The sequence below is a fragment of the Pseudomonas sp. R5(2019) genome (assembly GCF_009905435.1).
Classification (GTDB): Bacteria; Pseudomonadota; Gammaproteobacteria; order Pseudomonadales; family Pseudomonadaceae; genus Aquipseudomonas.
The window spans coordinates 115343-173013 of record NZ_JAAAMT010000003.1 but is presented as its reverse complement, the minus strand read 5'-3'; the positions used below and the strand labels follow the sequence as shown (position 1 = coordinate 173013).

Below are 57671 nucleotides of genomic sequence, written 5' to 3'. Positions count from 1 at the left end.
GACTCCTGGTGTGCGGTGTCGGCGGTCTTCTGGGGCTGCCGCGCTTATTGGGTTGCAGTTGGCAGAGCCGGACGCTTGGCCACGGTTCGGGGCGAGCGTCTTTGCAATCGAGTCGATAACGATCATGTAACAGCGAAAATCAAACGCCTACAGGGTGGGTCGTATCCAGTACAGCTAGAGTCGCATCCAGTGTCGGTGAGGTCGTTTACAGAGTCGGCGGCCCCCGGGAACGCAATTTCGAGAGGGTGACGAGGCCTGAAAACGGCCAGGAAACGTCGTGATCGGATTGCGGCGTTGCTGGACAAGAGTGCGTCGGTTGCAGACGTCGGGCGCTGACACAAAAGGCTGATGATTCGCGCATCCGGCGGGTTGCAGCTTCAGCGTAGCAGCTCAGCCATCGGGCACCGGGGGTGCCCGAAGTCTGCATTTCGAGGAGGTTGGCGGTATGGCCATCAGCGTGTTTGACCTGTTCAAGATCGGTATCGGCCCGTCCAGTTCGCACACGGTTGGGCCCATGCGGGCAGCGGCCTTGTTCGTTCAGGGGCTGCGTGAACGCGATGAGCTTTGGCAAGTGAAACGCATCGAGGTGCGCCTGTATGGCTCGCTCTCGGCGACCGGTGTCGGGCATGGCAGCGACAACGCGGTGATCATGGGGCTGATGGGCGAATGGCCGGATGCCATCGATCCGTCGTTGATCAGCCTGCACATCCACACCCTGCGTGAAACCGACACCCTGCAGCTGGACGGTCGCCTGCCGATTCCGTTCATCTGGCAGCGCGACATGCTGCTGCTCGACGAGAACCTGCCCTACCACCCCAACGCCATGACCCTGATCGCAGAAGGCGAGGGCGGCGAGGTTCATCGCGATACCTATTACTCGGTTGGCGGTGGCTTCGTCGTTGATGCCGCCCAGGCCGCCAGTGGCGTTCTGGATGCCGACAACACGGTGCTGCCTTATGATTTCAACAGCGCCGCGGAGTTGCTCGAGCTGTGCGGGCGGCATTCCTTGCGCGTGTCGGAACTGATGATGGCCAACGAAAAGGTCTGGCGCAGCGAGGAAGAGATTCGCACCGGCTTGCTCAAACTCTGGCGTGCGATGCAGGACTGTGTCGAGCATGGCCTCAAGCACGAAGGCATCCTGCCCGGTGGCCTGAACGTGCGTCGGCGTGCGGCCAAGCTGCACCGCAGTTTGCAGGAGCTGAACAAGCCCAACGTGATTGGTTCCACCCTGAGCGCCATGGAGTGGGTCAACCTGTTTGCCCTGGCGGTCAACGAGGAAAACGCCGCCGGCGGGCGCATGGTCACGGCGCCCACCAATGGCGCGGCGGGGATCATCCCGGCGGTGCTGCACTACTATATGAAGTTCAGCGATGAGGTCAGCGAGGCCAACGTCGTTGACTACCTCCTGGCGGCCGCCGCGGTCGGCATTTTGTGCAAGAAAAACGCCTCCATCTCGGGCGCCGAAGTCGGTTGCCAGGGCGAAGTGGGTTCGGCCTGCGCCATGGCGGCGGCCGGGCTTGCCGAAGTGCTCGGGGCCACCCCGGAGCAGCTGGAAAACGCCGCCGAAATCGGCCTTGAACACAACCTGGGGCTGACCTGCGATCCGGTCGGCGGGCTGGTGCAGGTGCCGTGCATCGAGCGCAATGCGATTGCGGCGGTGAAGGCAATCAATGCTGCGCAAATGGCCCTGCGCGGTGACGGCCAACACTTCATTTCGCTGGACCGGGTGATCCGCACCATGCGTGACACCGGGGCCGACATGCACGACAAGTACAAGGAAACCTCACGCGGTGGCCTGGCCGTCAGCGCCATCGAATGCTGACAACTGCGCCGTGATCGCTCACGGCGCGCACTTTTGGCGCACAGATTTTCGCTTCTTTAAGTAGGACATCGCGCAATGCGCTGTCCGAATTGCGACCTGTGCGTGTCGGTGACACAAAAACCTGTCGCTTCTGAGCATCCTTCCCACAAGTGCTACCGAATTGCTCACCGCCGGTGATCAAGGGCGCTAGCTCAACTCTTTGCGCTTATTACCTTTGCCCGCACCAGTGGCTGTATAGAGGCTGCGCGACGTCGTTTTCAGGATTTATTGAATGCGCATTCAAATTAGGCATGGCTTTTGCGATGTAAATACAAACAGCCCGCCATGTCTGAACGGGCCATAACAAGAGCCTGTGCCTCAGGCCACCCACCGCTTTGTGTGAGGAGATACCGCGATGACGTCGTTCAACTCCGGGGCCGCCCAACCCCAGACCCGCGCACCCCAGTCCATCGGCTTCCTGCTGCTGGACAATTTCACGCTGATTTCCCTGGCATCCGCAGTCGAACCACTGCGCATGGCCAACCAGTTGTCGGGTCGTGAGCTGTATCGTTGGAGCACCTTGAGCGTGGATGGCGGGCAGGTCTGGGCCAGCGATGGCCTGCAGATCACCCCGGATGCTTCGATTCACAAGGCGCCGGTGATGGACACCGTGATCGTCTGCGGCGGCATTGGCATTCAGCGTACGGTTACCCGCGAACACGTCACCTGGCTGCAAAGCCAGGCGCGCCAGTCCAAGCGCCTGGGCGCGGTGTGCACCGGCAGCTGGGCACTGGCCTGTGCCGGCTTGCTCGACGGTTTCGATTGCAGTGTGCATTGGGAATGCCTGGCGGCCATGCAGGAAGCCTTCCCGCGCGTGGCCATGAGCACCCGTTTGTTCACCCTCGACCGTAACCGCTTCACCAGCTCCGGCGGCACCGCTCCGCTGGACATGATGCTGCACCTGATCAGCCGCGACCACGGTCGCGAACTGTCGGCGGCGATTTCGGAAATGTTTGTCTACGAGCGCATCCGCAACGAGCAGGACCACCAGCGCGTTCCGCTCAAGCACATGCTGGGCACCAACCAGCCGAAGTTGCAGGAAATCGTGGCGTTGATGGAAGCCAACCTGGAAGAGCCGATCGACCTGGACGAACTGGCAGTGTATGTCGCCGTGTCGCGTCGCCAGCTCGAGCGTCTGTTCCAGAAATACCTGCACTGCTCACCGTCGCGCTATTACCTGAAGCTGCGCTTGATCCGCGCGCGCCAGTTGCTCAAGCAAACGCCGATGTCGATCATCGAAGTGGCGTCGGTCTGTGGCTTTGTCTCCACACCGCACTTCTCCAAGTGCTACCGCGAATACTTCGGCATTCCACCGCGCGACGAGCGCGTGGGCTCCAACACGGCGCAACAAGTGGCGATGATGCCGATCCCGCAGGCGCTGGTGCTGTCACCGCTGTCCGGGCCGATGTCGGCGCTGAGTCAGGCGCGCAACGAATCGACGTTTGCCAGCGTTCGGCTCTGAGGCTGGCGGTACATCCTGCAGGAGCGGTTGAAGCCGCTCCTGCAGTTCAGTTTTCCTCTGATTACGCTGTGGTGCCAGCCTTGAACTGCGCCAGCGCCGGCAACAACTGTTTATCGATCGCCTGACGCACCGCCGGCAAAATCGTCGCGCTGCCGGTCAGCATTTGCTCCACCATCCCGCGCAAGGCCTTGACCCGGGCTTCGCTCAATCCTCGTACCGCATACTCGCACGCCTGCTCGGCGGTGGCGCCGGCGGGCATTTCGAAACCCAGTGCCCGCAGGTGGCCAAGCAGGTCGTCCTGGTCAATCAAATCCGCATGCATCATGGCTGTTGTCCTTGTTCATCGATGTGATCGTGTTTCGATTCTGTGAGCGCTCGGCAACGGCGGCAAGGAGTAAATGCCCAAATGACAGTTATGGCTATAAAGAGGTCGTTTTGAGCAAACTTGCCTGCTCAAGGAGTCTGCACACTGGCCTCCAACGAGCATTCGAACGGTTTGGTCACCTGGCGAATGGCGTGCGGTTTGCTCTCTCTGTACCCCGTTGCGTCACGGCTTTCGGGGTATTTTTTTGTCAAGAATTCGGGCTTGAGCAATGACTTCAAAGGGCTTTTAGTGCGGGGGCACATTCCCGTGCATCCATGGCAGGACGCCATGACTTTGATAGGACATCAACCCATGCCAGATACCGACCTTCATCCCTACACAGCACAGGATGTGGACGCTGCGTTCGAGCAGATCGCTGCCGGCCTTTTCGAGGGTATCCATGTCGAAGACGTACCGAAGATCCTTGTGGTCGCCGGCGTGCAGGGCTCCGGTAAATCTACCTTGCTGGAAAACACGTTGCTTCCCACTGGGCGCTACGCCAACTACGTGCGCCTCTACTTGCCTGACTACCGCACCTGCCATCCGGATTACGCCGCCATGCGCGCCAAGGGCGTGCTGTATGCCTACGCGCACAGCGAACGCTTCGTCAAGGAAGTCTGCGGCAAGATCTTTAATCGCGCCTTTACTCACAAGTACAACATCATCATGGAGTGCGCCTTCGATTCGCTTGATTTCGCAGGTTTTCCCCAGCATGCCGCCACCTCCGGTTATCAGTTTGAAGTGCACCTGATGGCCTGCACCAAGGTGTTCACTCACCTGTCCACCATCAACCGGGCACTGCGAAGCCTGCAACAGGGCGAGTTGGAGCGCTTTGTTTCTCGCGAGGATATTCAGCTCAGCGTCAATAACTCGCTGGCGATCATGCGGGCCTTTGAAGCGGCGGTGGACAGCGTGAGCGGTTCGCAGATCTTTCTCTATGAGCGCGGGCTTGGGGTATTGAAGGATGGGGTGCTGCGAGCCCACAGCCGCTATGGCAGCGGCGAGGCGACACAGGGTACGCCTTACAGCTATGCGGCCTACAAGCAGGTGCTCAGCGACAGCACCTATACCGCGCCGCAAAAGCACGAGCTGGTGGAAGCCTTTACGCAAACACTCGCCGAGGCCGAGCACTACCGCAGTCAGGTCCCGGCCAAGGTCTTCAAGGATCTGCGCAACTACATCATCGAGTATTCGCGCATGACCCACGACGAGTTGTGAGGCTGACCGCTAAAGCTCGGCGGCCAGTGCCTGCAATTGCTCCTGGCGCTCGGCCTGACTCAGGCGTGAACGGGGGTTGAGCGACGACCATTGCGGATGCGCCCGAGCCTTGCTCAAGGCCTCGGGCAGTTTGCCTTCGCGCCAGCTTTTGTCTTGCGGGGCAGCCACTTTGATGCTGTCCTGGGCGGCATGCCCGCGACGCTCCAGCGCGTCGAGCAGTTGCCGCTGACGCAGCGCCAGCAGGCGCAGCACATGGTCGTCCACCGTCAGTTCGCGCTGGCCCTTGAGCTTGCCCAGCAGCCGCCCGCCGTAACTGCGGGCGGTTTGCAACGCACCCCCGGCCAGCGCGCCGGCCAATGCCGCGGCGCCCAGTGTCAGGCCGCCCACCAGTAGATCCACCCCGGCGCCCGCCGCCGCTCCAGCGGCAATCCCGCCGCCAACCCGCACACCCAGTTGCTTGAGGGTTTCGGGGTTGAACAAATCATCGCCCCAACGCCCGTCCAGCAACGGCAGGTCGCTGGCGGACGCATCCTGAAGCCTGAAGGCATAGAGCTTGAGCAATGCCTCGACGCAGCGCTGTTCGCGCTGACGCACGGCCTGATGCAACTCGGCGATGGCCGCAGCTGTAGGCCCCGGTTCGCTGACCACGCTGCGTCGGCAGGCGGCGCAGTCCAACAGCAATTCAGCGATCAGGTGGGCGGCGGTTTGGCGGCGCGCCAGACGTTGGGCCTGCTGATCGTCCAGAAGGGTTTGCAGGCTTGCGCGCGAACCTTCCAGCAGCAGCGCAAGGCTTTCATACAGGCGTTGTTCGCCATCCTGCGGCGGTGCCACGCTGTCGAACCGCACCAGCGCATGCAAGCCCAGACGGGCCAGGGCTTCGCGCCAATCAGCTTCGCGATGGTCGCTGCTGGCGACGAAGTTGAGCACCGGCAACAGCGGCTTGCCGCAACCGGCCAGCACCTCAAGCTCGTCCCGGTACTTGGCCAGCACCGGCTCGCGGGCGTCGATCACATACAAACCGGCATCGCTGGCCAGCAGTTGGCGCAGGACCTTGGCTTCCTGCTCGAAGCGCTGGCGGGCTTCGCTGCCTTGCAGAAACCGTTCGAGGCGGGCCGGCCCGTCCAGCCGCTCGCCCGGGTGCTCAAGGTTTTCCAGGTAATCGAGCAGGGTGATGGCATCTTCAAGGCCGGGCGTGTCGTACAGCTCAAGCAGGGCAACGCCGTTGACCGAGAGGCGCGCGCCTTCCACATGGCGGGTGGTGCTGGGGCGGTGGGAAACTTCGCCAAAGCCGGTGTCACGAATCAGCGTGCGCAGCAGCGATGTCTTGCCGACATTGGTGTGGCCGACCACGGCGAGTTTAATCATGGCCAGTCTCCAGCCAGGTCATGGGCGACGTCTCACGTGTATCCAGTGCCAGCGTCTGCAACGCTTCATGCCAATCGCCGAGGCGTTCAGCGTCCAACACCTGCCCCGGCGGCGGTTGCATCAACCAGATCCGCGTCGCCCCGGCACAGCGAGCGAGTTCGGCGATCAGGGCGAGGCTGCCGCGGTCTGGCGAGCGACGCGGGTCACAGGCGATGGCCAGGCGAGCAGGCGGAAAGCGGGTCATTTGCTCCAGCAAATGGTGGCGTGACTCACGGCTGTCGAGTACCCCGGCGTCTTTTACCGAGGCAGGCAATGCCGGTGGCCAGGGGCGCTTGTCGTCCAGCTCCAGACCGACCAGCAAGGCGCTGTCGCTGTCGCCATTGGCGATGGCAGGCGGTATCTGGTGCAGTTGCTCGGGTGCGGCATCGTTGACGCCGAGCCGTTCGCTGCTGGGCATCAGAGCTTCGCGCAAATGGCTGTAGCCGGGCAGTTTGAGGTCGAGTGCAAGGCCGGTACGGCCGCTGCGCCAACGGCATAGACAAAAGGCCGCAAGCAGCAGCCTTGGGATGATCCCGTAGACCAGCAGCACCCCCACCAGCCAGCCGGCCCAGGTTTGCCGGGCGCTGTCGAGCCCCTGCAACGCGTCGCCGCTGGCGCGGATCATGTCCGGGCCCGGCAGGCTGAAGCCCAGCCAGGCGGGCAGGGCGCCGAGCGCCTGGGTCATGGCGACGAAGGTGTCGGCGCTCAGAATGGTGGTTTCCCAGACAAAGCCGTAGCGCCGGGTCGCCAGCAACATCACCACCACCACCAGGGCGCTGCACAGGGCCAGCAGCCAAAGCCCATGCACCAGTGAGCCGAGCAGCCAGCGATTGAGCTTGCGCCGTTGCAACAACAATACCAGTGCGGGCGCCAACTGAGCGGCCTGGGCATCGCGGGCGAGTTTTTCACTCAGCCATAACCAGACACGGCCCAGCGTCGTGCCATGCTCGCCGGCGATCATCAGGCTCAGCAGCCAACTCGCCAGCAATAGCAGGTTCAGGCCGAGCAAGCTGCCCAGGGCCCAGAACACATTGACCGGTTGCTGGCCCAGGGCGGCGAAGGCCAGCCCGGCGCCGCTGATCACAGCGACGATCATGAGCGCGACCAGCGCCAGGCGCGCGCCCTGTTTCCAGCGCTGCAGCGCGAGCTTCAGGCCGTCGCGCTCAGCGAGCCAGAGGGCGCGGTGTTGAAGGCGGGTGGCGAGGTCGCCGCCCAGGTGGCGGGCACGGCGGTTGGCTTCCTGATCTTCCAGGGCGCCGGCCTGCTCTTCGCGCAGGCGCACAGCTTCGGTCAGCCAGAGCATGTCCAGGTGGGTGGGTACAGTCACGCGTGAGTCCATTGAGCGAGTTCGCTTCGAAGCATAACTCAGGTGGCGGATGGCGGCGTTAGTGACACCCGCACCCCCTCTGGTATTCTCCTGCCCATGACTAAATCACTCCCCCTCTGCCTGATCGCGGCTCTCGCCGAGAACCGCGTCATCGGCATCGATAACAGCATGCCCTGGCACCTGCCGGGGGACTTCAAGTACTTCAAGGCCACCACCCTGGGCAAGCCGATCATCATGGGTCGCAAGACCTGGGATTCGCTCGGTCGCCCACTGCCAGGCCGGCTGAACCTGGTGGTCAGCCGCCAGCCGGGGCTGCAACTCGAGGGCGCCGAGGTGTTCGCCTCGCTGGACGCCGCCATCACCCGCGCCAACGCCTGGGCGCTTGAGCAAGGCGCCAGCGAAGTGATGTTGATTGGCGGGGCGCAGTTGTATGGGCAAGGGCTGGATCAGGCCGATCGCCTGTACCTGACCCGGGTGGCGTTGTCGCCGGAGGGTGATGCGTGGTTCCCGGAATACGACGCCAGCCAATGGCAGCTGACGTCGTCTGTTGAAAATCCGGCGGTTGACGATAAACCGGCCTATACCTTCGAGGTCTGGAACCGCCGCTAAGCGGTCAAGCCTGTGCCAGGTCGGCGTGCTCGTCGGCCTTGAGCAGGCGTTGATCGGTCTGCTTCATCCACTGGCTGGTCAGGGTGCCGGCGGTCATTGAACCGCTGACATTCAGCGCCGTGCGGCCCATGTCGATCAGCGGCTCGACTGAAATCAGCAAGGCCACCAGTGAAACCGGCAAGCCCATCGCCGGCAGCACGATCAGCGCGGCGAAGGTCGCGCCACCCCCGACCCCGGCAACACCTGCCGAACTCAAGGTGACGATGGCCACCAGCGTGGCGATCCACAGTGGGTCCAGCGGGTTGATGCCCACCGTCGGAGCGACCATCACCGCCAGCATCGCCGGGTACAGGCCGGCGCAGCCGTTCTGGCCAATGGTGGCGCCGAACGAGGCGGCAAAGCTGGCAATCGACTGCGGTACACCCAGGCGACGGGTTTGCGCCTCGATGCTCAACGGAATACTCGCGGCACTGGAGCGGCTGGTGAAGGCGAAGGTCAGCACCGGCCAGACTTTACGGAAAAACCGCAGCGGGCTGATGCCACTCATGGCCAGCAACAGGCCGTGGACGACAAACATCAGCCCCAGGCCGATGTAGGACACCACCACGAAACTGCCAAGCTTGAGGATATCCTGCAGGTTGGAGCTGGCCACCACTTTGGTCATCAGCGCCAGCACGCCGTAGGGCGTGAGCTTCATGACCAGGCGCACCAGACGCATCACCCAGGCTTGCAGGGTGTCGATAGCGGCGACCACGCGGGTGCCTTTTTCCACATCATCCTTGAGCAGCTGCAAGGCAGCCATCCCCAGGAAGGCGGCGAAAATCACCACGCTGATGATCGAGGTCGGCTTGGCCCGGGCCAGGTCGGCCACCGGGTTTTGCGGAATGAACGACAGCAGCAACTGCGGGATATTCAGGTCCGCGACCTTGCCGGCGTAATCGCTCTGGATGGACTGCATTCGCGCCATTTCCTGGGTCCCGGCCACCAGCCCTTCGGCGCTCAGGCCGAACAGGTTGGTCAGGCCGATGCCGATCAGGGCGGCAATCATCGTGGTAAACAGCAGGGTGCCGATGGTCATGAAGCTGATCTTGCCCAGCGACGACGCGTTGTGCAGTCGTGCCACGGCACTCAGGATCGAGGCGAAGATCAGCGGCATGACGATCATTTGCAGCAGTTGCACATAGCCGTTACCGACCAGGTCCATCCAGCCGATGGTGGCCTTGAGCACCGGATTGCCAGTGCCGTAGACGCCATGCAGGGCCAGCCCGAACAGCACGCCCAGGCCCAGGCCGAGCAGCACTTTCCTGGCCAGGCTCCACGAGGTGCGGCGGGTTTGCGCCAGGCCCAGCAGCAACGCCAGGAACACCAGCAGGTTAAGAAACAGCGGCAGATTCATTGAAGCTCCAAGCGAGAAATAGCGATGCGTGTCGCGTCTGTGCGCGATAGCGAACCGGAAATGCTAACAGCTTGAAAACTAATGAATTTATATCGAGATGGAATGGCGACCGTCGTTTTTAGAATAAGGCCTTGGCGTGGATGCATAGGTGATTCAGTAGGAGGCTGCACGGCTTAACGAGATCGGTGAAATACCTGATTGCAATTTTGTGGTCTAGACACTCAGGCGACATGAAGAGGAGCTGCTACGGCTTGATGGCTTATGGCTATCAACTGTTTGCAAGGAGCTCATCGATGCCTATTCGGGACCAGTCACTCATCTACCATTTGACCAGCGTTGCAAATATTCCCTCAATTTTGAGAAGAGGGCTGCTACCTCGGGAGCAACTGCAGGAATTCCGGGATGTTGCTGATCCCGAAATCATAGCGGGTCGGCGTGAACGACAGCTCGAGAATTTTGTTCCTTTCCATTGGTTTGCAGGCAATCCATTCGATGGGAGGGTTCACCGCGACCGACGAGATGAGCGATTCGTGCTGATTACAGTGTCAAGAACCTTGGCCGAGGCGAGAAACTGGCGGGTTATTCCACGGCATCCCCTTGCAGTGCGGGACATAGAGTTGCTTGATTATGCGGTTGGTGTGGCGGCGATAGACTGGGACAGGATGGAGCTTCGAGACTATCATGACCCGGTTTCCAAGAGCGTGTGCATGGCAGAGTGCCTTTCGCCGGAAGCTGTAGCACCGCAAGATTTTTTCAAAATTTTCACGCCTTCAGCTCACGTGCAACGCCAAATTGATGAGCTGGTCGCACCACTGCCTTTTCGTCTTTGGGTCGACACCAACGAGAACATGTTTCCTCGATGATCTATAGCAATTTGAACCCAGCCAAGGGGCTGATTTGGCGGATCGTACATCGAGACAATCTTCCCTGGTTGCTGGATAACGGCCTGCATTCTGTTGCCTCCGGGTCGCTTTCTGCCGCATACGTCCACATTGGCAATCCAGATTTGATCAGTAAGCGAAATCATCGCGCGGTACCCATCAGCCCCGGCGGTACGCTCGCAGATTATGTGCCGTTCTACTTCACGCCTTTTTCGGTGATGATGAAGAACATTCATTCAGGCTGGGGAGTACAACAGCGTCAGAATGAAGAGATCGTGATTCTTGTCTCCAGCCTGTACCATGTTCAGTCCCTGGATCTGCCTTTTGTGTTCACGAATGCACACGCCTATCCCCACTGGGCGAGCTACTACAGCGATTTGGAGCAGTTGGACCAAATCGATTGGGGCATTCTCCAGCGCCGTGATTTCAAGCGGGACCCCGACGATCCCCGCAAAATGGAGCGCTACCAAGCTGAAGCGTTGGTTTATGGCCATGTGCCGACGGCTGGTCTTTTGGGAATTGTTTGCTACACCGAAGCGTTGAAACGTCGTGTAGAAAAGGAGGTTCAGCAGCGTCAGCTGAACCTTCCCGTTCATGCTCGACCTGGGTGGTATTTCTGATGATTAGGTTTACACAAGGCAACCTGCTTGAGGCCAAGGCCGAAGCGCTGGTTAACACGGTCAATACCGTCGGTGTGATGGGCAAAGGTATCGCCTTGATGTTCAAGGAGCGATTTGCTGACAATTACCGCCAGTACGCTGCTGCGTGTAACGCCAAACAGGTTGAAACCGGCAAAATGTTCATCACCAGAGTGAGTGAGCTGGATGGGCCTCGGTGGATCGTTAACTTTCCTACAAAGCGGCACTGGCGATCTCCGTCCCAGATAGCATGGATTACCGATGGATTGATTGACTTGCGCGAGTTTCTGGTCGAGCAGCACGTGAAGTCGATAGCGATACCTCCTCTTGGAGCGGGCAATGGCGGCTTAGCCTGGTCTGTGGTTCGTGAGCAGATAGTGACCGTATTAAGCGATATTGATGCTGATGTCCTCGTCTTTGAGCCCACTGACCAGTATCAAAATGTCTCAAAGCGTAGCGGAGTCGAGAATCTCACCCCCGCGCGGGCTCTGATCGCAGAATTGGTTCGGCGCTATTGGGTTCTTGGAATGGAATGCAGTTTGTTGGAGATTCAGAAACTCGCATGGTTTCTGGAGCGTGCGATCGAGCGCTTCTCGCCCGATGACAACCCTCTGGAATTGAAGTTCGTAGCCCATAGGTACGGACCTTATGCCAACCGCCTTGATCATCTGCTCGATAATCTTGACGGCAGCTACTTGCATTGTGCCAAGCGGATCAGTGACGCCGGCCCGTTGGATGTCATTTGGTTCGATGAAGGGCGTAAAGCTTTTATCCAGGCCTATCTGAACAGTGAAGCGAAGACGTATCTGCCTGCACTGGAATTCACTTCTGAGCTGATCGATGGGTTTGAATCGCCATATGGCATGGAGCTTCTGGCTACAGTGGATTGGCTAGTGAACTGTGAGGGAGTGGAGCCAACGGTTGAAGCAGTTCGAACGGGACTTCGTTCATGGGCGGGTGGGAAGGGTTCAGCAGCGCGAAAAAATCAGCTGTTCGACGACGATTCCCTCGCGATTGCTTTGAGCCGGTTGCGACCATTTGATTTAGTTCAATCCACAGCGCTCACTTTGAATTGACTGCCTTCAGCATTTCTTGAGGCAACAAAAAACCGGCGTCTGAGCGCCGGTTTTTTGCTGCCGCAAATACTTACAGCCCGTCAAGCATCGCCTTGTTACGCACAGCACCCTTGTCGGCACTAGTCGCCAACAGTGCATAAGCCTTCAGCGCCGTGGTCACTTTGCGTGGACGATTCTCGACCGGTTTCCAGCCCTTCTTGTCCTGCTCGACGCGGCGCGCAGCCAGTTCTTCATCGCTGACCAACAGGTTGATCGAACGGTTCGGAATGTCGATCAGCACCTTGTCGCCGTCCTGCACCAGACCAATCGCGCCGCCAGCAGCCGCTTCTGGTGAAGCATGGCCGATGGACAGGCCCGAGGTACCGCCGGAGAAGCGGCCGTCGGTGAGCAGGGCGCAGGCCTTGCCCAGGCCTTTGGACTTCAGGTACGAGGTCGGGTACAGCATTTCCTGCATGCCCGGGCCGCCTTTCGGGCCTTCGTAACGGATGATCACGATGTCGCCGGCCTTCACTTCGTCAGCGAGGATGCCGCGTACGGCGCTGTCCTGGCTTTCGAAGATCTTCGCGTTGCCTTCGAACACATGGATCGACTCGTCGACGCCGGCGGTTTTCACCACGCAGCCGTCCAGCGCGATGTTGCCGTACAGCACGGCCAGGCCGCCTTCTTTCGAGTAGGCGTGCTCGAAGCTGCGGATGCAGCCGTTTTCACGGTCGTCATCCAGGGTTTCCCAACGGGTCGACTGGCTGAACGCGGTCTGGGTCGGAATACCGGCAGGGCCGGCCTTGAAGAAGTGGTGCACCGCTTCGTCGTCAGTCTGGGTGATGTCCCACTTGGCGATGGCTTCTTCCATGCTGCGGCTGTGCACGGTCGGCAGTTGGGTGTGCAGCAGGCCGCCACGGGCCAGCGAGCCGAGGATGCTGAAGATGCCGCCGGCGCGGTGCACATCTTCCATGTGGTATTTCTGGATGTTCGGCGCCACCTTGCACAGTTGCGGCACGCTACGGGACAGACGGTCGATGTCGCGCAGGTCGAAATCGATCTCGGCTTCCTGGGCTGCGGCCAGCAAGTGCAGGATGGTGTTGGTCGAACCGCCCATGGCGATGTCGAGCATCATGGCGTTCTCGAACGCCTTGAAGTTGGCGATATTGCGCGGCAATACCGACTCATCGTTTTCGATGTAGTAGCGCTGGCACAGCTCGACGATGGTGCGGCCGGCCTGAAGGAACAGCTGCTCACGGTCGCTGTGGGTCGCCAGGGTCGAACCGTTGCCCGGCAGGGCCAGGCCCAGGGCTTCGGTCAGGCAGTTCATCGAGTTGGCGGTGAACATGCCGGAGCACGAACCGCAGGTCGGGCAGGCGCTGCGCTCGTACTCGGCGACTTTCTCGTCGGAAGCGCTGGAGTCGGCGGCGATCACCATGGCATCGACCAGGTCCAGGCCGTGGCTGGCGAGTTTGGTCTTGCCGGCTTCCATCGGCCCGCCGGAAACGAAGATCACCGGGATGTTCAGGCGCAGGGCGGCCATCAGCATACCGGGGGTGATCTTGTCGCAGTTGGAGATGCAGACAATGGCGTCGGCGCAGTGCGCGTTGACCATGTACTCCACCGAGTCGGCGATGATTTCGCGGCTTGGCAGCGAATAGAGCATGCCGTCATGGCCCATGGCGATGCCGTCATCGACCGCGATGGTGTTGAATTCCTTCGCCACGCCACCGGCGCGTTCGATCTCGCGGGCAACCAGCTGGCCCAGGTCTTTGAGGTGCACATGGCCCGGTACGAACTGAGTGAACGAGTTGGCGATGGCAATGATCGGTTTCTTGAAATCGGCGTCTTTCATCCCGGTGGCGCGCCACAGGGCGCGTGCGCCGGCCATATTGCGGCCGTGGGTGGACGTTTTCGAGCGGTAATCAGGCATTAAGCACTCCTGGCGGCTAATCAGGTATCAAAAAGGGGAGTGAGCTTCTCTTGTCCTTTGTACCGAAGGCAGGTGGCCGCTGGTACGGATGAAGCCGGTGACGTCGCGGGATCGCCGCGCGCTCGGCCAGAGCTCATAAAACCCGCCGGGGATGACTGGCGATGAATAGGCCGATTCTACACCGCTGGCGGCGTGAAGGAATGGTGCAATGGATGGCAGGGGGATTTATTAAGGGAGAACGATGTTGATCAAAGCCTATCCTCCGAAGGGTGAAGCTTGTCGTCTTGTTCTTTTGGCAAAACCCTGATCAACAGTAGCCCGAGTATGCCCAGACCTGCAAAAGACAGTGCCAAGGTGACTGACAGATGGTTGATGAAATGCGCAATGATGCTGCTGATGACCCCGCCTATGGCAAACACGAACGTGTTGAGAAGCGACGCAGAAGCTCCTGCGGCAGCTGGATTCAATTCAAGGGCCAGTGAGGTCGCAGCGGGCCGGGTGATCGTTGTGCCGGCAGTGCAGATGATCATGGGAATAATCAATGTGTAAGGGGTGAGCGGATGGTGCGACAGGATCCAAAGAATTGATCCCGAACCGACTATTAATATCAGGCCTAAAGTCATTTGCTGCAGGGGAGTCATGTGGCGGTGAACTAAACCTGCAAATGCGCCGCCGCACATATAGGCGAATCCATAAAGCATAAATGTCAGTCCGAATTGGTTCGCGGACAGCCCTAACGTGTCCATGAATAAGATGGGGGAAACCACAATGAATGAAAAATGACAGGCGAATGTGATTCCTGAAATGGATGAGTAGACCGAAAAGCGCGGGTTCATCAGGATTTTTTGATAGGTGGAAATTATGCCGGCTTCAGTAGTGGAAACGCTGTCTGGCGAATTTTTTAGAAGAAGTGCCGAAAAGCAAATGGCTAAGGCGGAAAGTATTGCGAAGGTGAAAAAGCTGCCTGGCCAGTTCCAATGTGACTGGAGTATTGAGCCCAATAAGGGTGAAAGTGAAATAAACACACCGCTGGTGGTGGTTAACAAAATTCTCGCGCTATTTCTATGTTGTGGGGTGAAGGTGTCTTGAATGATAGCGTGGCTGATAACAAAACTTCCGCACCCTATGGCTTGCACTAGCCTGAAGGTCATATAGATCTGAAAGTCGTTTGAATAAATGCATCCAATTGAGCCTATCGATGCAACGAACAGGCCAGCCAGTAGAACGTTTTTCCGTCCGAATCTGTCAGATAAAGGGCCCAGTGCGAGTTGCGATAATGCCACCCCGACAGCAAAGAGGCTGACGGAATAAGCTATGTTCGAAGCAGGCGCCGAAAAATGTTCAGAGAGAGCTGGGAATGATGGGAGTATGACGTCGAGAGGGAAGACTCCAAGGGCGGTCATTAATACCATCAACGAAAGAAGTGGTGCTCGTCGATTTGATGGCTCTGCTTGATCAAGGCTCATCGACGATAATTCCTTCTTTGTCAAAGAAGTCACGATGCTGTGCTGCTTTAAATACCCCATTGTTTCTAAGCGTTTCGAGCATTGACTTCATGTTGTTTAAGTTGTTATTGGATTTGGGTATTTGAAATAGCACTTCTTTTGCTGTTTGATCTGGAAATCCAGATTTTTTTAAGTTTTTTAGTAGCCAGTTTTCGTCGAACAGGCAGAATATTTTTATGAGTTTTGGAAGTATCGAGGCGGCGTACGCTTGCCTGTCGGGTTGAAGTTTTTGCCAGACATAGGTGAAGCAGGCTGAAAAGTATTTTGCATGCCTTGCCTCGTCCTGAAGGTGATCGATAAACATGCTCAGGACTGGCCTGATGACTTGTTGTTGTGAAATATTTAATAGCTCCTTTGCTATCAGTGTTTCGGAAATAAATCCCACAATGAACATTAGCAGTGGAAGATTGTCTTCCGACGTCGAACTGATGGTGTCTGCCAGCTTCGTCAGACGTATCGATTTTGTTCTCTGGATGTTGAATAATTTTGAAATTTGCTCTGATAGTTGGTGAGAGAACAGCGCGTGATATGCTTCATCCGTGTATAGCTGAAGTCCTGCTTGCTTCCAGCTCTCTGGAAGGGTGATTTCTAATTCGTCGTGAATGAGTATCTCTAGCGCACGATTGACAACCTTATGTTCGAGCTCTGTTGTGTAATCCAGGAAATGCACAAGGTAGCTGGCTTGCAGCGCTTTCTGGGTTTGTATAGAAGAGCATTGGATGATCGGGGTTTGCAAAAAGGGTAGCATTGAAGTTGGGAACCAATCTTTTGTATCTGATGCAGTAAGGACCTCCTGTGTTAGGTAATATTGATTCTTTCGTGATCTCACCGATGAGCGAGTATCCCAGTTTTCTACTATAAAAGAACTTGGAAGGTTAATGCGCATGTCGATACTTCCCCCTATGGCCTTTTTATAAGTTGGTCCAGTGCGTCGGGTATGTGGCCTCCAGTGCTTGTTCCCGCGCCAATAAAAAATAAAACCTGCTCGCCGGGGTTTTTTATGTTCAATAGTGGTTCAATTTTATTCTCATCCAAAGCGCCGGTAAGCCATGTGGATAGCCCTGTTTCGGTTGCCAGTAATTGGAAGGTCTGTGAAATATGCCCTATTTCAACAAAAGCCATTCGGTAAGCTCGTGAGTGTTCATATTTCCACCAGAGTTTGTCGAGTCGAGAGGTTAGGAATATGCCGAATGCCAAGTCGTCGGAAAAATGCTGCCCAGATAACAATTCGCCCAGTGTTGATTTGCTTTCGGCCGAAGTTACCGTCAACGTATGGTTGAGAGGGTTGTAATAATAAAATCCGGCATTGAGGCCATCAACGTTTTTAACGTACAAGTACCCCTCGGTGGCGTTTAGCCCTCCTCCGGAGGGGCTGCTTCGACGATGACAGAGGTTTTCCGGCAATCCTGTATCCGCCTGTAGCATCCTCTCCTCTAAAAAACCTAGGGAGTAGTGCAGCAGGTTGCTTATCTCGGTAAGAGGAACACATTTCTTTTGAAAATTTCGCGATGTTTTTCTTTTCAGTAACACCTTCGAAAGTGGCTGAGGGCAGATAGGAGGGAGGGCTATGTTTTCTTGGTTTTGTGACTGAACCTCATAGTTCTCAATAGGTGGAGAGCTTGACAGTACCTCATTGCAATGTTCTAGATATGCTGTGGCCCATGATTCAGCTGTTTCTGGGACGTTAGAGTAAGGGATATTCTTCGTCCCAATATGAAATATTTTCGAGAGTTCATCCCAGCCCCATGCCTGTTCATCGCTCTGGCATAATATTCCACGATCTGCGAATTCTCTATCTATGGCGTTTTTCGCGCTGTAGGTTGCCGTACCTGATATGAGTTCGACTAGACGTTCAAGATAAGGGCCTGTGAGCTCAATCTGCTCATGCGTTTCGTAGCACCAGTATATGAGTGCCGGAGGTCGAGCCAGGAAAAAGCAATTTGAATTTACTTTCATGATCTTGCCCTTGAGTCGACAGAGGGAGGCCGGCACTCCACTCTGTCATGTTTCAGTTTTCTTACTTGGCTTTAGCCAGGCAGTTGAGGTTGGCAAGCTTTTTTGATTCCAGTTGGATAGTTTTCATGAGTTAATCCTTTTTTGATTGGTCACGAAGTTGTGACACTTGAAGCGTAGATTTGACTGCAAAATATATCAATAAATTTGCAAGTAAGACTGTTCGTTTATGTCTGTGGGATGTTTCTTACAGATAAGTGCGCAAGGTGACTCTCAGATGTATTCAGCTGAAGATTTTTTCGTTAGAAAGTGTAATGAAATTAATGGGTTGGGGGGGGCGTTGGGGAGAAATACATTAGATTTATGGGGTCGAAATAGCCGGGAAATCGGCGCTGAAGAAGATTCAGCGCGTCACGAAGGAGAGATTTGGGGCAGTTGGTTTGATAATGAAAATACGAGTCCAGACTTTTTTAATGAGCGCGAGCAGCCTGATGATCAGGAGCGTTAGCGTCTTCCCTGGGTGGTTTCAGGGCGAGGTCCGCTCGATCAGCACTCGCGTTTTTTAAACCGGTTTTGGGGTAGGCCAAGTCTTTCCAGCGAAAACCCATACCTGCAGCACAACGACTCCCATCAAAGTCGCCGAACCTTGAAAGTACAGAAAGTCCGTCAGCCTCGGCGATTCCGGGCTGAAGTGATAAATCACGGGCAGCAGCCCCAGCAGCATGATGAGGTTCACCATCACCTGCGGGACCAAGGTCTGTTTCATCGCTCTTAGATGCGCCAGCGTCAAACCTTGCAGGGCGCATGTCCCGATAAAGAACATCAGCACCGCATAGAGGCCGTCGTCCGAATCGAAGACGCTTGCGCCGGCGAGCCGAAAGATGGCTTCGTCAAACCACCAGAGCAACCCTGCGAGCACTCCCAACACGGTAGTCACGCCGATCAGCCCGCTCAGGTAGGCGGCGTTTTTTTGCTCGGGCTGTTTGCTCACGTACAGGCTGTGGACCTGGCTGAGTGATAGAAACGGGTTCATCAGTACCCCGATGACAATCATAAAGACGGCAAGCTGCGCGACCAGCCCCTCGCCAAGCACCGCGAGCCTTTCGTTCAAAAGATAGAAATAGACCTTCTGACCGGCCAGCCCGAGTGCGATGGGTACGCCGAGGGAGAGCATGTGGGCGGTGGTTTTTTTGCAGAACACCGGTTTGAAACTCAGGTTTCGAGAACGGGAAAGCAGCACCAGGCACAGCGTTGCCAGCCCTTCGCTGGTCAGGAAATAGCCCATCGCCAGAAGCGCAAACTGCTCAGGCCTGGCGAAGTGGGCCGTGGCGGCCAGGTAACCGCAGCCCGCCAGTGTGCAGATCGTGCGGATTTTCGAGCAGATGGCCGGGCGGCCGGAGCTTTCATGAAAAAGGTGGAGGAAGGTGTTGAGGATCAGAAACGGAATGCAGGCGATGTAAATCAGCGAGAGGGCGGTGAAGTTGCTGCCGGACAGTTTCTGCAGGCCGGGCAGGTGAGGGCTTGTGACCAATACGCCAACGCAAAGCAGCACCGCCAGTAAAGTCATGGCGGCACAAAGGGCCAGCCCACTGGAAAACAAGGCGTTCATCGATGCGCCACGTTCGGCAGCGAGATTGCCGGTTGCCCCCAGCGACATGCTGGTGATCGCCGTGATAACGGCAAAAATGGCAAGGGTGTAGGAAAACTCGGCTAGATCCCCGGGAGAGCGATGGGCGACCGTTGAAAATGTCAGAAAGATTCCGAGAAATGGAATGGCCCTGCTCAGCATAAAGGCCGGCATCGACCTCAGCATTGCATCCGGATAACTGCGATCACTCACTGTGAAAGTCCTGTACCTCAAACCATGCCCGCAGAGTAGGGGGGTTGGCTCCTAAATCGCCAGCATGAATTGAGGTTGACTCGTCTTTCTTTTTTGTGTGAGTTTTCGTACAGACTTTTCGACTCGCTCGCTAACTCGTAGATGCGACTTCAGTCGCGAAGGGCTGCAATGCAGCCCCAGCTCTGGTTACTGGTTAATTCAGGTCAGCCGCCAACGAGCGGCATCCAGCACTTCACTTCCATCCTGCAGCAGCAGATAAGCCACATCGGCCACTGCCGATACATCACGGCATTCCATCGCTGAAGTATTCAGGCAGGAGAGGCTGATCATCAGCTCTTTGGTGGTCTTGATACGCAGGTCGGTGTAGGCGAGCAGGTCTTGCAGGGAGGCGTCGGGGTTGATGAGCATTACCGGCGTGACGGAAGTTGGCTCGATCGGAGGGGTTTTGTCAGTCATGTTGGGCTCCAGAAGTGAATACGTCACTCGGAAGGCATAAACAGACCTCCCGAGTCATCAGGTGAATCTTCTGGATTCGGGCTTGCACGCCCGGCCGCTGATTTGGCAGCGGCGGGCGAACTATAGGGGAGTGACTTTGGCGGATGCAAGCAGGGCTTGCGAGTGTAGGAGCGGACCCGGCCGCGATGGGGCGCGCAGCGGCCCCAGCATTGGTCGCCCTGAATGAGGGGGCAAGCGTTGGAATGCGATGGCGATTTTGAAAGGGGCTGCTTCGCAGCCCATCGCGGCCGGGTCCGCTCCTACACGACCGCGGTGTTGTCAGCTGTTAGGCAACAGGCGGCAGGTAATGCTCTTGATGTAGCGCGTTTCCGGGATCGCCGGGTGGACCGGGTGGTCCGGGCCCTGGCCGCCGCGCTCGAGCAGCTGGATGTTGCGGTCCAGGTGGCGGGCGCTGGTGAGCAGGATGTTTTGCAGGTCGTCTTCGGGCAGGTGCATCGAGCACGAAGCGCTCACCAGGATGCCGTCCTTGGTCAGCAGGCGCATGGCTTGCTCGTTCAGGCGGCGGTAGGCGCCTTCGCCGTTTTTCAGGTCTTTCTTGCGCTTGATGAAGGCGGGCGGGTCGGCGACGATCACGTCGAAACGCTCTTCGGCTGCTTTCAGCTCTTTCAGGGCTTCGAACACGTCGCCTTCAACGCAGGTGATTTTCTCGGCGATGCCGTTCAGGCCGGCGTTGCGCTCCACGCCATCGAGGGCAAAGCCCGAGGCGTCGACGCAGAAGACTTCGCTGGCGCCAAAGGCACCGGCTTGCACGCCCCAGCCACCGATGTAGCTGAACAGGTCGAGCACGCGCTTGCCCTTGACATACGGAGCCAGGCGGGCGCGGTTCATGCGGTGGTCGTAGAACCAGCCGGTTTTCTGGCCTTCCATCACCGGCGCTTCGAATTTCACGCCGTTTTCTTCCAGCGCCACCCATTCCGGCACCAGGCCGAAGGCGGTTTCGACATAACGCTCCAGGCCTTCGGCGTCGCGTGCAGCGGAGTCATTCTTGAACAGAATCCCGCTCGGCTTGAGGACCTGGATCAGCGCAGCCAGCACGTCATCACGATGACGTTCCATGGTTGCCGAAGCCAGTTGCACCACGAGGATGTCGCCAAAGCGATCGACGACCAGGCCCGGCAGCAGGTCCGAATCGCCGTACACCAGACGGTAGAACGGCTTGTCGAACAGCCGCTCGCGCAGCGACAGGGCGACATTAATGCGGTGTACCAGCAGCGATTTGTCCAGCGACAGCTTGGCATCGCGCGACACCAAACGGGCGCAGATCAGGTTGTTGGGGCTCATGGCGACGACGCCCAGGGCCTTGCCGCCCGCGGCTTCGAGCACGGCCTGGTCACCGGCCTTGAAGCCATGCAGCGGGGTCGCGGCTACATCGATTTCGTTGCTGTAGACCCACAGGTGACCGGCGCGCAGGCGGCGGTCGGCATTGGCTTTAAGGCGAAGGCTGGGCAGGGACATGACGTCGCTCCGGAAAAAAGAGCGGGAGTATAACGCGTCGGCGCAGGGCAGGTTTGTGTCGACGACCAATAGTCCACACTTCTGGTTGCAATCCTGTTGCTCTACCCAAAGCGCAAAGCCAGTGGAACGTTGGTCGGTCAGGTGCAAAGAGTCGTCAGAGAGCCAAATCAGCAATAAAAAAAGGCGTCCAGAGGACCAATGCCGGTCAGTTAAGGCGCAGAACATGTGGGAGCGGATTTATCCGCGAATGAATATGACGCGCAATGCCTGAAAAAACGCGGTGCGCTCATTCGCGGATAAATCCGCTCCCACAGAGTCTATGCCTTAACTGACCGGCATTAGTCCAGAGGACGCCTTTCAGGGCATTCATGAGGAGTAGTCGCAGCGATTCTTTAGCTCCTGGCCTTACGGTCGTGGGTTCAGAATCCGGCAATCATGCTTGCCGTCACTACTTCAGAGAAACCAGCTTTCTCTGCTGCCGAATATGCGGGGGGACAAAACACTGGTGCCCAAGCCCGACGAATGCGCAATTGCAGACCTCAAGCCAGAGGTTAACAACCGCTACACATCTATTCAACGACGAGTTGAGTCGCTTCTGGGCTCGCTGGTGGCGTACCACACTTATTGCCCGGCCTGTGCATTCCAGTGTCCCCCACGCCCCGGCTTGGTTAGAATCTCCCCTTCGCCGCGAGTGAGTACCTATGTCCCAAGAGCTTTCCTCCGATCAGATCCAGCAGGCCTTGCAGGGCATCAGTGTGCCGCCCCAACCGCAGATCATGGTGGATCTGCAGATGGAGCAGTATCTGCCGGACCCGGATCTCGGGGTGATTGCCCGTCTGATCGCTCAGGACCCGGGCCTGTCCGGCGCGCTGTTGAAGATCGTCAACTCGCCCCATTACGGGTTGTGCAACAAGATCACCTCGATCCAGCGCGCGGTGAACCTGCTCGGCAGTCGCTCGGTGATCAACCTGATCAACGCCCAGTCGATCAAGGGCCAGATGAGCGATGAGACCATCGTTACCCTCAACCGCTTCTGGGACACCGCCCAGGATGTGGCCATCACCTGCCTGACCCTGGCCAAGCGGCTCGGCATGCCGTCGGTCGATGAGGCCTACGCGCTGGGCCTGTTCCACGACTGCGGTGTGCCGCTGATGCTCAAGCGCTTTCCCGAGTACATGAGTGTGCTGGAGGACGCCTACGCGTCGGCCGGGCCCGGGCAGCGGGTGGTCGATACCGAGAATCAGGTGTTCAACACCAACCACGCGGTGGTGGGCTATTACACGGCCAGGTCTTGGCGCCTGCCGGAGCATTTGTGCGACGCGATTGCCAATCACCACAACGCGTTGGCGGTGTTCAGCGAGCAATCCAGCCGCAATGCGCCGGTGAAGAACCTGCTGTCGATCTTGAAGATGTCCGAACATATCTGTGCCTCGTACCGGGTGCTCGGCAACCAGTACCAGGACCACGAGTGGCACAGCATCAGCGACCTGGTGCTGGACTATGTCGGGCTCTCGGAGTACGACTTTCAGAATCACAAGGACAATATTCGCGAACTCGGTATCCGTTGACCATGCCTGAATTACCCGAAGTCGAAACCACCCGCCGGGGCATTGCGCCGTATCTTGAGGGGCAGCGCGTCACCCGCGTGATCGTCCGTGACCGGCGCCTGCGCTGGCCGATCCCGGAAGACCTCGATGTGCGCCTGTCCGGGCAGAAGATCGTCAGCGTCGAGCGGCGGGCCAAGTATCTGTTGATCAACGCCGAGGTCGGTACCTTGATCAGCCACTTGGGCATGTCGGGCAACTTGCGGCTGGTCGAGGTGGGGCTGGCGCCGCTCAAGCATGAACATGTGGACATCGAACTGGAGTCCGGCCTGGCCCTGCGCTACACCGACCCGCGCCGCTTCGGGGCGATGCTCTGGAGCCTTGCGCCGTTGCAGCACGAGCTGCTGCTGCGACTGGGGCCAGAGCCGTTGACCGACCTGTTCGACGGCGAGCGGTTGTTTCAGCTGTCGCGGCGCAAGGTCATGGCGATCAAGCCGTTCATCATGGACAACGCGGTGGTGGTCGGGGTTGGCAACATCTACGCCACCGAAGCCCTGTTTGCCGCCGGTATCGACCCGCGTCGGGAGGCGGGGAGTATTTCGCGCGGCCGTTATGTGAAGCTGGCCATCGAGATCAAACGCATCCTGGCCATGGCGATCGAATGCGGAGGTACGACGTTGCGCGACTTTATCGGCGGTGATGGCCAACCGGGTTATTTCCAGCAAGAGCTGTTTGTGTACGGGCGCGGCGGCGAGCTGTGCAAGGTGTGCGGCACCACCTTGCGCGAGATTCGCCTGGGCCAGCGCGCCAGCGTGTTCTGCCCGCGCTGCCAGTCCTGAGCCGCGTTGTAGACACATTCAGTAGCGCCGGTGGTCAATCATTGACCTGACAAGCCGGCGAGCGCTGATATAGTTCATGGCATGTTCAGCAGAAGGACCGTGCCATGAACCCGCTTCGCCTGCTCTCCCTCGCCGTGGCCCTGAGCCTGACCGTACTGGTCGCGTCCGCCCAGGCCGATGTCGCCGAGCACACCGGCAGCGGCGATCCCGCCTACAAGATTCAAAACCCACCTGCGTTTGCCATGTTCGGCGACCTGATCATCGCGCGGCCCTTGCTGATAGCGGCCACGGTGATCGGTACGGCTGCGTTTGTGGTGGCGCTGCCGTTCACGGTGGCGGGCGGCAATGTCGGCGCCAGTGGCGAGGCGCTGGTGCTGGACCCGGCCCGCGCGGCGTTCGTGCGCTGCCTGGGCTGCACCGAGAACGGCTACCGGCAAAGCGCTTATTGAGCGGGTGTAAACACCTCTGAAACACCCAGCCCGCGCGGGTCGCTGGCTGCCTCGACGGTACCGGCGGCCTTGTCCCAGAACAGTACCTGTTGATTGCCGTAGGGGCGCCCGGTCGACTTGAGGCGGTAGCCACGCTGCTCCAGCGCACGCATCTGCTCAGCCGTGAACGCGCCGGGCTCGTACTCGACCACATCAGGCAGGTATTGGTGGTGGTAGCGCGGCACCGCCGGCCAGGTGCTCACTGGCTGGCCATCGAAATATTCCAGCACCGACAACAACACCATGCTTGGAATCCGGCTGCCGCCCGGCGTGCCGAACGCGGTGAACTGGCCGGGGCTTTCAATAAAGGTCGGGCTCATGCTCGACAGCGGCCGCTTGCCGGCCGCCACCGCATTGGCCTGGCTACCTGCCAGGCCGTAACTGTTGCTGCCATTCGGGTCGGCGGCAAAGTCATCCATTTCATTGTTCAACACCACACCCGTGCCCGGCACGCTGAAGGCCGCGCCAAACGGCAGGTTGACCGACAGGGTCGCGGCCACGGCGTTGCCCTGGCTGTCGAGAATGGCGAAGTGGGTGGTGTGGTCGCCTTCTCGCCACGCCGGTGCAGGCGGCAGCTTGGCACTGGGTGTGGCCTCGTGGACGTCAATGCCATCGGCCAAGCGGGCCAGGTAGTGGCGGTCGAGCAACTGCGGGAGGGGGTTGCTGACATGATCGGGATCGCCGAGCAGGCTCCGGTCATGGTAGGCCCGGCGCAGCGCTTCCAGCACATAGTGGCTGCGCTGGACCTTATCGGCCTGTTGCCAGGGCAGGCGTTGCAGCATGGCCAGGCTCTGCGCCAGCGCGACACCACCGGCCGAGGGTGGCGGGGCGCTGATCAGCTCGCGGCGGTCCGCGAGGGCGTAGCGCAACGGTTTACGCTGGGCGATGCGGTACTGGCTCAGGTCGTCCAGTGTCCACAGGCCTCCGGCATCGCGCACGCCCTTGACCAGCGCCCGAGCGGTATCGCCGCCATAAAAGCCCTTGAAGCCTTGATCCGCCAAACGCTGCAGCGTGATGCCCAGTTCCGGTTGGTGGATGACTGCATTCAGCGCGGGCACTTCACCCTGTCGCAGAAACAGCCGGGCGCTCTCGTCGTCGTCGCGCAGGGCTGACAAGCGCATCGTCGCCCGGTCGCGGTACACACGGTCAATGGCAAAGCCTTGGTTGGCCAGGCGAATGGCTGGCGCCAGGGAGCTTTTCAGCGGCAAATTACCGAAGTCTTCGGCCAGCTCGACCAGTGCAGCGGGCAGCCCCGGAATGGCTGCAGCCAGCGGGCCATTGATCGACAGCCCCGGCACCACCTTGCCATCACGAAGGTACATGCCAGGGCTGGCGGCCATGGGCGCACGTTCGCGGGCATCGAGGAAGCGGTAACGGGCCGGCTCGCCGTGTTCACGCAGCAGGAAAAAACCGCCACCGCCCAAGCCCGAGCCATAAGGCTCGACCACTGCCAGGGCGGCGCTGACGGTCACGGCTGCATCGAAGGCATTGCCACCCTGTTCGAGAATTTCCCGACCAGCGGCGGTCGCCTGCGGGTGCGGGCTGGCGATCGCGGCTTGGCCAGGCGGTGTTTGCGCCTGGGCGAGAGTGATGCTCAGCAGCAACAGGCCGCCGAGTATCAGAGAGGGAAAACGCGACATCTGGTGCATGAACCTCCTGTAGGAGCAGAGCTTGCTCGCGATGAGGGCGCTGCGGTCTGTCCGTTGAATCGCAGCGCCTACCTCGCGAGCGAGCTCTGCTCCTACAGGGGTCAGGCTTTACCGGTGATCTTGCGGTATTTTTCCATCAGCTGTTCTTGGGTTTCCGGGTGGGCTTCATCCAGCGGGATGCAGTCGACCGGGCAGACCTGCTGGCACTGCGGCTCGTCATAGTGGCCCACGCACTGGGTGCACAGGTTGGGGTCGATCACGTAGATCTCTTCGCCCTGGGAGATAGCGGCGTTCGGGCACTCAGGTTCGCAGACGTCGCAGTTGATGCAATCGTCGGTAATGATCAGGGACATGGGGACTCCGGCCGGGACTGTCGACCCCGGCATATGAAAACCAATGGGCGTAATTGTGCCGCATTAACGCCCGCAGTGCACGCGGGCGCGGTTTTCACATCATCACTTCTTGAATCGCTGGGAGAGCGCTTCGGCGACGATCGGGTGGACGAACTTGGCGATATCGCCGCCTAGCGCGGCGATTTCCCGGACCAGCGTCGAGGAAATGTAGGAATAACGTTCCGAAGGCGTCAGGAACAGGCTTTCGACTTCGGGCGCCAATTGCCGGTTCATGTTGGCCAGCTGGAATTCATATTCGAAGTCGGAGACAGCACGCAGGCCGCGCAGAAAGATATTGGCATTCTGCTCCTTGGCGAAATTCGCGAGCAGCGACGCAAAGCCGACCACTTCGACATTGGGCAGGTGCTTGGTCACTTCGCGGGCCAGCTCAACACGCTGTTCCAGGGGGAACAACGGGTTTTTCTTGGGGCTGGCAGCCACGGCAATGATCACATGGTCGAACAGCCGAGAGGCGCGCTCGACCAGATCGCCATGGCCCCTGGTAATAGGGTCGAAGGTACCTGGGTACAACACTCGGTTCATCGCGTCGTCCTGGCGGGAGTCCGTTGGGGATTCGGATGGTATCGCAGCCTTGGCGGTCGGCCAAGTCGGCAGAGCAGGCAAAACGCACTATAGACAGCATCCGGGGCGCTTGGCAAAGGCCTCGCCACCGCTGGGCGAGCGGTTGGGGGGCATGGTCTCGTGCCCGCTCAGCGAATGAACCGACGACAGGGGAGGAGGAATTTATAGAGCCTATACTCTAACAATCGCCGCGCAGCATGAATTTGCGCAAACAGCGGTTTACATCCGCCGGGTGATAAACCGTAAGATGGAGAAACAAAATCAAGTTCATGTTCTGGAATCGGTCATGGCCCCGCGAATAAAGACCCGCGAGCGCATTGTGCAGCACAGCCTCGAACTGTTTAACCAGCAGGGCGAGCGCAGCATCAGTACCAACCACATCGCGGCGCACATGGAGATTTCGCCCGGCAATCTCTATTACCACTTCGCCAACAAGCAGGCGATTATCGCGCTGCTGTTCACCGAGTATGAACAGTTGGTGGACGGTTTTCTGCGCCCACCTCAAGGGCGGGCCGCGACGGTCGATGACAAGCGCTTCTACCTCAAGGAGTTGCTGGCGGCGATGTGGAACTATCGGTTCCTGCACCGCGACCTCGAGCACCTGCTCGACAGCGACCCGGAACTGGCTGAGCGCTACCGGCGCTTTTCCCAGCGCTGCCTGATTCAGGGGCAGGCCATCTACCGCGGCTTTGTCGACGCCGGCATTCTCCAGATGGATGCCGTGCAGATCGAGTCGCTGACCCTCAATGCCTGGATCATCCTCACCTCATGGGTGCGGTTTCTCTGCACCACGCGGGAAAATTCCGCATTCCTGAGCGAAGAAGCCTTCAAGCGTGGGGTCTATCAGGTGTTGATGCTGGAACTGGGTTTCGTCACACCGCAGGCCCGGGCCGCGGTCAACGCTTTATGTGAAGAGTTTTGCGTCCCGCTGAACCAGGCCCTGGAGCAGCAAGGCTGACGGTCCTGAAGATTCAGCGTTCATCGAATGTCACTTGAACTGGAGCCTGCCATGCCCATTGCGCAACTGATCAGTCCCCAACAACTGGCCGCTCGTCTGGAGCAGCCGGGGTTGGTTATTCTCGATTGTCGTTTTGCCCTGGAAGATGTCGATTACGGCCAGCGCAGCTATGCGGAGGGCCACATTGCCAACGCGCATTTTGCCGACCTTGAACGCGACCTCAGCGGCCCGGTGGTCAAGGGCGTGACCGGGCGGCATCCGCTGCCGGTGCCGGGGCATCTGATCGAGCGCCTGCAGGCCTGGGGCATCGACAACAGCAGTGAAGTGGTGCTGTATGACGACGGCCCTGGCGCCTTTGCCGCTCGTGCCTGGTGGTTGTTGGCCTGGCTGGGCAAGCGCGACGGTGTTTACCTGCTCGACGGCGGCCTCAAGGCCTGGCACGCAGCCGGGCTGCCCTTGAGCCTGGATGCGCCACCAAGCAAGGTTGGACACTTCAGTGGCAAGCCGGACTCGGCGCTGGTGGTGTCTGCCCAGCAATTGCAGAAGCGGCTGGGCCAGCCTGAACTGACCCTGCTCGATGCTCGTGGCCAGCCACGCTTTCGCGGTGAGGTCGAGCCGATCGACCCGGTGGCCGGGCATATTCCTGGCGCGCAATGCGCGGCGTTTACCGACAACCTGGGCGCGGATGGGCGGTTCTTGTCGGCCGCCGAGCTCAAGCAGCGGTTTGCTGATGCCCTGGGCGAGCGTTCGGCAGAGGATCTGGTGGCGTATTGCGGGTCAGGGGTGACGGCCTGTCACAACCTGTTTGCCTTGTGCCTGGCGGGGTATCCGCTGGCGCCGCTGTATGCGGGGTCGTGGAGCGAGTGGATCACCGATTCATCGCGTGGGGTGGCCAAGGGGGATTGAGGGTTAGGGTGAGGGTCGCGGTTGCACATTGGCCTCCCGATAAACCCCCGGGCTCACCCCATACACCTTCTTGAACTGCCGATTCAGATGACTCTGGTCGGCAAACCCCAATCGCGTCGCCACTTCCAGTGGCAAACATCCTTGCCCCAACAACCCGCGTGCATGGGCGATACGCTGCTGCATCAGCCAACCGTGTGGCGGCATGCCGGTGGCGCGGCGAAATACCCGGGCGAAATGAAAAGGTGACAGGTTCACGGCACTCGCCAATTGCTCCAGCGACGGCGGCTCGGCCAATTGTGCCTGCATCAACTCCTTGGCCCGTGCCACGGCCTGGGGTTCGCGGCCAGGTTCTGACGGTGCACTCACCTTGGCATGGCGATGCAACAAGGCCAGCATCATCTCCCGCCATTGGGTCTGCTGTTCCAGGGCTGTGGCCGGGCTTTCGAGCAGGCGGTGGAGCTGGTAAAAGCCGTTGACCAGGTCCGGGTCGCGGTACAGCGTCGCGCCAAAGGCGGGGCGCTCGTGCGTCGGTAACTCAAGCTCTTCCAGCAGGCTGTTGATACGCCAGTTCTCGGGATAAAACGCCCGATACAGCCAGCCTGCCTCGTGGCCCTTGTGGCCGGTGTGCACTTCTTCAGGGTTGATCAGCACCAGGGTGCCGGTGGGTGCCAGATGGTCCGCACCGCGATAGCGGTAACGTTGGGCGCCGCCGATGATCATGCCAATCACATAGCCCTCATGCATATGCGGCACGAAACGCTGGTCAATATAGCGGGCAGCCAGCAACTCGACGCCGTCGAGCGGCGGCGCCTGCCAGAACCTGACCGACTCGCGTTCAGCAGTCGCCATCAGTGACCTGCCTCAAGCCACTGGGGGATGCGCCGTTCAAGGTAATAGCCGGGGTTTTTCAATGAGCCGTCGACAAAGCCGACGTGACCGCCCCGTGCGTGCACCTCCAGTGTGGTGCTGGGCGTAAGCTCGTTGGCGGTGGGCAAGCTGTGGGGAAACACGAACGGGTCGTCCTTGGCATGAATGATCAGGGTTGGCGTCTTGTTTTCGCCGAGAAAATAACGGCTGGAGGCGCGTTTGTAATAGTCATGGGCATCACGGAAGCCGTTCAGCGGCGCGGTGACGCGCCCGTCAAAATCCCAGAACGTCTTGAGATTGGTCAACGGGCCGAGACGGTCAATGGCTGCCAGGCCGTCCTTATGCCCTTCATGCGCAAAGCGTTTTTGCTTGTCTTTGAGGTACGCCATCATGGCGCGGATGAAATGCGCCTGATAGAACCGCGAGAAGCCCATTGCGATGCGGTCGGCACATTGATCCAGCCGGAACGGCACCGACACCGCGACGGCGCCCTGCAACTGGCTGTTCGAGCCGCTTTCCCCCAGGTGCTTGAGCAGTATATTGCCACCCAGTGAGTAACCCACCGCATACAGGGGAGCCTGCGGTCGCTGGGCACGGACGTGGGCGATGGTGGCTGCCAGGTCTTCGCTGGCGCCGGAGTGATAGCTGCGCGGCAACAGGTTTGGCTCACCTGAACAGCCGCGCCAGTTCACCGCCGCACTGGCCCAGCCGCGATGAGCCAGTGCCTGCTGCAAGCCGAGCACATAAGGTGAGGAGGAGGAGCCGGTCAAGCCGTGCAGCACCAGTACCAACGGCGCGTCGATCTGGTGCGGACCATGCCAGTCCAGGTCAAGAAAATCGCCATCGGCCAGCCACAGGCGTTCGCGATGACGCTCAAGGCTGGGTATCTTGCGCCACAGTGGCCCCCAGAGGGTTTGCAGATGGGGGTTGGCGAGGCCCAGGGCCGGGCGGAAAGAGTGGGGAGACGGGGGCATGGACACGATGAATCCTCTGGCAGCGTTGATACGTTGCCACAAGGTCGCGTCCCTGTATGCCCCTTTACTGTGCAATATGCCCTGTGGCTTGGCACATTCAGTGGTGCGATCTCAGTCGCGTTTCCATAGCGCGTAATACACCTGGCCGGCTTTTTTCTCCCGGTGCAGGCGCCAGTTGGCGGGCATCGGCAAGGTCGAAGGAACAGTCTCGCTCTCAGTGTAGACCCAGGCGTCCGCCGCCAGCCATTGCTGCTGTTCGAGCAGGTTGCAGGCGTCGGTCAGCAAGTTCTGGTGGAAGGGCGGGTCGAGAAACACCACGTCATAGGCAACGCTGGCCGGCGCCTGCAAGTAGCGCAGGGCGTCGGCTTGCTGGACCTGGCCATTGCTGCAGCGCAGGATCTCGAGGTTTTGCCGCAGGCTGCTGACCGCGGCCGGGTTGTTGTCCAGTGCCAGCGCCGAGGCGGCACCGCGGGACAGAGCCTCCAGATACAGCGCGCCACTGCCGGCAAAAACGTCCAGTACCTTGGCGCCTTCGATGTGTGCGGCCAGCCAGTTGAACAGGGTTTCCCGAACCCGATCCGGCGTTGGGCGCAAGCCCGGGCCATCGGGGAAGCTCAGGCGCCGGCTGCGCCACTCGCCGCCGATGATACGCAGCTGGCCCAGGCCGCCGTGGGCCTTGTTCGATTTTGCAGAGGGGCTTGCCATTAGTGCTCCGGTACGCCGAGTGGTTGGTCGGCGGGTTTTTCAGTCGGTGGCGGCAGTGGCTTTTGCGGCACCTGCGGGCCCGCCGTGACGACGACCATCTTGTCGGCCGTCAGGTGTTTGTTGAGAGCAGTACGAACCTGCTCGGTGGTCAGCGCCTGGGATTGCTCCATGAAGTCTTCCAGGAAGGTGAGTGGCAGGTTGTAGAAGCCGATGGAGCCCAGCTGGCCAACGATGCTGGAGTTGCTGGCGGTGGTGAGCGGGAAGCTGCCGGCCAGCTCACGCTTGGCATCGTTCAGCTCCTGCTGGGTCGGGCCGCTTTTGAGGTAGTCGCGTAGCAGGTCCTGCACCAGCTGCAGGGTGCCTTCGCTGAGTTCGGCGCGGGTTTGCAGGTTGATCATGAACGGGCCACGCGCCTGCATTGGGCTGAAATTCGAGTAGACGCCATAAGCCAGGCCGCGTTTTTCCCGCACTTCGCTCATCAGGCGAGTGCCGAAACTGCCACCGCCCAGGATCTGGTTACCCAGCGACAGTGCCGCGTAGTCCGGATCCTGGCGGTCGATGCCCAGCTGCGCAAGCATCAGGTGCGTCTGCTTGGACGGGAAGTCGATATGGCTCGGGCCAGGCTTGGGTTCTTCCGGCTGGGCGATTTTCGCCAGCGCCGGGCCCTTGGGTAGCGCGGCAGATACCTTGGCGGCAATGGCCTGGGCCTCGTCGCGAGACAAGTCACCGACCATGGCGATCACCACGTTGCCCGCAGCATAAGCGCGCTGATGGAAGGCCTGGAGCTGGGCCAGGGTGATGCCGGGAATGCTGGTTGCATCGCCATCGCTGGAATGCGCGTACGGATGCTCGCCGTACAACCGCTTGAACAGCTCAAGACCGGCCAGCTTGCCAGGGTTCTGCTTCTGATACTCGAAGCCGGCCAGCAGCTGGTTTTTGATCCGGTCCAGCGAATCGGCCGGGAAGGTCGGCTTGCCGACGACCTCGGCAAACAGGTTCAGGGCGGGTTCGCGCTTGTCGGCCGCACTCAGGCTGCGCAGCGAGGCAACCGCCATATCGCGGTAGGCGCCGTTGCCAAAATCGGCACCCAGGCCTTCGAAGCCTTCAGCGATGGCGCTGACGTCTTTGCCGGCCACGCCTTCATTGAGCATGGCGTTGGTCAGCGTGGCCAGGCCGGGGGCGCCCTGGTCCTGGCTGCTGCCGGCGGCGAAGGTCAGGCGCAGGTCGAACATCGGCAGCTCGTGGGCTTCGACGAACAGCACCTTGGCGCCTTCGGCGGTATTCCAGGTCTGGATTTCCAGGTGGCGACGGCTAGGCGCCTTGCCATCGAGCTCGGCCAGCGACTGCAAGGTGTTGGCCGGTTTGGCGGCCGCTGCAGCCGGTTGCGCGGCATTGTCGGACTGGACCGGGCGGGTGATGAACACGCCGGCCAGTACCAGCGCCAGAACGATGCCCAGCCCGGGCAGGGCGTAGCGGGGCAGTGTGCGCTTACTCATGCGCTGTTTCCTCTGGCAAGACGTGGGCGACGCTCAGGCGTTCGCGGCTGAAATAGGTGCGGGCGGCCTTCTGGATGTCGGCCGGGGTCACGCTTTTCAGTTCATCCAGTTCGCTGTCGATGAGTTTCCACGACAGGCCGACGGTTTCCAGCTGGCCGATGGTAGTGGCCTGGCTGCTGATCGAGTCGCGGTCGTAGACCAGCCCGGCAATGACCTGGGCGCGCACGCGCTCCAGTTCTTCAGCGGTTGGCGGGGTTTTCTTCAGTTCATCGAGCAATTGCCAGAAGCCTTTCTCGACGTCATCCAGGGATTTGTTCTTCTGCGTGTTCGGGGTGGCCGACAACATGAACAGACTGTCGCCACGGGTGAACGGGTTGTAACTCGACGAGGCGCCGGAGACCAGCTCCTGGCCGCGCTCCAGGCGGGTGGACATGCGCGCGCTGTAGCCACCGTCGAGCAAGGCGTCGATCAGGCGCAGGGTGTGAACGGTGCGCGGGTCCTTCGCAGTGGCAAGGCTGGGCACGTTGAAGCCGTAGATCACGTTCGGCAACTGGGTGCGCACGTGCAGGGTCAGCTGGCGCAGGCCAGGCTCGGCCAGTTCCAGCGGCAACTTGGTGGGCGGGATCGGGCGCTTGGCAATGGCACCGAAGTAGCGCTGGGCCATGACCTTCACTTCATCGGGTTTCACATCACCGACCACGACGAGGGTGGCATTGTTCGGCACATACCAGGACTGGTACCAATGGCGCAGCTCTTCGACCTGCATGCGGTCCAGGTCGGCCATCCAGCCAATGGTCGGGGTGTGGTAGCCGCTGGCCGGGTAGGCCATGGCCTTGAACAGCTCGAAGGCCTTGGCGTTCGGGTTGTCGTCGGTGCGCAGGCGGCGCTCTTCCTTGATGACTTCGATTTCGCGGCTGAACTCGTCGGCCGGCAGGCGCAGGCTGGCCATGCGGTCGGCTTCAAGCTCCATGGCCACGGCCAGGCGGTCGCGGGCCAGTACCTGGTAGTAAGCGGTGTAGTCGTCGCTGGTGAAGGCGTTTTCCTCGGCGCCCAGGTCGCGCAGGATACGCGAGGCTTCCCCTGGTCCGATTTTTTCACTGCCCTTGAACATCATGTGTTCCAGTGCGTGGGACAGGCCGGTCTGGCCTGGCGATTCGTAGCTGGAGCCGACCTTGTACCAGACCTGGGAAACCACCACCGGGGCGCGGTGGTCTTCGCGCACCACGACCTTGAGGCCGTTATCGAGGATGAATTCGTGGGTTGGCTGCGGATCGGCGGCAAAAGCGGCAAGCGGCAGGCAAAATGTGCTGAGCAGCAGGCCAGCGGCGCGGCGGGCTAGAGCATTCATTCGTTTTCAAACCTTCAGGACTGCCCGCGGGTTTAGCGTCGGCGGGCGAGGAGGTGCTAGGATACTGGCCCGGTGAACTGGCGACCATGCCTGGATGTAGAGATCCCCTCAGGTCTCTCGACAAAATGTTGCGCATGAACGAGCCGGATTAAAAATAGTCTGTTCCTGCGTATTAGAATTTTTTCCGACGCGCCGCCTGGCGCATCGCTACCTTGAGATAGCCGTCTTCCATGTTTGGTTCCAACGACGACAAAAAGACCCCGGCCCCGGCCGAAGAAAAGAAAGGCCTGTTCGGCTGGTTTCGTAAAAAGCCCCAGCAACCGGTTGCCGAACAGCCGCCAACCCCTGCGCCCCAAGCGCCTGCACCGGCTGCAGAGCTGCCTGTCGAGGCGCCGGCACCCATTGTAGACGCGGTCGGGCCTGCCCCGGCGCCTGTGCAGGCGCCGGTCGAGGTCGCCCCGCAGCCCGCATCGATTGCCGCTACGCCGTCGGCGCAGCCGGCCGGGTTGGTACTGCCGGTCCCTGAAGAGCCGGTGGCGTTGGTGCCTGACCTGCAGCCCGATGAACCTCCGGTCATTCCAGTGGCAGTAGCCCCGGCGCCGATCATCGAGGCGCCAGCTCCAGCTCCAGCTCCAGCTCCAGCTCCAGCGGCCGTGGCCGTTGAGCCTGCGGTACCCGCACCCGCACCCGCACCGGTGGCCCCGGTGGTTGCCACCGCACCGGCTCCCGTCGAGCCGCCAGCCCCGGCCGTGGCGGAACCGGTTCGAACCGAAGAAGCCAAGATCGGCTTCTTTGCCCGCCTCAAGCAAGGCTTGTCGAAGACCAGTGCCAGCATCGGCGAAGGCATGGCCAGCCTGTTCATGGGCAAGAAGGTCATCGATGATGACTTGCTCGACGAGATCGAAACCCGCCTGCTGACCGCCGACGTCGGCGTCGAGGCCACCTCGGTGATCGTCCAGAGCCTGACCCAGAAAGTGGCGCGCAAGCAGCTGGCCGACGCCGATGCGCTGTACAAGTCGTTGCAAGGCGAGCTGGCCGCGATGCTTGCCCCGGTCGAGCAGCCGTTGCAGATCAAGTCCGAGAACAAGCCGTTCGTGATTCTGGTCGTGGGCGTCAATGGCGCCGGCAAGACCACTACCATCGGCAAACTGGCGAAAAAGCTGCAGCTTGAAGGCAAGAAAGTCATGCTCGCTGCCGGTGACACCTTCCGCGCCGCCGCGGTCGAACAGCTGCAGGTCTGGGGTGAGCGCAACCAGATTCCGGTGATTGCCCAACACACCGGTGCCGATTCGGCGTCAGTGATCTTTGATGCGGTGCAGGCTGCCAAGGCCCGTGGCATCGACGTGTTGATCGCCGATACCGCCGGTCGCCTGCACACCAAAGACAACTTGATGGAAGAGCTGAAAAAGGTTCGCCGCGTCATCGGCAAGCTCGACGCCGACGCGCCGCACGAAGTGCTGCTGGTGCTCGACGCCGGTACCGGCCAGAACGCGATCAACCAGTGCAAACAGTTCAACCAGACCGTCGCTTTGACCGGCCTGGCCCTGACCAAGCTCGACGGTACCGCCAAGGGTGGGGTGATTTTCGCGCTGGCCAAGCAGTTCGGGCTGCCGATCCGCTACATTGGTGTAGGTGAAAGCATCGACGACCTTCGTACCTTTGAAGCCGAGTCCTTTGTCCAGGCATTGTTTGCCGAACGGGAGCGTACATGATTCGTTTCGAACAGGTCGGTAAACGCTATCCGAACGGTCACGTCGGCCTGCATGAGCTGAGCTTTCGAGTACGACGCGGCGAATTCCTGTTCGTCACCGGCCATTCTGGTGCCGGTAAAAGCACCCTGTTGCGCCTTCTGCTGGCGATGGAACGCCCGACCTCCGGCAAGCTGCTGCTGGCCGGGCAGGACCTGGGGCAGATCAGTACCGCGCAGATCCCGTTCCTGCGTCGCCAGATCGGCGTTGTGTTCCAGAACCATCAGCTGTTGTTTGACCGCACGGTTTTCAACAACGTCGCGTTACCCCTTCAGATCCTCGGGCTGTCCAAGGTCGAAGTCGCCAAGCGGGTGGATTCGGCCCTTGAGCGCGTGGCCTTGTCCGAGAAGGCCGATCTCTACCCTGGCGACCTGTCCACCGGTCAGCAGCAGCGCGTGGGCATTGCCCGCGCCATCGTTCACCGCCCGGCCTTGCTGCTGGCGGATGAACCGACCGGTAACCTCGACCCGCGCCTGGCCGCGGAAATCATGGGTGTATTCGAAGATATCAACCGCCTGGGCACCAGCGTACTGATCGCCAGCCACGACCTGGCCCTGATCGCGCGGATGCGCCATCGCATGCTGACGCTGCAGCGCGGCCGTTTGATCGGCGACGGGGAGGCCAGTCAATGAGTGCTACACGTAGTCCCAAGGTGTCCGAGCGAGTTGCGCCAAAAGCCGCTGACCCCTTGCCGTCGAAAAAGAAGCCGCGTGACGACGAAGACGGCCCGGATTTCGCTACGCTGCTGAACGCCTGGCTGGAGAGCCACCGTTCCAGCCTGCTCGACAGCTTGCGCCGACTGGGCAAGCAGCCGATCGGCAGCTTCTTTACCTGCCTGGTGATGGCCATTGCGCTGAGCCTGCCGATGGGCTTGTCGCTGCTGCTCAACAATGTCGAGCGCCTGGGCGGCTCCTGGCAGCGCGCCGCGCAGATTTCGTTGTACCTGCAGATGGATGCCGGCAATCAAGACGGCGAAGCCCTGCGGGAGAAGATCAAGGAACTGGGCGGTGTGGGGGAGGCGGAATATATCAGCCGCGATCAAGCCCTGAGCGAATTCCAGAAGCAGTCCGGGCTGGGTGATGCCCTGCGTGAGTTGCCGGACAACCCGCTGCCGGGCGTCATCGTGGTCACCCCGCTGGAAGTCGACAAGGCTGCACTGGAGGCCTTGCGCCAGCGCCTGTCGGAGCTGCCCAAAGTGCAACAGGCACAATTGGACCTGGTGTGGGTCGAGCGGTTGGCAGCCATCCTGAAGCTGGGTGATCGCTTCGTCTTCGGCCTGACCGTTTTGCTCGTTTCAGCGCTCTTGCTCGTAATTGGTAACACAATTCGCCTGCACATCGAAAACCGCCGTACCGAGATCGAAGTGATCAAGTTGGTGGGCGGTACTGACAGCTATGTGCGCAGGCCGTTTCTGTACATGGGCGCACTCTATGGGCTGGGCGCAGGCGTGCTTTCCTGGGGTGTCCTGGCTTTTGGCCTGGACTGGCTCAACGATGCGGTTGTCGACCTGGCCGGGCTTTATGGCAGCAATTTCTCGTTGGCCGGCGTACCAGTAGCCGATGGTCTATCGCTCTTGCTTGGTGCGGTGTTGTTAGGGTATATCGGTGCATGGATTGCGGTGGCCCGTCATTTAAGTGAGCTCGCACCGCGGTAGTGTTTTTTTGCCATCATTGACTTGTGGGTTAGGAACTTCTTTTTCGGTTTCCGGTCAATGTGGCTGTGTCTTTAGGCACACATCTTGTGAGTCGGAGGTTTTTTCGTATGACCACTTCGTTGCAGCCTGCATATGCCTTGGTCCCGGGTGCGAACCTGGAGGCCTACGTGCACACGGTGAACAGCATTCCGTTGCTGACCCCGGAGCAGGAGCGTGAACTGGCCGAGAGTCTCTACTATGAGCAGAATCTTGAGGCGGCTCGGCAAATGGTCCTCGCCCATCTGCGCTTTGTCGTACATATCGCCCGTAGCTATTCCGGCTACGGCCTGGCCCAGTCTGACCTGATCCAGGAAGGCAACGTGGGCCTGATGAAGGCGGTAAAACGCTTCAACCCGGAAATGGGTGTGCGCCTGGTGTCCTTTGCCGTGCACTGGATCAAGGCTGAGATCCACGAATTCATTCTGCGCAACTGGCGCATCGTCAAGGTCGCGACCACCAAGGCCCAGCGCAAGTTGTTCTTCAACCTGCGCAGCCAGAAGAAGCGTCTGGCCTGGCTGAACAATGACGAAGTCCATCGCGTGGCCGAAAGCCTTGGCGTAGAGCCTCGTGAAGTGCGGGAGATGGAAAGTCGACTGACCGGCCAGGACATGGCCTTCGACCCGGCTGCCGAAGCCGACGACGACAGCGCCTTCCAGTCACCGGCCAACTACCTGGAAGACCACCGGTACGACCCGGCGCGCCAACTGGAGGAAGCCGACTGGAGCGACAACTCCAACAGCAACCTGCACGAAGCGCTGGAAGTGCTGGATGACCGTAGTCGTGACATTCTCTACCAGCGCTGGCTGGCAGAAGAGAAAGCCACGCTGCATGACCTGGCCGAGAAGTACAACGTATCGGCCGAGCGTATCCGGCAGTTGGAAAAGAATGCCATGAACAAGCTCAAGGCCTCGATCGCGGCCTGAGTTTGCAGTAGAAACAAAAAAGCCCCGGCCTGAAGCCGGGGCTTTTTTGTGGGTGGGGGATTTGCGGTTTAGAACAGATCAATCGGCGCCGATTCATCCGCTGGCAACGGGCTGCCTGGCGTGCTGCCGTTACCCAGCTCATTCACCGACGGTGGCGAATCCTCGGCCTTGAACAGCTCGAAGTACGCATTCGGAGTGCCCGGTGTGGCCGCTCGGCCGCTGATCGGGTCTACCCGCAGGCTCAGCATGCCTTCAGGCTCTTGCTGGGTGTGCGGTGGCTTGTCCTTGAGTGCAGCGCCCATGTAAGTCATCCAGATCGGCAGCGCGACCGTGCCGCCAAACTCGCGGCGCCCCAGGGTTTCCGGCTGGTCGAAGCCGGTCCAGACGGTAGTCATGTAGTCAGCGTTGTAACCGGAAAACCAGGCGTCCTTCGATTCGTTGGTGGTACCGGTCTTGCCCGCGATGTCCGGCCGATTCAAGGCCAGCGCCCGGCGCCCGGTGCCGCGCTTGATCACATCCTGCAGCATGCTGTTGAGAATGTAGGTTGTGCGCCCGTCGATGATGCGCTCAGCCACGGCCGAGGCCTGGGGGGCTGCCAGGTAGGCGGCCGGGTTGCTGTCGGTGACGATACCGGCTTGCGCAGGCGCTGCGATGCCTGGCGCTGATTCTGCCATCGGTACCCGCGCCGGGTTGGCGACAAACAGGGTGTCGCCATTTCGGCTTTCGATGCGATCGATCAGGTAGGGGGAGATCTTGTAGCCGCCGTTGGCAAAGGTGCTCCAGCCCGTGGCGATTTCCATCGGCGTCAGGGTGGCGGTGCCCAAGGCCAGCGACAGGTTGCGCGGCAGGTCCTGCTTGTTGAAGCCGAATTTGGCGATGTAGTCGATGGTGCTGTCGACGCCCAGGCTTTGCAGCAGGCGAATCGAGACCAGGTTGCGCGACTTGTACAGCGCTTCGCGCAGACGAATCGGGCCGAGGAAGGTGTTGGTGTCGTTCTTCGGCCGCCAGACCTTGTCCAGGTACTCGTCGACGAACACGATCGGGGCATCGTTGACCAGGCTGGAGGCGGTAAAGCCATGATCCAGTGCGGCGCTGTAGATGAACGGCTTGAAGCTCGAACCTGGCTGGCGTTTGGCCTGCATGGCGCGGTTGTAATTGCTTTGCTCGAAGGCAAAGCCGCCGACCAGTGCCTTGATGGCGCCGGAATTCGGGTCCAGCGAAACCAGCGCGCTTTGCACGGTCGGGACCTGGCTGAATTTCAAGCTGCCGTCGGCCTGGCGCTGCACGCGAATCAGATCACCGACCTGCGCCACGTCAGACGGCTGCGCCGGTGCGCGGCCCTGGCTGTTGGTATTGAGGAATGGGCGGGCCCATTTCATGGTTTCCCAGGCCACGTGTTCTTCGCCGCTGCGGGTCAGGACGCGCAAGCCGCTCTTGTCGACCTGGGTAACGATTGCAGGCGCAATACCGCCCAATGAGCGTTGCTTGGACAGATCCAGGCTCCAGGCGTCGCGGGTTTTACCCGGCAGGCGAGCTTCAGGGCCACGATAGCCGTGCCGCTGGTCGTATGTGAGCAACCCTTCGAGTACCGCTGCATTGGCGATGTCCTGCAGGTTGCTCGGCACTGTCGTGGTAACGCGAAAGCCTTCGGTATATGCATCGCTGCCGTAGCGGCCGACCATCTCGGCCCGCGCCATCTCGGCGATATACGGCGCGTTCACTTCAGGTGTCGGCACGTGATAGCTGGCATTGATAGGTTCGGCCAGGGCCGCCTGGTAGCTGGCCTCGTCGATCTTGCCCAGCTTGAACATGCGGCCCAGGATCCAGTCGCGGCGCTCTTTGCTGCGCACCGGGTTGGCCAGCGGGTTGAAGCGCGACGGGGCCTTGGGCAGGCCGGCAATCATGGCCATTTGCGCCAGGCTGACATCACGAATCGATTTGCCGTAGTACACCTGCGCAGCCGCTTCGATACCGTAGGCACGGTTGCCGAGGTAAATCTTGTTTACATAAAGTTCGAGGATCTCGTCCTTGGTCAGTTCGCGCTCGATCTGCAGGGCCAGGAGGATTTCGTTGGTCTTGCGCGAGAAGCTGCGTTCGCTGGTCAGGAAGAAGTTTTTCGCCACCTGCATGGTGATCGTGCTGCCACCGGTCTGGATATGACCGCTCTTGAGCAGCTGCGTGGCGGCGCGCATCAGGCTGCTTGGGTCTACCCCGTAGTGGTTGAGGAAGTTGTCGTCCTCGGCGGCCAGCAAGGCCTGGATGAAGTGCGGCGGGATGTCGGCATAGCGGATTGGCGAGCGGCGCATTTCACCAAACTCTGCAATCAGCTTCCCGTCATTGCTATAGACCCTCAAGGGAATCTGCAACTGAATGCTTTTTAGCGACTCTACAGAGGGCAAGCCGGGGCTAAGATAGAGAAAGGCACCGCTCAAACCGAGCAGCAGCCCGCAGAAAACGGCGAGGAAAGACCACCAGAAAAACTTCAGCAGGCGTATCAAGGCTTTTGGATTTCCAGAAAAAAGAATGGGTTAAAGCGCAAGGGCCGGCGACAAGGAGAATCGTTGGGCATTATAAGCATTTTTTGACCCCAAGCGTATTTGCGCCCCTGTCAAGACGGCCTATGACTGCCCTGGACTATAAACGATCCGTGTGAACGGATAATCAAGGAGCTTGGCGTGCTCGGATTTTTCGGCAAGAAAGCCAATTCGTTGCTAGGGATCGATATCAGTTCCACCTCAGTGAAACTCTTGGAGCTCAGCCGTTCCGGTAACCGCTACCGGGTCGAGGCCTATGCGGTCGAACCGTTGCCGGTCAATGCGGTGGTCGAAAAGAACATTGCCGAACTCGAAGGGGTCGGCCAAGCGCTCAGTCGCGTGCTGATAAAAGCCCGCTCTGGCGCCAAGAGCGCCGCTGTAGCGGTGGCCGGCTCCGCGGTGATCACCAAAACCATCGAAATGGATGCCGGGCTTTCCGACGACGAGCTCGAAACCCTGCTCAAGATCGAAGCGGACCAATACATCCCCTATCCGCTGGAAGAAGTCGCCATCGACTTCGAGGTCCAGGGCCCTTCGCCGCGCAATCCAGAGCGGGTCAACGTCCTGCTGGCGGCCTGCCGCAAAGAGAACGTCGAGGTGCGCGAGGCGGCGTTGGCGCTGGCCGGGCTCACCGCCAAGGTGGTCGATGTCGAGGCCTACGCGCTGGAACGCGCGTTCTCGCTGCTGACCGAGCACCTGGTCGATGGGCACGGGCCGCTGACAGTCGCGGTGGTAGACATCGGGGCGACCATGACCACCCTGAGCGTGCTGCACAACGGCAAGATCATTTACACCCGCGAACAATTGTTCGGCGGCCGTCAGCTAACCGAAGAAATCCAGCGTCGCTACGGGCTGCCGGTCGACGAGGCGAGCCTTGCCAAGAAGCAGGGCGGTTTGCCGGATGACTACCAGGGCGAGGTATTGCAGCCGTTCAAGGAGGCCGTTGTGCAGCAGGTCTCACGCTCGCTGCAGTTCTTTTTTGCCGCCGGTCAGTTTAATGCGGTCGACCACATCGTGCTCGCGGGTGGTACCGCTTCGGTCGCGGGCCTGGACAGTCTTATCCAGCAGCGCCTGAATACTCCGACGCAGGTGGCCAACCCCTTTGCCGGCATGGCCCTGAGCAGCAAGGTCAACGCCGGTGCGCTGGCCAGTGATGCGCCGGCGCTGATGATTGCCTGTGGTCTGGCGTTGAGGAGCTTTGACTGATGGCAAGGATCAACCTGCTGCCGTGGCGCGAGCAGCTGCGTGAAGAGCGCAAGCAACGTTTTCTGGTCGCGATGGCCGGGGTGCTGGTTACAGGTATTGGTGCGATCCTGCTGGCCGGCCAGTACATTGGCAGTGCGATCGACCGTCAGACGGCGCGCAACGATTATGTGCAAAAGGAAATTGGCGTGCTCGATGGGCGAATCAAGCAAATCAGTGAGCTGAAAATGCGCCGCAAGCAGTTATTCGAGCGCATGCGGGTGATTCAGGACCTGCAAGGCAACCGGCCGGTGATCGGCCGTGTATTCGACCAGATGGCGCGGACCTTGCCGGACGGCGTGTACTTCACCAGCGTCAAGATGGATGGCAAGACAGTCTCGGTGGCCGGTGCCGCCGAAACCAACAACCGCGTCTCCGAGCTGATGCGCAACCTTGACGCTTCACCCTGGCTCGAAGCGCCGAGCCTGAACGAGGTCAAGGCCGCCACTGGCGGTGATACACCGCAGGTCGGCCAGACCAACGTCTTTCAGCTGACGGTTCGCCAGAGCCGGCCTCCGGTTGAAGGAGCTGCCCCATGAAGCCCAAACAATGGATCGACAGTTTGCGCCGGGTCGATTTCAACGAACTGGACGTCAACAATATTGGCGCCTGGCCAGCCGCGGTACGTGGGCTGGTTGGCGTATTGCTGATGGTGCTGGTGCTGGTGCTCGGTTACAACATCTACCTCAAGGACATGGAAGACCAGCTTCAAGCCGGGCGCGCCGAAGAAACCACGCTCAAGGAACAGTACTCGACCAAGGCGTTCCAGGCGGCCAATCTTGAGGCCTACACCCAGCAGATGAAGGAAATGGAAGCCTCGTTCGGGGTCATGCTGCGCCAGTTGCCCAGCGATACCGAAGTGCCAGGCCTGCTCGAAGACATCACCCGCACGGGGCTGGGCAGCGGCCTGGATTTCGAGGAGATCAAGCTGCTGCCGGAAGTGACCCAGCCGTTCTACATCGAGTTACCGATCCAGATCACCGTCACCGGTTCCTACCATGATCTGGGCACCTTCGTCAGTGGCGTGGCCGGTTTGCCGCGCATCGTCACCCTCAACGACTTCGAGATCAAACCGGTCAGCCCCGAGAGCCCCGGCCGGCTGCGGATGAGCATCCTGGCCAAGACCTACCGTTACAACGAGCAGGCGCCAAAGCAGCAGGGGCCAAAGTCATGAGGCCGTTTGCATGGATGTGGCTGACCACGCTGTTGGCGGCGTTGGCCGGTTGTGGCGATGGACATGATGTCGCGGACCTCAAGGCCTTTACCGATGCGGCGCGCGCGCGGCCAACCGGGGTGATCGAACCGATTCCGCGTTTCACCCCGTATCAGGCCTTCACCTACGAAGCTTCAGGGTTGCGCAGCCCGTTCCAGCCAGCGGTGAAAATCGACCTGGCCAGGCGCCAGCAAGGCTTGCGCAAGGTCCAGCCGGACCCCAACCGGCTCAAGCAGTTTCTGGAAGGCTTCAATATCGAGCAATTCGAGATGGTCGGGATCCTGGCCAATGCGAAATCGCGCTTCGCCCTGTTGAAGGGCGCGGGCGGCGTGTATCGGGTCAAAGTGGGGGATTTTCTGGGGCGTAGTGATGGTCGGATTGTCGCGATAGGCGATTCGCAGGTCGACATCGTCGAAATCGTTCCAGATGGTGAAGGCGGGTGGCTGGAACGGCCGCGCACGCTTTTGTTGAGGGAACGTTCTTAAAACGCGCTGAACCAAGCTGGGTAGGATTTGAACATGAACCGGATTTTTTCTGTCGTCGGCGTTGCGCTATGGATGGCCTGTCTTTCGCCGGCGGTATCAGCAGTCACTTTGAAAAACCTGGATGTTGCAGCATTACCGGGTGATCGGGTGGAGCTGAAACTGAGTTTTGACGCGCCGGTCCCCGCGCCGCGCGGTTACACCACGGATCAACCGGCCAGGATTGCCCTGGATTTCCCGGGCGTCAGCAATGCTCTGCAGGTCAAGCAGCGCGATCTGGGCATGGGCAATGCCCGCAGCGTTGTCGCCGTCCAAGCCAAGGACCGGACCCGGGTGATCGTTAACCTGACCACTCAGGCGCCTTACACCACCCGGGTTGAGGGTCATGATGTGTTCGTGGTGGTCGGCCGCGATTCGTCCTCCCAGGCTTCAGCGTTGCCCTTGGCACCGCCACCGCGTGCGGCGACCACCAGCGCGGTGCCTTCGCGCCCGGCAGTCGAGGCTGGCAGGGCGATCCGCAGCATTGATTTTCAGCGTGGCAGCGCCGGAGAGGGCAATGTTGTCATCGACCTGAGCAACCCCGCTATCAGCGCCGATATCAAGGAGCAGGGCGGCAGGATCCGCGTGGACTTCTCACGCACTCGCTTGCCAGAGCCTCTGCGCGTGCGCCTGGATGTGAAGGATTTCGCCACCCCGGTACAGTTCGTCAGCGCCAGTGCCAGCGGCGAAAACGCCAGTATCAGTATCGAGCCGGACGGTGCCTTCGACTATTCGGCCTACCAGACCGACAACAAACTCACCATCAGCGTGCGCCCGCTCGCCAGCGAAGACGTGCAGCGGCGCAACGCTGACCGCTTCGCCTATACCGGCGAGAAGCTGTCGTTGAACTTTCAGGACATCGACGTGCGTTCGGTCCTGCAACTGATTGCCGACTTCACCAACCTCAACCTGGTGGCCAGCGACACGATCGAAGGCGGCATCACCCTGCGTCTGCAGAACGTGCCATGGGATCAGGCGCTGGACCTGGTGCTCAAGACCAAGAACCTTGACAAGCGCAAGATCGGTAACGTGTTGTTGGTGGCGCCGGCCGATGAAATCGCCGCCCGCGAGCGTCAGGAACTGGAGTCGCAAAAGCAGCTTGCCGAACTGGCGCCGTTGCGCCGCGAGCTGATGCAGGTCAATTACGCAAAGGCCAAAGATATTGCCGAGCTGTTCCGGTCGGTGACCGGCGCCCAGTCCAAAGAGGAGGAGCGGGGCTCGATCACGGTGGATGAACGAACCAACAACATCATCGCCTACCAGACCCAGGAACGCCTGGACGAGCTGCGCCGGATCGTTTCGCAGCTCGACATCCCGGTTCGCCAGGTCATGATCGAGGCCCGTATCGTCGAGGCCAACGTCGACTACGACAAATCCCTGGGTGTGCGTTGGGGCGGCTCCACCAACCTGCAGGGCAATAGCAACTGGACCGCCTACGGGCTGGACAACGGTGGCGACGAGGCCGGCAACACCGGTGCTGACGTCGGGGCGAACGTGCCATTCGTCGACATGGGTGCGACCAATGCCACGTCAGGTATCGGCCTGGGTTTCGTGACCAATAACGTGCTGCTGGACCTGGAGCTGAGTGCCATGGAGAAGACCGGCAACGGTGAAATCGTCTCCCAGCCCAAAGTCGTCACCTCCGACAAGGAAACCGCCAAGATCCTCAAGGGCACTGAAGTCCCTTATCAGGAAGCCAGCTCCAGCGGTGCCACTTCGGTTTCCTTCAAGGAAGCTTCGCTGTCGCTGGAGGTGACCCCGCAGATCACTCCGGACAGCCGCATCATCATGGAGGTCAAGGTCACCAAGGACGAACCGGACTACCTCAATGCGGTGCTGGGTGTACCACCGATCAAGAAAAACGAAGTGAATGCGAAAGTTCTGGTCAACGACGGAGAAACAATCGTCATCGGCGGTGTATTCTCCAACACGCAAAGTAAAACTGTGGATAAGGTGCCATTTTTGGGCGATGTGCCGTATGTTGGCCGACTGTTTCGGCGCGACGTCGTCCAAGAGAAAAAATCCGAGCTGTTGGTATTCCTGACTCCGCGTATCATGAATAACCAGGCGATTGCTGTGAGTCGTTGATTCTGTGCGAAATTTGATACTTGTTGGGCCGATGGGTGCTGGCAAAAGTACCATCGGCCGCTTGCTTGCCAAAGAGCTGCGGCTGCCGTTCAAAGACTCCGACAAGGAGATCGAACTGCGCAGCGGCGCCAATATTCCGTGGATCTTCGACAAAGAAGGCGAACCGGGTTTTCGTGATCGCGAACAGGCGATGATCGAAGAACTGTGCGCCTTTGATGGCGTAGTGCTGGCTACCGGGGGGGGGGCCGTGATGCGCGATGCCAACCGCCGGGCCCTGCATGCCGGCGGGCGCGTGGTCTATTTGCACGCGTCGGTGGAGCAGCAGGTCGGGCGGACCGCTCGCGACCGCAATCGCCCGCTGCTGCGTACCGCAGACCCGGCCGCGACCCTGCGGGCCCTGCTCGAAGTGCGCGATCCGCTGTATCGGGAAATCGCCGACCTGGTGGTCGAAACCGATGAGCGCCCACCGCGCATGGTCGTTCTGGATATCCTCGAACGCCTGCAACAGTTGCCGCCGCGCTAGGCCATGGCAAGCAGGGCGGTCGTTTTGCGCGCAAATGCGCTATTCTCGACCACCCGTCATGGCATGACAGGGCACGTCACCGTGGCGCCGGATCGCCTTCCTGATCCCGCGTCCTACCGTTATTCCTCGGACTGGGCGTCAGCGCCCGACTCGATTGTGGGGACACATGCAGACACTTAAGGTCGAACTTGGCGAACGCAGCTACCCGATCCACATTGGCGAAGGCCTGCTGGATCAACCCGAGCTGCTGGCGCCGTATATCGCCGGACGGCAGGTAGCCATCGTTTCCAACGAGACTGTCGCGCCACTCTATCTTGAACGCCTCAGCCGCACGCTGGGCGCCTACTCGGTGCTGCCGGTGGTGCTGCCGGACGGTGAGGCCCACAAGAACTGGGAAACCCTGCAGCTTATTTTCGATGGCCTGCTGACCGCACGGCATGATCGCCGCACCACGGTTGTCGCTCTCGGCGGCGGTGTGATCGGTGACATGGCCGGGTTTGCAGCCGCCTGCTACCAGCGTGGCGTCGACTTTATCCAGGTACCGACCACCCTGTTGTCCCAGGTCGATTCCTCGGTCGGTGGCAAAACCGGTATCAACCACCCGCTGGGCAAGAACATGGTTGGCGCCTTCTATCAGCCCAATGCGGTGCTGATTGATACCGCCACCCTGAAGACTCTGCCGGCGCGTGAGCTGTCGGCGGGCCTGGCGGAAGTCATCAAGTACGGCCTGATTTGCGATGAGCCGTTCATCGGCTGGCTGGAAGAGAAGATGGATAAGCTGCGTGCTGTCGACCAGCCAGCCCTGACCGAGGCCATCCGGCGCTCCTGTGCGGCCAAGGCCGCAGTCGTCGGTGCCGATGAGCGCGAGACCGGGGTGCGCGCCACCCTGAACCTGGGCCATACCTTCGGCCACGCAATCGAGACCCACATGGGCTATGGTGTGTGGTTGCACGGTGAGGCTGTCGCGGCTGGCACGGTGATGGCGCTGGAAATGTCCATGCGCCTGGGCTGGATCACCCAGCAGGAACGTGATCGCAGCATCCGCCTGTTCCAGCGCGCCGGTTTGCCGGTGGTACCGCCGCAGGAGATGACGCCTGAGCATTTCCTTGAACACATGGCGGTCGACAAAAAAGTAATCGATGGTCGTATGCGCCTGGTGTTGTTGCGTCGTCTCGGTGAAGCCGTGGTGACCGACGACTATCCGAAAGACGTTCTTCAGGCCACCCTGACGGCGGATTACCGCGCCATCGTGGCCCAGCTTCGAGGTTGATGAGAGTCCGATGACTAGTTTGCATGCCGACGAGGCCTTTCTCGGCCACTATCAGTTCAATCATGACCCCTTTGCTGCGCGGGTGCCCGGCTTCAAGTTTTTCCCGGCGCAACGCAAGCCTGTACTCGGCCAGTTGCATCACCTGGCCCGTTACAGCCAGCTGTTGCTGGTGGTGACCGGCCCCGAGGGCAGCGGCAAGACCCTGCTGCGCCAGGCGCTGGTCGCCAGCACCAACAAGCAGTCGGTCCAGAGCGTTGTCGTATCGGCGCGTGGCGCCAGCAGTGCCGCCAATGTGCTGGCCCAGGTGGCCGAAGCCCTAAGCGTGGCCCAGCCCACCGTCGAGGCGGTGCTGTCCCAGGTCGTGCAACTGGCCCTGACCGGCCAGGAGGTCTACCTGCTGGTGGACGATGCGGAACAACTCGACGAATCCGCAATCCAAGCCTTGCTGGATTTGGCTGCCGGTGCGCCGGAAGGGCGCCCGCATGTGTTTCTGTTTGGCGAGTCGGCGTTGCTGACCAGTCTGGAACAGCTGGGCGTTGAAGAAGAGCGCATTCACGTCATCGACCTGCAACCCTATACCGAAGATGAAACCCGCGAGTACCTGGAACAACGCCTTGAAGGCGCCGGGCGCGGCATCGAAGTGTTCAATAACCAGCAAATTGCGGCGATTCACGAAAATTCCGAAGGCTGGCCCGGGGCAATCAACCAGGTCGCCCGAGATGCACTGATCGAAGCCATGATTGCTAGCCGCTCCGCGGTCAAACGCCCGACAATGGGGTTCAACAATATGTCGAAAAAACTGGTGCTGGCCTTGGCTGGCGTGGTCGTGGTGGGGGTTGCGGCCGCCTTGCTGAGCCCGTCGAACAAATCCGGCAATACCGAAGGTACTGCGTCGGTGCCGGCCGACCAGGCCGATGGCCAGGGGCAGGGCAATAACCCCGCCATCGAGTTCGCCGGTCATTCACAGCCGACGCCGCTACCGCTCGTCGGTCAATCCCAGCCGGTGATGCGCAGCCCGCTGGCTGAAGCAGCGGGCATGGGCGAAGGCGACGAAACCGGCCCGGCCGGTGACACCGCCTTGCAGCCGCCGACCGTGACCACCATTGCACCACCGCCAGGTGTGCCGGCGGGCCCGGCGCCGGCTCAAGCCCAGGCTACGGTGCCGACCCCGGCACCACGCGCCACGGCACCGGTTGCAACCCCGGCACCTGCTCCGGCCCCGGCTGCGACCAAACCCGCTGCACCTGCCGCCAAGCCCGCTCCGGCCCCGGTGCAGGTCGCGACCGCCAAACCGGCGCCAAAACCGGTTGAAAAACCGGCCGCTGCAGCCGCCAAACCTGCGGCAGGCGGTAGCTGGTATGCCGGTCAGGCCCCCGGCAATTATGTACTGCAGATTCTCGGTACCAGCTCCGAAAGCTCGGCCCAGGCCTATGTCCGCGAGCGGGGTGGCGACTATCGCTACTTCAAGAAAGTCCTGCAGGGCAAACCCCTGTATGTCGTGACTTACGGTAGCTTCGCCAACCGCGCCGCCGCCCTGGCTGCGATCAAAGGCTTGCCAGCCAAGGTCCAGGCTGGTAAACCTTGGCCTCGTACTGTCGCCAGTGTCCAACAGGAACTGTCGACGGCTCGCTGAATAGCCCGGTGGCACTACCCCCGCCACCTGCTGAGCGTCTCCTGAATCGAACCCTAGCCTGCTGCGTTAAAACGCGGCAGGCTTTGCTGTCTCTAGGCTGCAGGCCACAAGCATTGCAGTCCAGGCTGATAAGCTTCAGACTCCGGTTGCGTTGCTATCACAACAAGCCGTATAAAAACGTTCAAAAATGCGACATGGGTTTGTGCGATTTCGTCGCCAAATTTGTGGGCTACCCTGTCGCTGTGTACAATGACCTCCCTTTTGCCCCCGCAAAGCTGGCGTACGTTCGGCGTGGATGGTAAGTGGTTGAATTGAAAAGAAATTTGCCTCGATTAGAGGCAAGCCTGGTGAGAAAGTGTCTATGAAAACAGGTCTGTACCATCCCGAAGAATTCAAGGATAACTGTGGTTTTGGCCTGATCGCCCATATGACGGGCGAGCCCAGTCATCACCTGCTGACAACGGCCATCGAGGCCCTGACCTGCATGACCCACCGTGGTGGGATCAACGCCGACGGCAAGACCGGTGACGGTTGCGGCCTGCTGATGCAGAAGCCCGACCAGTTCCTGCGCGCCGTCGCCAAAGAGCAGTTCGGCAACGAACTGCCCAGGCAGTACGCCGTGGGCATGGTGTTCTTCAATCAGGACAACGCCCGCGCCGAAGCTGCCCGCGCCAATATGGACCGCGAAATCACTGCCGCCGGCCTGCAGCTGATCGGCTGGCGCAAAGTGCCGATCGACACCAGCGTACTCGGCCGCCTGGCCCTTGAGCGCCTGCCGCAGATCGAACAAGTGTTCATCGGCGGTGAAGGCCTGAGCGATCAGGATTTCGCCATCAAGCTGTTCAGCGCCCGTCGTCGCTCGTCCGTGGCCAACGCCGCCGACAGCGATCACTACATCTGCAGCTTTTCGCACAAGACCATCATCTATAAAGGTCTGATGATGCCGGCGGACCTTCAGGCCTTCTATCCAGACCTGGGTGACGAACGCCTGCAAACCGCGATCTGCGTGTTCCACCAGCGTTTCTCCACCAACACCCTGCCGAAATGGCCGCTGGCTCAGCCATTCCGCTTCCTCGCCCACAACGGCGAGATCAACACCATCACCGGTAACCGCAACTGGGCCCAGGCACGCCGGACCAAGTTCGAGAATGAACTGATCCCGGACCTGGAAGAGCTCGGCCCGCTGGTCAACCGTGTCGGTTCTGACTCTTCGAGCATGGACAACATGCTCGAGCTGATGGTCACCGGTGGCATCGACCTGTTCCGTGGCGTGCGGATGATCATTCCGCCAGCCTGGCAGAACGTCGAAACCATGGACGCCGACCTGCGCGCCTTCTACGAATACAACTCCATGCACATGGAGCCATGGGACGGTCCGGCTGGCGTGGTCATGACCGAAGGTCGCCACGCGGTCTGCCTGCTCGACCGTAACGGTCTGCGCCCGGCGCGCTGGGTGACCACCAAGAACGGCTACATCACCCTGGCGTCGGAAATCGGCGTGTGGAACTACAAGCCTGAAGACGTCATCGCCAAGGGCCGTGTCGGCCCGGGCCAGATCTTTGCGGTCGATACCGAAACCGGTCAGATCCTCGACACCGACGCCATCGACAACCGCCTGAAGTCGCGCCACCCGTACAAGCAGTGGCTGCGTCAGAATGCCCTGCGCATTCAGGCAAGCCTGGCGGATGACCAGGGCCAGGCCAGCTACGACGCTGACCAGCTCAAGCAATACATGAAGATGTTCCAGGTCACCTTCGAAGAGCGTGACCAGGTGCTGCGCCCGCTGGGCGAGCAGGGCCAGGAAGCGGTCGGCTCCATGGGTGACGACACGCCGATGGCGGTGCTGTCCAGGCGCGTGCGTTCGACCTACGATTATTTCCGTCAGCAGTTCGCGCAGGTCACCAACCCGCCGATCGACCCGCTGCGCGAAGCGATCGTCATGTCGCTGGAAATCTGCCTGGGCGCCGAGCGCAACATCTTCCAGGAGTCCCCTGAGCACGCTTCGCGCGTGATCCTCAGCTCGCCGGTCATTTCCCCGGCCAAGTGGCGTTCGCTGATGAACCTGGAGCGTCCAGGCTTCGAACGGCACCTGATCGACCTGAACTACGACGAGAGCATCGGCCTTGAGGCTGCGGTGCGTAACATCGCCGATCAGGCCGAAGAAGCCGTACGTGCCGGCAAGACCCAACTGGTGCTGAGCGACCGCTTTATCGCCCCGGGCAAACTGCCGGCTCACGCCTCCCTGGCCGTGGGTGCCGTGCACCATCGCCTGACCGAAAAAGGCCTGCGTTGCGACAGCAACATCCTGGTCGAAACCGCCACTGCCCGTGACCCGCACCACTTTGCGGTGCTGATCGGCTTCGGCGCCTCGGCGGTCTACCCGTACCTGGCCTACGAAGTACTGGCCGACCTGATCCGCACCGGCGAAGTGCTGGGTGATCTGGACGAAGTCTTCAAGTATTACCGCAAAGGCATCTCCAAGGGCCTGCTGAAGATTCTCTCGAAGATGGGGATCTCGACCATCGCCTCGTACCGTGGCGCGCAGCTGTTCGAAGCCGTCGGCCTGTCCGAGGAAGTGGTTGGCTTGAGCTTCCGTGGCGTTGCCAGCCGCCTGAAAGGCGCGCGCTTCGTCGATATCGAGAACGAACAGAAGCTGCTCTCGGCCGAAGCCTGGAACCACCGCAAGCCGATCCAGCAGGGCGGTTTGCTGAAGTTCGTCTACGGCGGCGAGTACCACGCCTACAACCCGGATGTGGTCAACACCTTGCAAGCCGCCGTGCAGCAAGGCGACTACGCCAAGTTCAAGGAATACACCGCACTGGTCGACAATCGCCCGGTGTCGATGATCCGTGACCTGTTCAAGGTGAAAACCCTGGAGCAGCCACTGGACCTGACCCAGGTCGAACCCCTGGAAGCCATCCTGCAGCGCTTCGACTCGGCGGGTATCTCGCTGGGCGCGCTGTCGCCAGAAGCTCACGAAGCCCTGGCCGAAGCGATGAACCGCCTGGGTGCGCGCTCCAACTCCGGCGAGGGCGGTGAAGACCCTGCTCGTTACGGCACCATCCGCAGCTCGAAAATCAAGCAGGTCGCCACCGGTCGCTTCGGTGTCACCCCTGAATACCTGGTCAACGCCGAAGTGCTGCAGATCAAGGTGGCCCAGGGTGCCAAGCCGGGCGAGGGCGGCCAGCTGCCAGGCGGCAAGGTCAACGGCCTGATCGCCAAACTGCGCTATGCGGTACCGGGCGTGACGCTGATTTCGCCACCGCCGCACCACGACATCTATTCCATCGAAGACTTGTCGCAGCTGATTTTCGACCTCAAGCAGGTCAACCCGGCGGCGCTGGTGTCGGTGAAGCTGGTAGCCGAAGCCGGCGTAGGCACCATCGCCGCCGGCGTTGCCAAGGCCTATGCCGACCTGATCACCATCTCCGGCTACGACGGCGGTACCGGCGCTTCGCCGCTGACCTCCATCAAGTACGCTGGCGCGCCGTGGGAGCTGGGCCTGGCTGAAACTCACCAGACCCTGCGCGGCAACGACCTGCGTGGCAAGGTCCGGGTGCAGACCGACGGCGGCCTGAAAACCGGCCTGGACGTGATCAAGGCAGCCATCCTCGGCGCTGAAAGCTTCGGCTTCGGCACCGCGCCAATGATCGCCCTGGGCTGCAAATACCTGCGTATTTGCCACCTGAACAACTGCGCCACCGGTGTTGCGACCCAGAACGAAAAACTGCGCAAGGACCACTACATCGGTACCGTCGACATGGTGGTGAACTTCTTCACCTACGTCGCCGAGGAAACCCGTGAGTGGCTGGCCAAGCTGGGCGTGCGCAGCCTCGGCGAGTTGATCGGGCGTACCGACCTGCTGGAAATCCTGCCGGGCGAAACCGAGAAGCAAGGCCACCTGGACCTGACCCCGTTGCTGGGCAGCGACCACGTGCCGGCCGACAAGCCGCAGTTCTGCGAAGTCGACCGCAACCCGCCGTTCGACAAAGGCCTGCTGGCCGAGAAGATGGTGGACATGGCCAAGTCGGCCATCGCTGACATGAGCGGTGCCGAGTTCGCGCTGGATATCTGCAACTGCGACCGTTCCATCGGTGCCCGTATCTCGGGTGAAATCGCCCGTGCCCACGGCAACCAGGGCATGGCCAAGGCGCCGATCACCTTCCGCTTCAAGGGCACTGCAGGGCAAAGCTTCGGCGTCTGGAACGCCGGCGGCCTGAACATGTACCTGGAAGGCGATGCCAACGACTACGTCGGCAAAGGCATGACCGGCGGCAAACTGGTCATCGTGCCGCCTGTCGGCAGCCCGTTTGCGACTCAGGACAGCGCCATTATCGGTAACACCTGCCTGTACGGCGCCACTGGTGGCAAACTGTTCGCCGCCGGTACCGCGGGCGAGCGCTTTGCGGTTCGTAACTCGGGCGCCCACACTATCGTGGAAGGCACCGGTGACCACTGCTGCGAATACATGACGGGCGGTTTCGTCTGTGTTCTGGGCAAGACCGGCTACAACTTCGGTTCCGGCATGACCGGTGGTTTCGCCTACGTACTGGACATGGACAACAGCTTCGTGGACAAGGTCAATCACGAACTGGTCGAGATCCAGCGCATCAGCGGCGAGGCAATGGAGGCGTATCGCAGCCACCTGCAGCGCGTGCTTGCCGAGTACGTCGAAGAAACCGGCAGCGAATGGGGACGCAACCTCTGGGAAAACCTGGATGACTACGTGCGTCGTTTCTGGCTGGTCAAGCCCAAGGCTGCCAGCCTGAAGAACCTGCTGTCCAGCACCCGTGCCAACCCGCAGTGATATGCGCCTGAAGAGTTTGATGAGGTTTAAACATGGCTGAACGTCTGAGTAATGACTTCCAGTTCATCGAGGTCGGGCGCAAGGATCCGAAGAAGAAACTGTTGCGTCAACGCAAGAAGGAATTCGTAGAAATCTACGAACCGCTCAAGCCCCAGCAGGCCTGTGACCAGGCTCACCGCTGCCTGGGTTGCGGCAACCCGTATTGCGAGTGGAAGTGCCCGGTGCACAACTTCATTCCGAACTGGCTCAAGCTGGTGTCGGAAGGCAACATCCTGGCCGCTGCCGAGCTGTCGCACCAGACCAACACCCTGCCGGAAGTGTGCGGCCGGGTGTGCCCGCAAGACCGCCTGTGCGAGGGTGCCTGCACCCTCAACGACGGCTTTGGTGCGGTCACGATCGGTTCGGTGGAGAAGTACATCACCGACACCGCCTTCGCCATGGGCTGGCGCCCGGACATGTCCAAGGTCAAGCCGACTGGCAAGCGTGTGGCGGTCATCGGTGCAGGCCCGGCGGGCCTGGGCTGTGCCGACGTGCTGGTGCGCGCTGGCGTGACCCCGGTGGTGTTCGACAAGAACCCGGAAATCGGTGGTCTGCTGACCTTCGGCATCCCCGAGTTCAAGCTGGAAAAGACCGTGCTGAGCAATCGTCGCGAAGTCTTCACCGGCATGGGCATCGAGTTCCGCCTGAACATCGAAATCGGCAAGGACATCGCCATGGAACAACTGCTCGAGGAATTCGATGCAGTGTTCATGGGCATGGGCACCTACACCTACATGAAGGGCGGCTTTGCCGGCGAGGACCTGCCGGGCGTGCATGACGCGCTGGACTTCCTGATCGCCAACGTCAACCGCAACCTGGGCTTTGAAAAGTCGCCGGAAGATTTCGTCGACATGAAAGGCAAGAAGGTCGTGGTACTGGGCGGCGGCGACACCGCGATGGACTGCAACCGCACCTCCATTCGCCAGGGCGCCAAGGCCGTGACCTGTGCCTATCGCCGTGACGAAGCGAACATGCCGGGCTCGCGCAAAGAGGTGAAGAACGCCAAGGAAGAAGGCGTGAAATTCCTCTACAACCGCCAGCCGATCGCTATTGTTGGTGAAGACAAGGTCGAAGGCGTGAAGGTGGTCGAGACCCGTCTCGGCGAGCCGGATGCCCGTGGCCGTCGCAGCCCCGAGCCGATCCCGGGTTCTGAAGAGATCATCTCGGCTGATGCCGTGGTCATCGCCTTCGGTTTCCGCCCGAGCCCGGCGCCGTGGTTCGAGCAGTTCGACATCAGCACCGACAGCCAGGGCCGTGTCATTGCGCCTGAACAGTCGCAGTTCAAGCACCAGACCAGCAACCCGAAAATCTTTGCCGGTGGCGACATGGTGCGTGGCTCTGACCTGGTGGTAACGGCAATCTTCGAAGGCCGCAACGCCGGCGAAGGGATCCTGGATTACCTGGGCGTTTAAGGCTTGAAATAGCGTCGCTTCTATTCGCGGGTAAACCCGCTCCCACAGGGTTGATGCAAACCTTGTGGGAGCGGATTTATCCGCGAAGCTTTTAGAGCTGCAAAAAAAAGTTGTCCCGAAAGACAAAAGGCACGGCTCTTGCCGTGCCTTTTGCGTTGAGCTCTGAGAAAATGCCCGCACTTTTTCCTCGGATGCCGACATGACTGCCCTGAAGAACGACCGTTTCCTCCGTGCCCTGCTCAAGCAGCCCGTAGACGTCACCCCGGTGTGGATGATGCGTCAGGCTGGCCGTTACCTGCCGGAATACCGCGCCAGTCGTGCCAAGGCCGGCGACTTCATGAGCCTGTGCATGAACCCGGCGTTCGCTTGCGAAGTCACGCTGCAACCGCTGGACCGCTACCCGGGCCTGGATGCGGCGATCCTCTTCTCCGATATCCTCACCATCCCCGATGCCATGGGCCAGGGCCTGTACTTCGAAACCGGCGAAGGCCCGCGCTTCAAGAAAGTCGTCAGCACGTTGGCCGACATTGAAGCCCTGCCCATTCCTGACCCGCAAAAAGACCTTGGCTATGTGATGGATGCGGTCAGCACCATCCGCCGTGAACTCAATGGCCGCGTGCCGCTGATCGGTTTCTCCGGCAGCCCCTGGACCCTGGCCACCTACATGGTCGAAGGCGGCTCGTCGAAAGACTTCCGCAAGACCAAGGCGATGCTCTACGACAACCCGCAGGCCATGCACCTGCTGCTGGACAAGCTGGCCCAGTCGGTCATCTCGTACCTCAACGGCCAGATCCTGGCCGGTGCCCAGGCCGTGCAGATCTTCGACACCTGGGGCGGCAATCTGTCGGCGGCGGCGTACCAGGAATTCTCACTGGCCTACATGCGCAAAATCGTCAGCGGCCTGATTCGTGAGCACGAAGGCCGCAAGGTGCCGGTGATCCTGTTCACCAAAAACGGTGGTCTTTGGCTGGAAAGCATCGCTGACGCCGGCGCTGATGCGCTGGGGCTGGACTGGACTTGCGACATCGGCGAAGCCCGCCAGCGCGTCGGCAACAAGGTCGCCCTGCAAGGCAACATGGACCCGACCGTGCTTTATGCCAAGCCAGAGGCGATCCGCGCCGAAGTCGGTCGCATCCTGGCCAGCTACGGCAAGGGCAGTGGGCATGTGTTCAACCTGGGCCACGGGATTACCCCGGAAGTCGACCCGGAACACGCCGGTGCCTTCATCAACGCCGTTCACGAGCTGTCGGCGCAATACCACCAGTAAACGCTGCCGAAACACCTGTAGAGCAGAGCTTGCTCGCGATGAATGCGCCGCGATCAGCCAGACAGACCGCATTGCTTTCTTCGCGGGCAAGCCCCAATGCCAGTCAGTTAAGGCGAGATCCAGGTGGGAGCGGATTTATCCGCGAATGAAGGCACCGCGCAATGCCAGAAAAACCGCGGTGTCTGGATTCGCGGATAAATCCGCTCCCACAGGTTTTCGGCGCTCCATTCCTTAACTGACTGGCATTGGGGCAAGTCTTGCTCCTTTAAGCTTCAATTCAGCCTGCCGCCCTAAGCTGGTCCCATCAAAACCCGGATTGGACCACGACCATGAAAGCCCAAACCCTCGCTCTGCTGCTTGCCCCGCTGTTCAGCACCGCCGCTCTGGCCGCCGGCGACCGGGTCGAGATCTTGAACTAAGCGTTCTGGTTGCCGGTTAATGCCGGCAACTTGCTCAACCGCACCGCCACCAGCAAGGCCACCACCAGCAGCGCGCCAATAAACAAGCCGATGCCGTTCCACCCCGCGTAGTGCCAGAACATCCCGCCCGCCGTACCGGCGACGCTGGAGCCGGCGTAGTAGCTGAACAGGTAC

The 57671-nt window shown here is 60.4% G+C and carries 49 protein-coding genes (1 of these 49 cut by a window edge); 28 read left to right on the top strand and 21 right to left on the bottom strand.

Translation table 11 applies throughout. The annotated features are described in order from the left end of the window. Positions 1-445 precede the first annotated feature (445 nt). Complete coding sequence (locus GUY40_RS03630) at positions 446-1822, top strand: L-serine ammonia-lyase (RefSeq protein WP_166567579.1); 1377 nt, start codon at positions 446-448, stop codon at positions 1820-1822. A 394-nt stretch (positions 1823-2216) separates the two neighbouring features. After that, entirely contained in the window at positions 2217-3323 is a 1107-nt protein-coding gene (locus tag GUY40_RS03625; protein ID WP_166567578.1) for a GlxA family transcriptional regulator, read from the top strand. Between the two features lie 61 nt (positions 3324-3384). On the opposite strand, the gene GUY40_RS03620 is transcribed toward GUY40_RS03625, so the two are convergent. Further along, positions 3385-3648 carry a hypothetical protein gene (locus GUY40_RS03620; protein WP_166567577.1) on the bottom strand — a complete coding sequence of 88 codons (264 nt, stop codon included), beginning with the start codon at positions 3646-3648 and terminating at the stop codon, positions 3385-3387. A gap of 351 nt (positions 3649-3999) precedes the next feature. Between GUY40_RS03620 and GUY40_RS03615 the strand changes: the two genes are divergently transcribed. Next, positions 4000-4905 carry a zeta toxin family protein gene (locus GUY40_RS03615; RefSeq protein WP_166567576.1) on the top strand — a complete coding sequence of 302 codons (906 nt, stop codon included), beginning with the start codon at positions 4000-4002 and terminating at the stop codon, positions 4903-4905. Between the two features lie 9 nt (positions 4906-4914). On the opposite strand, the gene GUY40_RS03610 is transcribed toward GUY40_RS03615, so the two are convergent. Together GUY40_RS03610 and GUY40_RS03605 are read right to left on the bottom strand one after the other, a co-directional pair. After that, on the bottom strand, positions 4915-6270 hold the full coding sequence (locus GUY40_RS03610; RefSeq protein ID WP_166567575.1) for a DUF3482 domain-containing protein: 1356 nt from the start codon (positions 6268-6270) through the stop codon (positions 4915-4917). Beyond that, complete coding sequence (locus GUY40_RS03605; RefSeq protein WP_166567574.1) at positions 6263-7648, bottom strand: DUF2868 domain-containing protein; 1386 nt, start codon at positions 7646-7648, stop codon at positions 6263-6265. Before GUY40_RS03605 ends, GUY40_RS03610 begins: the two co-directional genes overlap by 8 nt. A gap of 84 nt (positions 7649-7732) precedes the next feature. On the opposite strand from GUY40_RS03605, the gene GUY40_RS03600 reads away from it, so the two are divergent. Beyond that, positions 7733-8245 carry a dihydrofolate reductase gene (locus GUY40_RS03600; protein WP_166567573.1) on the top strand — a complete coding sequence of 171 codons (513 nt, stop codon included), beginning with the start codon at positions 7733-7735 and terminating at the stop codon, positions 8243-8245. Positions 8246-8249: 4 nt separating this feature from the next. On the opposite strand, the gene GUY40_RS03595 is transcribed toward GUY40_RS03600, so the two are convergent. Then, positions 8250-9641 carry an L-cystine transporter gene (locus GUY40_RS03595; protein ID WP_166567572.1) on the bottom strand — a complete coding sequence of 464 codons (1392 nt, stop codon included), beginning with the start codon at positions 9639-9641 and terminating at the stop codon, positions 8250-8252. A gap of 293 nt (positions 9642-9934) precedes the next feature. Between GUY40_RS03595 and GUY40_RS03590 the strand changes: the two genes are divergently transcribed. Genes GUY40_RS03590 through GUY40_RS03580 form a run of 3 tightly spaced genes read left to right on the top strand, consistent with a single transcriptional unit; the run spans position 9935 to position 12236 of the window. Then, entirely contained in the window at positions 9935-10504 is a 570-nt protein-coding gene (locus tag GUY40_RS03590; protein ID WP_166567571.1) for a DarT ssDNA thymidine ADP-ribosyltransferase family protein, read from the top strand. Next, positions 10501-11142 carry a DUF4433 domain-containing protein gene (locus tag GUY40_RS03585; RefSeq protein WP_166567570.1) on the top strand — a complete coding sequence of 214 codons (642 nt, stop codon included), beginning with the start codon at positions 10501-10503 and terminating at the stop codon, positions 11140-11142. The genes GUY40_RS03590 and GUY40_RS03585 overlap by 4 nt, the downstream gene beginning before the upstream one ends. Further along, positions 11142-12236: a macro domain-containing protein gene (locus GUY40_RS03580; protein WP_166567569.1), complete on the top strand. Its 1095-nt coding sequence runs from the start codon at positions 11142-11144 to the stop codon at positions 12234-12236. Before GUY40_RS03585 ends, GUY40_RS03580 begins: the two co-directional genes overlap by 1 nt. A gap of 70 nt (positions 12237-12306) precedes the next feature. Here the strand turns inward: GUY40_RS03580 and ilvD are convergent, their stop codons facing one another. The 4 genes from ilvD to GUY40_RS03560 form a co-directional block, all read right to left on the bottom strand. After that, on the bottom strand, positions 12307-14148 hold the full coding sequence (gene ilvD, locus GUY40_RS03575; RefSeq protein WP_166567568.1) for a dihydroxy-acid dehydratase: 1842 nt from the start codon (positions 14146-14148) through the stop codon (positions 12307-12309). 248 nt (positions 14149-14396) lie between these two features. Then, positions 14397-15614, bottom strand: coding sequence for an MFS transporter (locus GUY40_RS03570; RefSeq protein ID WP_166567567.1), 1218 nt, complete (start codon positions 15612-15614; stop codon positions 14397-14399). After that, the gene (locus GUY40_RS03565; RefSeq protein WP_166567566.1) at positions 15604-16539 is read right to left on the bottom strand and encodes a diiron oxygenase; all 936 of its coding nucleotides are present in this window, start codon (positions 16537-16539) and stop codon (positions 15604-15606) included. Before GUY40_RS03565 ends, GUY40_RS03570 begins: the two co-directional genes overlap by 11 nt. A gap of 14 nt (positions 16540-16553) precedes the next feature. After that, the gene (locus tag GUY40_RS03560) at positions 16554-17609 is read right to left on the bottom strand and encodes a SagB family peptide dehydrogenase (RefSeq protein ID WP_166567565.1); all 1056 of its coding nucleotides are present in this window, start codon (positions 17607-17609) and stop codon (positions 16554-16556) included. Positions 17610-17883: 274 nt separating this feature from the next. Between GUY40_RS03560 and GUY40_RS03555 the strand changes: the two genes are divergently transcribed. Then, positions 17884-18114, top strand: a complete 231-nt coding sequence (locus tag GUY40_RS03555; RefSeq protein WP_166567564.1) for a hypothetical protein — start codon at positions 17884-17886, stop codon at positions 18112-18114. Between the two features lie 54 nt (positions 18115-18168). On the opposite strand, the gene GUY40_RS03550 is transcribed toward GUY40_RS03555, so the two are convergent. The 3 genes from GUY40_RS03550 to GUY40_RS03540 form a co-directional block, all read right to left on the bottom strand. Further along, complete coding sequence (locus tag GUY40_RS03550) at positions 18169-19446, bottom strand: hypothetical protein (protein ID WP_166567563.1); 1278 nt, start codon at positions 19444-19446, stop codon at positions 18169-18171. 198 nt (positions 19447-19644) lie between these two features. Then, on the bottom strand, positions 19645-19902 hold the full coding sequence (locus GUY40_RS03545; RefSeq protein WP_166567562.1) for a hypothetical protein: 258 nt from the start codon (positions 19900-19902) through the stop codon (positions 19645-19647). A gap of 318 nt (positions 19903-20220) precedes the next feature. After that, complete coding sequence (locus GUY40_RS03540) at positions 20221-21417, bottom strand: class I SAM-dependent rRNA methyltransferase (protein ID WP_166567561.1); 1197 nt, start codon at positions 21415-21417, stop codon at positions 20221-20223. Positions 21418-22172: 755 nt separating this feature from the next. Between GUY40_RS03540 and GUY40_RS03535 the strand changes: the two genes are divergently transcribed. From GUY40_RS03535 to GUY40_RS03525, 3 genes are all read left to right on the top strand, one after another. After that, entirely contained in the window at positions 22173-22985 is an 813-nt protein-coding gene (locus GUY40_RS03535; protein WP_166567661.1) for an HDOD domain-containing protein, read from the top strand. A gap of 2 nt (positions 22986-22987) precedes the next feature. Beyond that, positions 22988-23800 carry a bifunctional DNA-formamidopyrimidine glycosylase/DNA-(apurinic or apyrimidinic site) lyase gene (mutM, locus tag GUY40_RS03530; protein ID WP_166567560.1) on the top strand — a complete coding sequence of 271 codons (813 nt, stop codon included), beginning with the start codon at positions 22988-22990 and terminating at the stop codon, positions 23798-23800. 104 nt (positions 23801-23904) lie between these two features. After that, complete coding sequence (locus GUY40_RS03525; RefSeq protein ID WP_166567559.1) at positions 23905-24249, top strand: multidrug transporter; 345 nt, start codon at positions 23905-23907, stop codon at positions 24247-24249. Here the strand turns inward: GUY40_RS03525 and ggt are convergent. From ggt to coaD, 3 genes are all read right to left on the bottom strand, one after another. Continuing rightward, positions 24243-25937: a gamma-glutamyltransferase gene (gene ggt, locus GUY40_RS03520; protein ID WP_166567558.1), complete on the bottom strand. Its 1695-nt coding sequence runs from the start codon at positions 25935-25937 to the stop codon at positions 24243-24245. The two genes, GUY40_RS03525 and ggt, sit on opposite strands and share 7 nt — an antisense overlap. A gap of 101 nt (positions 25938-26038) precedes the next feature. Further along, positions 26039-26290, bottom strand: a complete 252-nt coding sequence (locus GUY40_RS03515) for a YfhL family 4Fe-4S dicluster ferredoxin (protein ID WP_003176712.1) — start codon at positions 26288-26290, stop codon at positions 26039-26041. Between the two features lie 102 nt (positions 26291-26392). Further along, a complete protein-coding gene (gene coaD / locus GUY40_RS03510) occupies positions 26393-26872 on the bottom strand; it encodes a pantetheine-phosphate adenylyltransferase (RefSeq protein WP_166567557.1) in 480 nt (159 codons plus the stop codon). Positions 26873-27197: 325 nt separating this feature from the next. Here coaD and GUY40_RS03505 point away from each other — a divergent pair, with 325 nt between their 5' ends. Together GUY40_RS03505 and GUY40_RS03500 are read left to right on the top strand one after the other, a co-directional pair. Further along, entirely contained in the window at positions 27198-27869 is a 672-nt protein-coding gene (locus GUY40_RS03505; RefSeq protein WP_166567556.1) for a TetR/AcrR family transcriptional regulator, read from the top strand. A gap of 51 nt (positions 27870-27920) precedes the next feature. After that, a complete protein-coding gene (locus GUY40_RS03500) occupies positions 27921-28775 on the top strand; it encodes a sulfurtransferase (RefSeq protein WP_166567555.1) in 855 nt (284 codons plus the stop codon). A gap of 3 nt (positions 28776-28778) precedes the next feature. Here the strand turns inward: GUY40_RS03500 and GUY40_RS03495 are convergent, their stop codons facing one another. The 5 genes from GUY40_RS03495 to GUY40_RS03475 form a co-directional block, all read right to left on the bottom strand. After that, positions 28779-29624 (bottom strand): AraC family transcriptional regulator, encoded by an 846-nt coding sequence (locus tag GUY40_RS03495; RefSeq protein ID WP_166567554.1) that lies wholly within the window; start codon positions 29622-29624, stop codon positions 28779-28781. Then, on the bottom strand, positions 29624-30616 hold the full coding sequence (locus tag GUY40_RS03490) for a hydrolase (protein ID WP_166567553.1): 993 nt from the start codon (positions 30614-30616) through the stop codon (positions 29624-29626). Before GUY40_RS03490 ends, GUY40_RS03495 begins: the two co-directional genes overlap by 1 nt. Positions 30617-30727: 111 nt before the next feature. Beyond that, positions 30728-31321 carry a 16S rRNA (guanine(966)-N(2))-methyltransferase RsmD gene (gene rsmD, locus GUY40_RS03485; RefSeq protein WP_166567552.1) on the bottom strand — a complete coding sequence of 198 codons (594 nt, stop codon included), beginning with the start codon at positions 31319-31321 and terminating at the stop codon, positions 30728-30730. Further along, entirely contained in the window at positions 31321-32817 is a 1497-nt protein-coding gene (locus GUY40_RS03480; RefSeq protein ID WP_166567551.1) for a pitrilysin family protein, read from the bottom strand. Before GUY40_RS03480 ends, rsmD begins: the two co-directional genes overlap by 1 nt. After that, positions 32810-34165 (bottom strand): pitrilysin family protein, encoded by a 1356-nt coding sequence (locus GUY40_RS03475; protein ID WP_166567550.1) that lies wholly within the window; start codon positions 34163-34165, stop codon positions 32810-32812. Before GUY40_RS03475 ends, GUY40_RS03480 begins: the two co-directional genes overlap by 8 nt. Positions 34166-34395: 230 nt before the next feature. Here GUY40_RS03475 and ftsY point away from each other — a divergent pair, with 230 nt between their 5' ends. From ftsY to rpoH, 4 genes are all read left to right on the top strand, one after another. After that, entirely contained in the window at positions 34396-35877 is a 1482-nt protein-coding gene (ftsY, locus tag GUY40_RS03470; protein ID WP_166567549.1) for a signal recognition particle-docking protein FtsY, read from the top strand. Further along, on the top strand, positions 35874-36545 hold the full coding sequence (ftsE, locus tag GUY40_RS03465; RefSeq protein WP_166567548.1) for a cell division ATP-binding protein FtsE: 672 nt from the start codon (positions 35874-35876) through the stop codon (positions 36543-36545). The genes ftsY and ftsE overlap by 4 nt, the downstream gene beginning before the upstream one ends. After that, a complete protein-coding gene (ftsX, locus tag GUY40_RS03460) occupies positions 36542-37567 on the top strand; it encodes a permease-like cell division protein FtsX (protein ID WP_166567547.1) in 1026 nt (341 codons plus the stop codon). The genes ftsE and ftsX overlap by 4 nt, the downstream gene beginning before the upstream one ends. Before the next feature lie 107 nt (positions 37568-37674). Continuing rightward, a complete protein-coding gene (gene rpoH / locus GUY40_RS03455; RefSeq protein WP_166567546.1) occupies positions 37675-38529 on the top strand; it encodes an RNA polymerase sigma factor RpoH in 855 nt (284 codons plus the stop codon). A 68-nt stretch (positions 38530-38597) separates the two neighbouring features. Here rpoH and GUY40_RS03450 read toward each other — a convergent pair whose 3' ends face one another. Next, a complete protein-coding gene (locus tag GUY40_RS03450; RefSeq protein WP_371924700.1) occupies positions 38598-41024 on the bottom strand; it encodes a penicillin-binding protein 1A in 2427 nt (808 codons plus the stop codon). Positions 41025-41204: 180 nt separating this feature from the next. On the opposite strand from GUY40_RS03450, the gene GUY40_RS03445 reads away from it, so the two are divergent. The 11 genes from GUY40_RS03445 (at position 41205) to hemE (ending at position 57078) form a co-directional block, all read left to right on the top strand. After that, a complete protein-coding gene (locus GUY40_RS03445; protein WP_166567544.1) occupies positions 41205-42269 on the top strand; it encodes a pilus assembly protein PilM in 1065 nt (354 codons plus the stop codon). Then, positions 42269-42844: a PilN domain-containing protein gene (locus GUY40_RS03440; protein ID WP_166567543.1), complete on the top strand. Its 576-nt coding sequence runs from the start codon at positions 42269-42271 to the stop codon at positions 42842-42844. Before GUY40_RS03445 ends, GUY40_RS03440 begins: the two co-directional genes overlap by 1 nt. Beyond that, on the top strand, positions 42841-43479 hold the full coding sequence (pilO, locus tag GUY40_RS03435; protein ID WP_166567542.1) for a type 4a pilus biogenesis protein PilO: 639 nt from the start codon (positions 42841-42843) through the stop codon (positions 43477-43479). The genes GUY40_RS03440 and pilO overlap by 4 nt, the downstream gene beginning before the upstream one ends. Continuing rightward, positions 43476-44003 (top strand): pilus assembly protein PilP, encoded by a 528-nt coding sequence (locus GUY40_RS03430; protein ID WP_166567541.1) that lies wholly within the window; start codon positions 43476-43478, stop codon positions 44001-44003. The genes pilO and GUY40_RS03430 overlap by 4 nt, the downstream gene beginning before the upstream one ends. A gap of 33 nt (positions 44004-44036) precedes the next feature. Then, positions 44037-46127 carry a type IV pilus secretin PilQ gene (gene pilQ / locus GUY40_RS03425; RefSeq protein ID WP_166567540.1) on the top strand — a complete coding sequence of 697 codons (2091 nt, stop codon included), beginning with the start codon at positions 44037-44039 and terminating at the stop codon, positions 46125-46127. A gap of 4 nt (positions 46128-46131) precedes the next feature. Next, the gene (gene aroK / locus GUY40_RS03420) at positions 46132-46650 is read left to right on the top strand and encodes a shikimate kinase AroK (protein ID WP_166567539.1); all 519 of its coding nucleotides are present in this window, start codon (positions 46132-46134) and stop codon (positions 46648-46650) included. Between the two features lie 166 nt (positions 46651-46816). Further along, on the top strand, positions 46817-47920 hold the full coding sequence (gene aroB / locus GUY40_RS03415) for a 3-dehydroquinate synthase (protein WP_166567538.1): 1104 nt from the start codon (positions 46817-46819) through the stop codon (positions 47918-47920). A gap of 10 nt (positions 47921-47930) precedes the next feature. Next, positions 47931-49553 carry an AAA family ATPase gene (locus GUY40_RS03410; RefSeq protein WP_166567537.1) on the top strand — a complete coding sequence of 541 codons (1623 nt, stop codon included), beginning with the start codon at positions 47931-47933 and terminating at the stop codon, positions 49551-49553. 361 nt (positions 49554-49914) lie between these two features. Further along, positions 49915-54360, top strand: a complete 4446-nt coding sequence (gene gltB, locus GUY40_RS03405; RefSeq protein WP_166567536.1) for a glutamate synthase large subunit — start codon at positions 49915-49917, stop codon at positions 54358-54360. A gap of 32 nt (positions 54361-54392) precedes the next feature. Next, positions 54393-55811, top strand: coding sequence for an FAD-dependent oxidoreductase (locus tag GUY40_RS03400; RefSeq protein ID WP_166567535.1), 1419 nt, complete (start codon positions 54393-54395; stop codon positions 55809-55811). 199 nt (positions 55812-56010) lie between these two features. Further along, positions 56011-57078 carry a uroporphyrinogen decarboxylase gene (hemE, locus tag GUY40_RS03395; protein ID WP_166567534.1) on the top strand — a complete coding sequence of 356 codons (1068 nt, stop codon included), beginning with the start codon at positions 56011-56013 and terminating at the stop codon, positions 57076-57078. Between the two features lie 415 nt (positions 57079-57493). Here the strand turns inward: hemE and GUY40_RS03390 are convergent, their stop codons facing one another. Further along, positions 57494-57671 carry the 3' end of an MFS transporter gene (locus GUY40_RS03390; RefSeq protein WP_371924699.1) on the bottom strand. Its footprint extends 1052 nt past the window's final position, so only the last 178 of its 1230 coding nucleotides appear in the window; its start codon lies beyond the right edge, outside the window; the stop codon is at positions 57494-57496.

What these genes read in the sequence shown, in the direction of transcription:
- ilvD (WP_166567568.1), bottom strand. Translation starts at nt 14,148, where the DNA reads ATGCCTGATTACCGCTCGAAAACGTCCACCCACGGCCGCAATATGGCC.
- coaD (WP_166567557.1), bottom strand. Translation starts at nt 26,872, where the DNA reads ATGAACCGAGTGTTGTACCCAGGTACCTTCGACCCTATTACCAGGGGC.
- GUY40_RS03565 (WP_166567566.1), bottom strand. Translation starts at nt 16,539, where the DNA reads ATGCGCATTAACCTTCCAAGTTCTTTTATAGTAGAAAACTGGGATACT.
- GUY40_RS03400 (WP_166567535.1), top strand. Translation starts at nt 54,393, where the DNA reads ATGGCTGAACGTCTGAGTAATGACTTCCAGTTCATCGAGGTCGGGCGC.
- GUY40_RS03495 (WP_166567554.1), bottom strand. Translation starts at nt 29,624, where the DNA reads ATGGCGACTGCTGAACGCGAGTCGGTCAGGTTCTGGCAGGCGCCGCCG.
- GUY40_RS03600 (WP_166567573.1), top strand. Translation starts at nt 7,733, where the DNA reads ATGACTAAATCACTCCCCCTCTGCCTGATCGCGGCTCTCGCCGAGAAC.
- GUY40_RS03630 (WP_166567579.1), top strand. Translation starts at nt 446, where the DNA reads ATGGCCATCAGCGTGTTTGACCTGTTCAAGATCGGTATCGGCCCGTCC.
- GUY40_RS03585 (WP_166567570.1), top strand. Translation starts at nt 10,501, where the DNA reads ATGATCTATAGCAATTTGAACCCAGCCAAGGGGCTGATTTGGCGGATC.
- GUY40_RS03590 (WP_166567571.1), top strand. Translation starts at nt 9,935, where the DNA reads ATGCCTATTCGGGACCAGTCACTCATCTACCATTTGACCAGCGTTGCA.
- GUY40_RS03490 (WP_166567553.1), bottom strand. Translation starts at nt 30,616, where the DNA reads ATGCCCCCGTCTCCCCACTCTTTCCGCCCGGCCCTGGGCCTCGCCAAC.
- ggt (WP_166567558.1), bottom strand. Translation starts at nt 25,937, where the DNA reads ATGCACCAGATGTCGCGTTTTCCCTCTCTGATACTCGGCGGCCTGTTG.
- GUY40_RS03430 (WP_166567541.1), top strand. Translation starts at nt 43,476, where the DNA reads ATGAGGCCGTTTGCATGGATGTGGCTGACCACGCTGTTGGCGGCGTTG.
- GUY40_RS03410 (WP_166567537.1), top strand. Translation starts at nt 47,931, where the DNA reads ATGACTAGTTTGCATGCCGACGAGGCCTTTCTCGGCCACTATCAGTTC.
- pilO (WP_166567542.1), top strand. Translation starts at nt 42,841, where the DNA reads ATGAAGCCCAAACAATGGATCGACAGTTTGCGCCGGGTCGATTTCAAC.
- GUY40_RS03595 (WP_166567572.1), bottom strand. Translation starts at nt 9,641, where the DNA reads ATGAATCTGCCGCTGTTTCTTAACCTGCTGGTGTTCCTGGCGTTGCTG.
- mutM (WP_166567560.1), top strand. Translation starts at nt 22,988, where the DNA reads ATGCCTGAATTACCCGAAGTCGAAACCACCCGCCGGGGCATTGCGCCG.
- rsmD (WP_166567552.1), bottom strand. Translation starts at nt 31,321, where the DNA reads ATGGCAAGCCCCTCTGCAAAATCGAACAAGGCCCACGGCGGCCTGGGC.
- GUY40_RS03545 (WP_166567562.1), bottom strand. Translation starts at nt 19,902, where the DNA reads ATGACTGACAAAACCCCTCCGATCGAGCCAACTTCCGTCACGCCGGTA.
- hemE (WP_166567534.1), top strand. Translation starts at nt 56,011, where the DNA reads ATGACTGCCCTGAAGAACGACCGTTTCCTCCGTGCCCTGCTCAAGCAG.
- ftsE (WP_166567548.1), top strand. Translation starts at nt 35,874, where the DNA reads ATGATTCGTTTCGAACAGGTCGGTAAACGCTATCCGAACGGTCACGTC.
- GUY40_RS03560 (WP_166567565.1), bottom strand. Translation starts at nt 17,609, where the DNA reads ATGAAAGTAAATTCAAATTGCTTTTTCCTGGCTCGACCTCCGGCACTC.
- GUY40_RS03525 (WP_166567559.1), top strand. Translation starts at nt 23,905, where the DNA reads ATGAACCCGCTTCGCCTGCTCTCCCTCGCCGTGGCCCTGAGCCTGACC.
- GUY40_RS03555 (WP_166567564.1), top strand. Translation starts at nt 17,884, where the DNA reads ATGTATTCAGCTGAAGATTTTTTCGTTAGAAAGTGTAATGAAATTAAT.
- gltB (WP_166567536.1), top strand. Translation starts at nt 49,915, where the DNA reads ATGAAAACAGGTCTGTACCATCCCGAAGAATTCAAGGATAACTGTGGT.
- GUY40_RS03540 (WP_166567561.1), bottom strand. Translation starts at nt 21,417, where the DNA reads ATGTCCCTGCCCAGCCTTCGCCTTAAAGCCAATGCCGACCGCCGCCTG.
- GUY40_RS03620 (WP_166567577.1), bottom strand. Translation starts at nt 3,648, where the DNA reads ATGATGCATGCGGATTTGATTGACCAGGACGACCTGCTTGGCCACCTG.
- ftsX (WP_166567547.1), top strand. Translation starts at nt 36,542, where the DNA reads ATGAGTGCTACACGTAGTCCCAAGGTGTCCGAGCGAGTTGCGCCAAAA.
- GUY40_RS03475 (WP_166567550.1), bottom strand. Translation starts at nt 34,165, where the DNA reads ATGAATGCTCTAGCCCGCCGCGCCGCTGGCCTGCTGCTCAGCACATTT.
- GUY40_RS03505 (WP_166567556.1), top strand. Translation starts at nt 27,198, where the DNA reads ATGGCCCCGCGAATAAAGACCCGCGAGCGCATTGTGCAGCACAGCCTC.
- GUY40_RS03625 (WP_166567578.1), top strand. Translation starts at nt 2,217, where the DNA reads ATGACGTCGTTCAACTCCGGGGCCGCCCAACCCCAGACCCGCGCACCC.
- aroB (WP_166567538.1), top strand. Translation starts at nt 46,817, where the DNA reads ATGCAGACACTTAAGGTCGAACTTGGCGAACGCAGCTACCCGATCCAC.
- GUY40_RS03500 (WP_166567555.1), top strand. Translation starts at nt 27,921, where the DNA reads ATGCCCATTGCGCAACTGATCAGTCCCCAACAACTGGCCGCTCGTCTG.
- ftsY (WP_166567549.1), top strand. Translation starts at nt 34,396, where the DNA reads ATGTTTGGTTCCAACGACGACAAAAAGACCCCGGCCCCGGCCGAAGAA.
- GUY40_RS03480 (WP_166567551.1), bottom strand. Translation starts at nt 32,817, where the DNA reads ATGAGTAAGCGCACACTGCCCCGCTACGCCCTGCCCGGGCTGGGCATC.
- GUY40_RS03515 (WP_003176712.1), bottom strand. Translation starts at nt 26,290, where the DNA reads ATGTCCCTGATCATTACCGACGATTGCATCAACTGCGACGTCTGCGAA.
- GUY40_RS03605 (WP_166567574.1), bottom strand. Translation starts at nt 7,648, where the DNA reads ATGGACTCACGCGTGACTGTACCCACCCACCTGGACATGCTCTGGCTG.
- GUY40_RS03610 (WP_166567575.1), bottom strand. Translation starts at nt 6,270, where the DNA reads ATGATTAAACTCGCCGTGGTCGGCCACACCAATGTCGGCAAGACATCG.
- GUY40_RS03570 (WP_166567567.1), bottom strand. Translation starts at nt 15,614, where the DNA reads ATGAGCCTTGATCAAGCAGAGCCATCAAATCGACGAGCACCACTTCTT.
- pilQ (WP_166567540.1), top strand. Translation starts at nt 44,037, where the DNA reads ATGAACCGGATTTTTTCTGTCGTCGGCGTTGCGCTATGGATGGCCTGT.
- GUY40_RS03440 (WP_166567543.1), top strand. Translation starts at nt 42,269, where the DNA reads ATGGCAAGGATCAACCTGCTGCCGTGGCGCGAGCAGCTGCGTGAAGAG.
- GUY40_RS03615 (WP_166567576.1), top strand. Translation starts at nt 4,000, where the DNA reads ATGCCAGATACCGACCTTCATCCCTACACAGCACAGGATGTGGACGCT.
- GUY40_RS03580 (WP_166567569.1), top strand. Translation starts at nt 11,142, where the DNA reads ATGATTAGGTTTACACAAGGCAACCTGCTTGAGGCCAAGGCCGAAGCG.
- rpoH (WP_166567546.1), top strand. Translation starts at nt 37,675, where the DNA reads ATGACCACTTCGTTGCAGCCTGCATATGCCTTGGTCCCGGGTGCGAAC.